Genomic DNA, 56731 nt, shown 5'->3' on the forward strand with positions numbered 1-56731 from the left:
CGGCGTGCGGGTCGCGCCGTTCAAGGCGCAGAACATGTCCAACAATTCGGTGGTCACCCTCGACGGCGGGGAGATCGGCCGGGCGCAGGCGTTGCAGGCCCGGGCCTGCGGCCTGGAGCCGAGCGTGCGGTTCAATCCGGTGCTGTTGAAGCCGGGCAGTGACCGGCGCTCACAACTGGTGGTGCGGGGCAAGGCGGTCGGCACCGTCGGCGCGCGCGACTACTTCCGGCATCGCCAGGAATTGCGCGCCGTGGTCGCGACCGAACTCGCCGCCCTGCGTGCCGAATTCGATGTGGTGATCGCTGAGGGCGCCGGATCGCCCGCCGAAATCAACCTCCGGGCAACGGATCTCGCGAACATGGGACTCGCGCAGGCCGCGTCGCTTCCGGTGCTGCTGGTCGGTGACATCGACCGCGGCGGCGTGCTCGCGCATCTGTTCGGCACCGTCGCGATCCTGGAACCCGAAGACCAGCAATTGATCTCGGGTTTCGTGGTGAACAAGTTCCGTGGCGATGTCGAGCTGCTGCGCCCCGGCCTGGACCGGCTGACCGAACTCACCGGCCGCCCCACCCTCGGGGTGCTGCCGTTCGCCGAGGACCTGTGGATCGACGCCGAGGATTCGCTGAGCACCGTCGCGGACGCGCCGGTCGGCCGTCCACGCCCACCCGTCGGCGCCGAATGGCTGACGGTCGCCGCCATCCGGTTGCCGCGCATCTCCAACTCCACCGACGTCGAGGCGTTGGCCTGTGAGCCGGGAGTTTCCGTGCGCTGGGTGAGCGAACCCTCCCGGCTCGGGGAGGCCGACCTGGTGGTGCTGCCGGGCAGCAAGGCGACCGTGTCGGACCTGGAATGGTTGCGGCGCAACGGACTTGCCGATGCGCTCGAAGCCCGCGCCCGCGCCGGACGGCCGATCCTCGGTATCTGTGGCGGCTACCAGATGCTGGGCACCCGGATCGTGGATCCGGTCGAGTCGGGCGCGGGGGAGGTCGCGGGACTCGGCCTGTTCGATCTGGAGATCGCCTTCGCCGATCCGAAGGTGTTGCGGCGCAGTAGCGGACACGGCCACGCGACCGAGGTCGCGGGAATTCCGCTGCACGGCTACGAGATCCATCACGGACGGGTGGTGCGCAGCGGCGACCCGGCGTGGTTGCGGCTCGACGGCGAGCCGGAAGGTTCGGTCCGCGCGGCCCTCTGGGGCACGCACCTGCACGGGCTGCTCGAATCGGACGAGTTCCGCCGGGCCTGGCTGCGTTCGGTCGCCACCGCCGCGGGCCGGACGGGTTTCGTTGCGGCCGAGGACACTTCGGTCGACGCCGTCCGCGCGAGCCAGCTGGATCTGCTGGCCGATCTGATCGAACAGCACCTGGATATCGCCCAGCTCGAACGGCTCATCGCCGCGGGCGCGCCCGCCGGACTGCCGGTCTTGCGCACGCACGCGAGCACCGACGTCGACCGGAACTGTTGACGCGGCGGACCCCGCCCCTTACCTTTCAGTAAGGAATTCGACCCCGGGTAAGGCATGGGTCCTCGGCACGGAAGTGTGGTCGGTGAGCGAAATGGCAGCAGACAAGAGACCCGGCGGCAGGTCGGGCAATGTGGTGTCCGCGACCGTGACCAGCAAGGGGCAGATCACCATCCCGATCGACGTCCGGGTCGCGATGGGGCTGCGGGCGGGGGTCCGGGTCGCCTTCGTGCCGACCGCGAACGGCACCTACGAACTGGTGCCGGAAACCCGGACCATCAAGTCGCTCAAGGGAATCGTCGGCTGGTCCGGCTCGCCGATCGGGCTCGTGCAGATGAACGAGGCCATCACGGGCAACATCGTGGAAGGCAAGCAGAAATGATCGGTCTGGACGCCAACGTGCTGATCCGCTACCTCACCCAGGACGACCCGGAGCAGTCCGCGCGGGCCAACCAGGTGATCGACGGGCTCAGCGAGACCCGTCCCGGCTACGTGACGATGATCGTGCTCGCCGAGATCCACTGGGTGCTGCGCCGCGGCTACAAGCAGGATCCCGAGGCGGTCACCGACGTGCTGCTCGGCCTGCTGGACTCCACCGAGATCGTCATCGAGCGGGCCGACACGGTGCGCCAGGCGCTGCGCCGGGCCGCCGACGGCGCGGACTTCGCCGACGCGCTCATCCAGCAGCTGGGCCAGGAGGCGGGCTGCGATCTCACCGTCACGTTCGACCACAACGCGGGCGAGCAAGCCGGAATGCGATTACTGGCCTGAGCCCGACCGAGGAAGACCGGACTTCGTTCAGCTGAGCCGTGTAGCGTGATTCGGCATGAAATCTCGGCAGATCACGGTCGGTGACCGGGCATGGACCGTGCGGGTCGACGGGCCGGAATCCCGGCACAGCGTGTTGCTGCTGCCCGACCTCGGTGACCCGGCGGACGTCTACGACCAGGTGTGTGCCCGATTGCACAACTCCGATCTGCGCACCGTGGTGCCGGAGACGATCGAGGGGCTCGACGCGGCGGGCGTCACCGCGATCCTGGACGAGATCGGGGTGCCCTGGGCGAACGTCGCCGCCCGCGGCGCCGGCGCGGACCTGGCCTGGCGGGCCTGTGCGGCCGGATTCGGCCGGTTCATCAGCCTCGTGGTGGCCGATCGCGGGCATCCCGCGGCCCCGGGCGCCGACGGCACCGTTTCCGACGCCACGGTGCGACCGGTGGAACTGCCGACCACGGTGCTGGTGACCAAGAACCTGCCCCGGTCGGTCGCCGACGCCTCCGGCCGCTTCGTCTACGGCGAATTCCGGGTGGTCGACGTCGACGTCAGCAATGTGGCGACCGAGGCCGACCACGAGCTGGCCACCGAGATCGTGCTACGCACCAGCACCTGGTGAGCCGGCGGGTGCCTGGGCCGGGTACCCCGTGAGCCAATCCAGCCAGCTGTCGAGTTCGGCGAACGCGTGCGCGCGCGGCTCGGCCGAGGACAGGAACACGTCGTGGCGCGCACCGTCGATCGGCACGATGTTGGTGCGGTCGCCGAGGCAGCCGGACCAGCGCTGAATCTGCTTGACGTCGAGCACCGCGTCGGCCACGTCGACGGCGGGACCGTACTTGCGGGCGAACTTCGTCATCCGGGAGCGCAGGATCAGCGACGGCACACCGATGTCGAGACCGCCGTGCAATTCGGCGTGGCCGTTGCGGATCGCGCGCAGCCAGCCGAACCGGATGGGGAAGCCCTGCAACGGTTTCCAGTCCAGGTTGTAGTCCCACTCGCCCGCGACGCTGTGATGCAGGCTGTCGCCGTAGCTGCTGGCCTTGCTCGCGGGCAGCTCGAGCATCTTCCGAAACCGCCCGACCGCCTTGATGATCGGCGTGCCGACGGTCCGGTAGTAGGACGGCCCGTGCAGATCGAACCAGGGGCTGTTGAGCACCAAACCCGTGATGCCCGCCTGCGCGGTGCCCTGGGCCTTGTTGAGCCGGTTGAGCCACAGCGCCAGGATCAGTCCGCCGGTCGAATGCGCGTTGAGCACCACCGGCGCGCCGGTCTCGGCGCGCACGATGCGTAAGGCCTCGTTCAACTCCTCGTCATACAGTGCGAGATCGGTCACATAGTGCGGTGTCTGGCCGTCCCGCAGCGAGCGTCCGCACTTGCGCAGGTCCAGTGCGTAGAACTGGTAGCCGCGCGCCGCGAAATGCTCGGCGATGTGCTCCTGGAAGAAGTAGTCGGTGAACCCGTGCACGTACAGCACCGCGCCCGCGGTGGCCGCGATCTCCCCGCCCGGGGCGTATCGGACCAGCGTGGCCACGGCCTCGCCCTCGCCGTCGGGATCGGCGCCGAAAGACAGCGTGCGCTGCTGGTAGTTCGCGCCGAGGACATCGGCTTTCCACTGCCCGTCGGCCTGCGTGCGCGTCTCGGGAACGGCAAGTGAAGTTTCCTTTGTCACACACACAATCTATGTCACATTCGGCGGGTTCGGCGCGGGGGATCGGCGTGGTGAGGTGCACAATTGGAGCTAGGTGAACGGCGGGTAACCTAACCCCCGCCATGGTTTCCGAACCGAGGCATCACACGTAAGTACCGTGCCCAGGCAGGTCCACCCGCCCGGTGGGCCCGCGCAGAAGGACAAGGAAGTCGATCTACCCGTGCCGAACGCTGCGATGACTGAAAAGACCGATGTAGTACTCATCGGTGCCGGCATCATGAGTGCCACCCTCGGCGCGCTGCTGCGGCAGCTGCAGCCCGACTGGTCGATCTCCCTGTTCGAGCGGCTCGACGCCGCGTCGGCGGAGAGCAGCGACCCGTGGAACAACGCGGGCACCGGACACTCGGCGCTGTGCGAGCTGAACTACAGCCCGCAGAACGCCGACGGCTCGGTGGACATCACCAAGGCCGTCGATATCAACGAGCGATTCCAGGTGTCGCGCCAGTTCTGGTCCTACGCGGTCGAGAACGGCATCCTCGGCGAGCCCTCGACGTTCATCAACCCGATCCCGCACGTGAGCTTCGTGCACGGCGCGGACAACGTCGACTACCTGCGCAAGCGCTACGAAGCGCTGTCGCGGCACCCGCTGTTCGAAGGCATGGAGTACATCGACAGCCCCGACGAGTTCGCCCGCCGGCTGCCGCTGATGGCGCGCGGGCGCGACTTCTCCGATCCGGTCGCGCTGAACTGGACCGAGGGCGGCACCGATATCGACTTCGGTTCGCTCACCCAGGAACTGCTCGCCTACCTCGGCCGCACCGGCGCGGATCTGGCGTTCGGGCACGAGGTGCGCGACCTGGCCAAGCAGTCCGACGGGTCCTGGCTGGTCAAGGTGCGCAACCTGCGCACCCGCGAAACCCGCACGCTCAACAGCAAATTCGTATTCGTCGGCGCGGGCGGCGGCGCGCTGCCGCTGCTGCAGAAGTCCGGTATCAAGGAGATCGACGGCTTCGGCGGCTTCCCGGTGAGCGGTCAGTTCTTCCGCTGCACCAATCCGGACCTGATCCGGCAGCACGAGGCCAAGGTGTACGGCAAGGCCGCCGTCGGCGCACCGCCGATGTCGGTGCCGCACTTGGACACTCGCGTCATCAAGGGCACGCCGGGTCTGCTGTTCGGCCCCTACGCCGGCTGGACGCCGAAGTTCCTCAAGGAGGGCAAGCTCACCGACCTGTTCAAGTCGGTGAAGCCGAACAACCTGTTCTCGCTGCTCGGCGTGGGCGTCACCGAGCTGGGACTGACCAAGTACCTGGTCAGTGAGCTGCTCAAGTCCGAAGCGGGCAAGGTGGACACGCTCAAGGAGTTCATCCCGCGCGCCGTCGGCCGCGACTGGGAGCTGATCACCGCGGGCCAGCGCGTCCAGGTGATCCGGCGCAAGGGCGCGGGCGGTGTGCTCGAATTCGGCACCGCCGTGGTCGCCGCCGCGGACGGGTCCATCGCCGGCCTGCTCGGCGCGTCGCCGGGTGCGTCGACGGGTGTCACCGCGATGCTCGACGTCATGCAGCGCTGCTTCCCCGCGGAGTACGCGGGCTGGACGCCGCGGCTGAAGGAAATGATTCCGTCGTTGGGCGCCAAGCTCTCCGAGGACCAAGCGTTGTTCCGCGAAGTGTGGGACTGGACGTCCAAGACGCTGAACCTCACGGGTGATTCGGGTAACACGCCGAAGCACGCGGGGGTCGCGGCAAACGTCTAGTTGTGATAGCAACAGGCGATGATGTCAACGGTTGCTCTCAAACGGTCCTGGGCGTTGGATCTCGACACCGCCATCCTCTATCAGCTGTTGAAACTCCGGGTAGAAGTCTTCGTCGTCGAACAGAAGTGCGCGTACCCGGAGTTGGACGGCCTCGACCTGCTGCCGGAGACCAGGCACTTCTGGCTCGATGACGAGGGCGAGGTCATCGCGACCCTGCGTTTGCTGGAGGAACACGTCGACGGTGTGAAGACGTTCCGCATCGGCCGCCTCTGCACCGCGGTGCCGGCTCGTGGTCACGGCTACACCACCCGCCTGTTGCAGGCGGCGCTGGCCGAGGTCGGCTCGGCGACGGTGCGCTTGAGCGCGCAGACCTACCTGGTCGACATGTACGCCAAGCACGGATTCAAGCCCGACGGCGAGGAATTCGAAGAGGACGGCATCCCGCACCTGCCGATGCGCAAGGGCTAGCACCCATCGAGGCGAGTCGTTCGACTCGCCTCGATCTCTTTCCGGGCGTCGCGGCGTGGGGCAGCGTCGGCGGCGCGGGGTGGCGCGCCTAGAGTTGGGGCGTGTCGTTGTCCCATGCCGAAAGACTGTCGTCGCCCGGGTCGCTGACCGGGTCGTCCGCGCGCTCGGCCGCCGACGGGGAGGCCGGGTTCCCGTTCTCCGCCGTGGTCGGTCAAGAGCGGTTACAGCTCGCGTTGATCCTGTGCGCGGTGCACCCCGGTATCGGCGGTGTGCTGGTGCGCGGCGAGAAGGGCACCGCGAAATCGACCGTCGTGCGGGCGCTCGCGCAGCTGCTGCCGCCGGTGGTGGACGAGACCGGCGCCCGGCCCGCGCGGCTGGTGGAGCTGCCGGTCGGCGCCACCGAGGACCGCGTGGTGGGTTCGCTGGATCTGGAGCGGGTGCTGCGCGACGGCGAACAGGCGTTCCGGCCCGGTCTGCTGGCGGCCGCGCACCACGGCGTGCTCTACGTGGACGAGGTCAACCTGCTGCACGATCACCTGGTCGACGTGCTGCTCGACGCCGCGGCCATGGGCCGGGTACACATCGAGCGCGACGGTGTCTCGCATTCGCATCCGGCCCGATTCGTGCTCGTCGGCACCATGAACCCGGAGGAGGGCGAGCTGCGTCCGCAGCTGCTCGACCGATTCGGGCTCACCGTCGACGTGGCCGCCTCCCGGAATGTGGACGTGCGAATGGCCGTGGTGCGCCGGCGGCTGGACTACGAAGCCGACCCGGCCGGCTTCGCCGCGAGCTACGCCGCCGCGGATCGTGCCGTCGCCGAACGCATCCTGGGCGCGCGCGACCGGGTGGCTGGTGTGCGCCTCGATGACACCGAGCTGCGCCGGATCGCCGCGCTGTGCGCCGCTTTCGACGTCGACGGCATGCGCGCCGATCTGGTGGTGGCGCGCACCGCGACCGCGCACGCCGCATGGCGCGGGGCCGACGTCGTGACCGAAGAAGACGTGCGGGTCGCCGCGGAACTCGCACTGCCGCACCGGCGCCGGCGCGATCCGTTCGACGAGCCGGGTATCAGCGAAGAGCAGCTCGACGACGCGATGCGCGACGCCGCCGACGAGGTGGCGCGCGAAGACGCGGAACAATCGGTCACCGAAGACGAAACATCCAGTGCTGGTGACGAGTTCGAGTCCGGTGACGCGCGGCCGGAGTCCGGTGACGCGCGGCCGGAGTCCGGTGACGAATCCGGTACGGAAACCACGGCGAACGACGAGACGACCGGGCCGGACCCCGACGATGATCCCGACTCGCCGCCGGACGGTCCCGGTGGTGGGCGCCCGGCCCGCGAAGGGCGTACCGGCGCAACGGTTTCCGCCGCGGCGCCGCCGCCGCGCTTCGAGGTGCCCGGTATCGGTGAAGGTGCGCCCGGCCGCCGCTCGCGCGCGGAATCCCGGCACGGCCGGGTCGTGCGGCCCAGTTCGGACACCGGCACCGGTCTGCACCTGCTCGGCACCGTCTTCGCCGCCGCGCCGCATCAGCACGCGCGCGGGCGCGGCGCCGGGCCGCTGAAACTGGTCGCCGAGGATCTGCGGGGTGCGTATCGCGAAGGGCGCGAAGGGAATCTGGTCGTCTTCGTGGTCGACGCGTCCGGGTCGATGGCGGCCCGGGACCGGTTGTCCGCCGTCACCGGCGCGGTCGTCACGTTGCTCCGGGACGCGTATCAGCGGCGCGACAAGGTCGCCGTGATCACCGTGCGCGGCACGGACGCCGAACTGGTGCTGCCGCCGACTTCCTCGGTCGATATCGCGGTCCGGCGGCTGTCCGGGATGCGCACCGGCGGCAAGACGCCGCTGGCGGCGGGCTTGCTCAAAGCGCGCGAGATCGTCCAGCGCGAACGCGTCCGCGACCCGCGTCGCCGCCCGATGCTGGTGCTGCTCACCGACGGTCGCGCCACCGGCGGGGTCGACCCGGTGCCGCGCGCCCGGACCGCGGCCGCGCTGCTCGCGCAGGACGGCGTCACCTCGATCGTCGTCGACTGCGAGCGCGGCATGATCCGGCTCGGGCTGGCCGCGGAACTCGCCCGCGCACTGCGCGGCGGGTATCTGAGACTGGCTGAGCTGACCGGGGATTCGGTCGCCGATATCGTGCGTGCCGGGTCCGGGCGGGCGGGGGCGCGCGCCGCTTGATCGGCGGTGCGGACGTGTCTGCCGCAACGAGACGGAGTGGTTCGGGCCGCGACCGCGTCGCGGGTGTCCCGGTCCCTGGCCGGGACACCGGGTACCTGTGCTGAACCGGCGGCTCGGCGACGAGTCGTGACTGACAAGGAGATTCGATGCCCAAAGGTGTTCCGGAGACCGTGCCCGAAGACGGGCTCACCACACGGCAGCGGCGCAATCAGCCGGTGCTGGCGGTGCACACCGGGCCGGGCAAGGGTAAGTCGACCGCGGCGTTCGGCATGGCCCTGCGCGCCTGGAACCAGGGTTTCGACGTCGCCGTGTTCCAGTTCGTGAAGAGCGCCAAATGGAAAGTGGGGGAGGAGGCCGCATTTCGCACCCTCGGCACCCTGCACGAGCAGACCGGCGCCGGCGGTCCCGTCGAATGGCACAAGATGGGCGAAGGCTGGTCCTGGACCCGCAAGCAGGGCACCGACGAAGACCATGCCGCCGCCGCGCTGGCCGGCTGGCAGGAGATCGCTCGTCGGCTGCAAGCCGAACAGCACCGCTTCTACGTGCTCGACGAATTCACCTACCCACTCAAATGGGGGTGGGTCGACATCGACGAGGTCGTCGATACCCTGCGCACCCGCCCAGGGAACCAGCACGTCGTCATCACCGGGCGCGACGCGCCCGCGGCCCTGCTCGACGCCGCCGACCTGGTCACCGAGATGACCAAGGTCAAGCACCCCATGGACGCGGGCCGCAAAGGCCAGCGCGGTATCGAATGGTGAGTTCGTCGAGGGGGAACTGGTGGCGGCAAAGCCCGAGTGGGTGCCGCCGTCAGTTCCCCCTCGGTGAGCGGGCGGCCCGTGGGGGCGCTGCCGGAGCGGGGGCGCTCGTGGTGTCGGTGCGCGGGATGTGTTGTGCGCGAAGGGGTTTCGTTTCGGATGTCGAGGGTCTGCGGTTCTTCGGCGCTGCGGGCGCCGTGTGCGACGGTCTGGGGACTCGACTCGGGCCACCTGCCGTCGCCGGCTTGGGGTGGGGGCGCTGATGGCGGGCGTGCCCGCGGTGGTGATCGCCGCTCCTGCCTCGGGAAGCGGGAAGACGACGGTCGCGACCGGGTTGATCGGTGCGCTGGGGCGGGCCGGGCATCGGGTCGCGCCGTTCAAGGTGGGGCCCGATTACATCGATCCCGGCTACCACGGGTTGGCGGCAGGACGGCCCGGACGCAACCTCGATCCGGTGCTGGTCGGCGCGGAACGCGTGGTGCCGCTGTATCGGCACGGCTCACGCGGATGTGACCTCGCGGTGGTCGAGGGGGTGATGGGGCTGTTCGACGGCCGTATCGATGAACACCATGCGGGCCCGGTCGCCGAAGGATCCACCGCACAGGTCGCCGGATTGCTCGGTGCGCCGGTGGTATTGGTGGTCGACGCGCGCGGGCACAGTCAAAGCCTGGCCGCCCTGCTGCACGGCTTCGCGACCTTCGACAGCGGAATCCGGCTCGGCGGTGTGATTCTGAACCGTGTCGGCAGCGAACGCCACGACCAGGTGCTGCGCGCCGCCTGCGATCGCGTCGGCCTCCCGGTCCTCGGCTCGTTGCCGCGCATGGCCGAATTGGAAGTGCCCTCACGGCATCTCGGCCTGATCCCCGCCGTCGAACACGGCTCCGCCGCCACCGCCGCCGTCGCCGCCATGACAGATCTCGTCGCCGCCCACCTGGACCTGCGCGCCATAGCGGTACTGGCCCGCTCGAGCGTCGCGGGCGCGGCATGGGATCCCGAGACAGTCGTAGCGGAGGCACGCGGCGGTTTCGCCGTCGCCGGTGAGGACGGGCGGTCTGTCCACGCCGGGGCGGTTCATAGTGTCGGTGTTCGCGCGGAGGACGAGGTCCTCGGCGGTCGAGGTGAAGGTGTGGCTACGTCGTGTGGTGATGGTACGAGGGGCGACGGTGTTTGCGAGGGGGGCGAGGCCTTCGGCGGTCGGGGTGAAGGTGTGGCTGCGTCCGGTGGTGATGGTGTCGGGGGCGACGGGGATCGATCAGGGTTGGTTGCCTGCGGTGGTGGGGTCGGAAGTGGCGGGGGAGGAGACGGCGGTGGTCGTGAGGGAGACGGCGCTGTTCTAGGTGGCGCTGGGCGCGAGGACGTTCGCAGGGGAGACGGCGCTGTTCGAAGGGGAAGCGAAGGCGGGCGCGGTGGTGGTCGTGCAGGAGGTGTCGGGGGCGACGGTGATCATTGGGGCGGTGGCGGATCGGTGCTTGGGGGCGGTGGTGTTCGTGCGGGGGCGGGGCCGGTGATCGCGATGGCGGGGGGTCCGGCGTTCACGTTCGGGTATGCGGAGCATCGTGAGTTGTTGAGCGCGGCGGGGGCGCGGGTGCGGGTGTTCGATCCGTTGCGGGACGAATTGCCCAGCGGGACGGCCGGGTTGGTGCTGCCCGGTGGGTTTCCCGAGGAGCACGCGGCCGAGCTGGCTGCGAACACCGGCCTGCTCGCGGCGGTGCGGTCGCTTGCGGCGCAAGGTCTGCCGGTGCATGCGGAATGCGCGGGCCTGCTGTACCTCACGCGCACCCTGGACGGCCACCCGATGGCGGGCGTGGTCGACGCCGACGCCGAATTCGGACCACGCCTGACCCTCGGCTACCGAGACGCCGTGGCACTGGCCGACTCCGCGCTGTGGCGCGCAGGCGAACGAGTACGCGGCCACGAATTCCACCGCACCCGCCTGACCACCTCGAACACCGCCGCCCCCGCATGGGGTTGGCGCGGCAGCGACGGCGTCCGCGCCATGGAAGGCGCCCTCGTCCACCGAGTCCACGCCTCCTACCTGCACACCCACCCCGCCGGAAACCCCGAAGCAACAACCCGTTTCGTCGCGGCCGCAGCCGAGTTCGCGAGCTCCCATGTCGGTCGCTGACGTCGAGTGCGCACTTCCGCGATCACGGTGTGGGCCGCCGTCCGTGCTCGGCGGGGAGTGGCAGTGACGGCGTCTGCGCAATGGAAGCCGCTCTCGTCCACCACGTCGACGGCTCCTACCTGCTCACTGCCGCAATGGAAGCCACTCAGCGGCAACCCGTTTCGTCACAGTCGCAGCCGAGTCTGCGAGTTCTCGTGTCGGTCGCTGAGCCGAGTGCGTTCGTCTGCAGACGCAGCAGTGTGGGCAGCCTGTCCGTGCTCGGCGGGGAGCGGCAGTGACGACGTCTGCGTCATGGACGGCGCTCTTATCCACCGCGTCGAAGACTCCGCTCTGTGCACGTGTCGCAATGGAGGCCACTCAGCGGCAACCTGTTTCGTCACGGTCGCGACGGAGTTCGCGAGTTCTTGTGTCGGTCGGTGGGCCGAGTGCGTTCGTCTGCAGTTGCAGCAGTGTGGGCCGCCTGTACGTGCTCGGCGGGGAGCGGCCGGGATGGATGTCCGCGCCGTGACGCGGAGTGTGGTCGTCTGCGGTCACGGTGTCGGTCGCGGGCTCGGGCTTGGTGGGGCGCAGGCCGGAAGGCGCGCGGCGGATGGGTGAGGTGGTCGTCGGGCTCGGGGTGCGGCCGGGGACCAATGCTGAGCGCATCGTGCGGGTGGTGCGGGAGGTGGTGGGGGAGCGCGCGATCGAGTGTTTGGCGACGATCGATCGGCGGGCGGTGGAGGCCGGGGTGCAAGGGGCGGCGGTGGAGTTGGCGGTGCGGGTGCAGGCGTTCAGCGCTACGGAACTCGCCGAAGTGACTGTGCCGAAACCGGATTCGCGCACTACCGCAGCAGTCGGCACCCCGAGCGTCGCCGAAGCGGCAGCCCTCCTCGCCTCCGCGGGCGGCCCCCTCATAGTCCCGAAGTGCGTAGTAGACGGCGTAGTCGTCGCAGTCGCCGAACGCGTTCGAGATCCACGGCTCTAGCCGGGCAATGCGGCGTCCCGTGCCTCGCGCCGCGAGGCGGCCCCACTGCGCACTTCTTCTGGTTCCCGCACTGGTTCTGCGTTCGCGCACTCGCTGTGGCGTGGCACGGGGGGTGCGGGAGGACGGAAAGGGTGCGTGAAGTCGGGGTGGGTGCGGCACGATGGCGGGGTGGAGGTGCGAGGGATCGATAATGTGCTGGTTCCGGTGGGGGACCTGGCTGCGGCGGTCGAGTTCTATGGCGGCAGGCTGGGGCTTTCCGTGCGGTTCACGGTGCCGGAGCGCGGGATCGCGCTGTTCGGTGTCGCGGCGCAGACACCCGGCATCATGGCGCAATTGGACCCGGCCGCGGGGCGGGGGACCGCCCCGGCCATGCGGGTGTGGTTGGAGGTGCCGGACGCGCGCGCCGCGGCGGCGGAACTCGAAGGGCACGGTGTCGACATGCGCACCGCGCCCTTCGAAGTCGCGACCGGCTGGAGTGTGGAACTGGCCGACCCCTGGGGCAACGTGATCGGCCTGACCGACTACCTCAAACGCCCCGACCTGGCCCGCCCCACCCCCTGACCCCACCGCACCTCCCGCGCCGCCGGGGCGTGCCTGCCGCGCTCGCCGTGCTGGTCGTGCGTGCCGCGATTGTCGTGCCGTGGCCGCCGGGTCCTACCCACCCGCGTGCCGTGCTGGTCGGGTCCTACCCACCCGCGCGTGCCGTGCTGGTCGGATAGTGCCCACCGCGCTCGCCGTGGCTCCGTCGGACCGTGGCTTCGCTGGACCGTGGCTTCGCTGGACCGTGGCTTCGCTGGACCGTGGCTTCGCTGGACCGTGGCTTCGCTGGACCGTGGCACCGCTGGACCATGGCACCGCCGGCCCGTGGCACCGCCGGCCCGTGGCACCGCCGGCCCGTGGCACCGCTGGACCGCGGCCCATGGAACCGCGGCCCACGTCCTGGTCGCCGCCGTGCCGTACGCCGGCGGCATGACGGTACGGCGACAACGGTTTTGGCGTGACGCGAGGCGGCGTGTGGGGACCGGTGTCGGCGCTGTTCGGCCTGTTTCCGGCGCGATCGAGCAAGGTGCAGTGTCGAACTATGGTGCGACGGAACTCCAGTCGGCGAAGCCGGTGGGGTCGTGGCGGCCCATGCTGGCGTGTTCGAACAGGCCCCAGCCTTCGGCGCCGTTGCAGCGGGCGTGGGCGACGTGGTCGATGACGCCGTAGGGGGCGCGGGCGACGATGGCGGGGTCGGTGAGGTCGTAGCGGCTGGACAGGGACCAGTCGCGGCCTTTCCACTGACCGTGCAGCCAGTCCGGGTCGCCGCCGTAACCGCAGCCGACGTGCAGGGGCACGTTGGTGCCGGTGGTCACCTCGATCTCCAGCGGCTTGCCGTCAGGGGTGGTCAGTTCGAGCCGAGCGCCGACGGGATGCCTTGTGCCGGAACGGTAGTCGATGGAGATGCGGGGCCAGCCGAGCTGTTCGACGCGCCCGTCCGGCCAGACCCGGACCGCGTCGTTGAGCGTACGGGTGCCGTCCGGCTCCTCCTGCACGATCACCACGACGGCGAAGTCGTCGAAGCGCAGCGGGACGTACATCCACCAGAAACCGCCGGACGGTTCGCTCGCCGCCCGCCCCGGCGGCTCGGATTCGCCGACCGGCCGGATGCCCCACGACCGGTCCCTGGTGCCGGTCCACACCGCCGGGTCGACGGCGATGTCTTCCCCGTCGACGTGCAGGGTTCCCGCCCAGGAACCGACCTGCGCGAACCGGCTGGCCTGGATGATCGGCCGGTTGCCGTTCAGGATCAGGTGCGGCTGCTCCTGCACGGTGGGGAAGGCGCCTTCCCAGGTGAGGTCGAACGACAGTTCGTCGTGCTCGCACACCACCCGGATCCGTTGCAGCGGTTCTACCACCTCGATCCGGTAGCCGCCGACGCGCTGTTCCAGGCTGCGTTCTTCGAGCGCGTCGGAGAAGCGCACGGTGCGCTGGATATCGCCGCGGCGGACGCACGCGTAGGCGTCGGTGACCCCGAGGTTCGGGTACACGCCGAACCCGGTGATGAAGAAGGTGCCGCCGTCCCGGTTGTGCCCGTTGAGGTAGCTGCGGTCGTAGAAGTTTCGGTCGGAACTCGCCACCCGGGCCAGCGACAGCGCGGTCTGGTGAATCGGGTATTCGTCCAAGGGAACTGGCATGGTTTATCTCAATCCCATTCGTAGGTTCCATCGAGCAGCCGTTCCAGGCTCGCCCGATGCATCACATAGTCGTCCCGGTCGGGAGTGTCGGTGTCCTCGCCGAAGTGGATCATCCGGCGTTTGACCCGGGCCATCACGATGCCGTGGCGCAGCGCCGCGTAGACGATGTGCCAGTCCAGGTCGCGCACCGTATGTCCGGTCAGCTCTTCGTATTTCGCGACCACGTCGGCGCGGCGCAGGAAGTCGGGCAGGCCCGGCTGGTCGAAGCGGGTGGCGATGTCCTGGAAGAACCGGTGGATGAAGATCACCCACGCGACGTCGAGTTCGCGCGGCCCCAATGCGGCCATCTCCCAGTCCAATACCGCCGCGGGCCGGAATTCGTCGAAGATGATGTTGCCGGGCCGCGCGTCGCCCCAGCTGAGCACGTCGGGTCCGGGATCGCTCGGCCAGTTCGCTTCGAGCCAGTCGAAAGTGCGCTCGAGCAAAGGGATCTCGAATCCGTCGTCGGCCAAGGCCCAGCGATACCATGCCTTCTGCGCCTCGACGTGCCGACGCAGGGACTGCCCCGCGCCGCGCAGGGCGGGGAAGCGCAGGGCCGGGTCCGGGATCTCGTGGACTTTCGCGATCACCTCGACGGTGTTCGCGGTGAGCTGGGCTCGCTGCTCGGGGGTGGCGTCGAACAGCCAGCCGATGAACACGTAGGGCGGATTGTCCGTCGGCACCCGCCCGTCCACCCGCTTCATCACGAAAAACGGTGCGCCGAGCGGTTCTTCGTCTTCTTCGAGCCAGCACAGGCCGGGTACGGGCACGGTCGTGTGCTCGGCGACTCCGGACATCACCTGGTACTGGGTGGCCAGATCGTAGGTCTCGAACACCGGAAACGACCCGGCCTCCGGCGCCATGCGCGCGACGAACGAGCCGCGCTCGTGCCTGCCGTCGACACTCCATTCGGCGTCGAACAGAATGGTCGTGCTGGACATGCCGCCGGCCTGCGGGCGGGAGAGGCCGGAGACCCGCGGCGGATGATCGGCGGAGACTTTCGAATCCAGCCAGCGCGCGAGATCCTCGGCGAGCACTTCCAGATCGCGTTCGCTGACGGTCAGTTGCTGCCGCTGGGCGGGATCCGGATCATCGGCCATCGTTGTCCTCCTGACACCATGAAGCGGGGCAGCGTGCCTGGACGCAGCCCACATCGGCGGCGGTGCGCCGCGATACGCGACAGTAACGCGTTCCAGTCGGCTCGCGGGCGGAAAACGATCGAGGTCGGCGAACCCGCTCACTGGCCGGAACCGGCCCTTGACATGCGACTACTCGGGCCGTCGGGTGGCGCCGCCACACCCGCCCGCGGCGGATCCGGGCCATTGACCGGCAGGTGCAACTCCGGCCGAAAGACGGTAATGGTGTAGCCAGCACGTACGACTTCGACGGCTACCACGTACGACTTCCTACCGAGGAAAAGACGGGGGATTTCCTGGAGGCCCGCGTACCGGGTGGCTCGATACCGTTCGCTCACTGTGCATGTTTCGGAGGAGGGGCAGCTGTGAGCGCGGCGAGTACGCAGTCGATCGAACGAGAGATCACCGATGGTCCCGAAGTCGAGGACCCCGCGTCGGCGAGGTGGAATCCGCTGACGCGCATCGCATTCCGATTCTGCTTCACCTACTTCGGCCTGTTCTGCGTGATCTTCCCGCAGTTCTTGTTCGTCTACACCGGCATCTTCTGGGACAAGTTCCCGCAGAACGCGATCAACGGCTTGCTGTATCCGCTGAGCCCGGTGTGGAACTGGGCCGGCCGAACCGTCTTCGGGGTGGATGCCGAACTGGACCTGTACTCGGGCAGCGGCGATCAGGCGATCATCTGGATCTTCGTGTTCTGCATCCTGATCGTGGCCTTGGTGACCACGGCGGCGTGGTCGGTGCTGGATCGGCATCGGCCGGACTATCGGCGTCTGAACGCCTGGTTCCTGCTGTTCCTGCGGCTCTGCCTGGGCGGCCAGATGCTTTTCTACGGCATGGCGAAGGTCATTCCCACGCAGATGCCGGAGCCGCCGCTGGTGGCGTTGCTCTCGCAGTACGGTGATTTCACGCCGGCCGCGGTGCTGTGGATGCAGGTCGGTTCCGCGCCGATCTACCAAATCCTATTGGGCAGTGCGGAAGTGCTCGGCGGCCTGCTGCTGTTCTGGCCGCGGACCGCGACGATCGGCGCGATGATCAGCCTGATCAGCATGGCGCAGGTGTTCATCCTGAACATGACCTTCGATGTGCCGGTGAAGATCCTGTCGGGGCACCTGCTGCTGATCTCGCTGGTGCTGCTCGCGCCGCAGGCGCGCCGGCTCGCCGATGTGCTTGTCCTGCAACGGCCGTCGCAGCCGGCCGTGCAGCCGGAACCGTTCCGCCGCAGGCGGGTCCGGGTGCTTGCGGTGGTGGTCCAGATCGCGTTGGGCCTGTGGGTATTGGCCGGGACCGTGCACGAAACCTGGTTCTTCTGGAACGAGGGCGGCGGTGGTGCGGCGAAGCCCGCGCTGTACGGCATCTGGTCGGTGTCGGAGTTCACCCAGGACGGCCAGCCGCTCCCGCCCTTGACCACGGATCAGAATCGTTGGCAGCGTGTGGTTTTCGATCTGCCCGGCATGGCATACCAGAAGATGGACGGCAGTCTGGTGCCGGTGGCCGGCACGGTCGACACGGCGGCCCACACGATCACCGTGTCGGACACGGCTTCCCAGACGCTGCCGGGACATATCGCCGAGGCGCAACCGACTCAGCTCGGCACGTTCACCTTCACCCAGCCCACGCCGGACCGGTTACGGCTGGACGGTGAGTTCAACGGTCACCGGGTGACGGTCGCCCTCGAACAGGTGGACCTGAACTCCTTCAAACTGCGCAGTACACCGTTCAAGTGGGTCCAGGACCAACCTCGCTTCAGCTGATCGCACCGAGGGAACAGCAGGTCATTCGATGGTGATGGCATCCAGGCGGGTGCGCAGGAACTCGGCCGACACCACCGGCGGCAAGCCGGTGGTGTGCCCGATCGGCGGGTGCAGCGGCGTGACGACCGCATCATGGTCGAGTTCGTAGAAGTAGATGAGCGACACCAGATCTTCCTCCGGCGCGTGCGCCTGCGGCGGCAGTACCCGATGCCGGCCCGACGGCCAGCGGTTCGCGCTCCAATAGGCAAGCAGGTCACCGATGTTCACGGTGAGGGCGGCGGGGTCGTAGGGTGCGTCGGCCCAACCTTGCGCCGCGGTGTAGACCTGGAGTCCCCCCGCGCCGGGCTCGCGGTCCAGCACGGTGACGGTGCCGAAGTCGGTGTGCGGGCCGATGCGGAACTGACCGGGTTCGGGCGGGCCGACCGCCGTCAGCGGTGGATAGTGATTGATATTGCAGGTCCAGGTGGGTCGCGCCGCCAGATCTCGAAACGGGTTGGCGGGCAAGTGCAATGCCGCCGCGAACAAGGCGAGCAACTCATCGGACAGCGTGTGCATCGCCGCGGTGTAGGCCGTCAGCAGTTCCCGCAGTTCGACCACCTCGTCCGGCCAGACGTTGGGCAGGAACCAGACGTCGTCGACGCGCGGATCACCGGTCGCGGTATCCGCGCCGATCGCGAAGGTCTCTTTCAGATCGGGCGGCGTCGCGGTGCCCTCCGCGTAGCCGTTGGCCTCCTTGCCCGGCCCGATCCAGCCGCGACCGCCGACCGTCACGGCGTAGCGCTGCTTCACCGCGTCGGGCAGTGCGAAGAAGCGCCGCGCGGCGGCACGGACCGCCCCGGCCAGATCCGCCGCTACGCCGTGCCCGTAGACCAGCAGGAATCCGGCGCGACGCAACCCCTCGTCCACTTCGCGCTCCACCTCGGCGGCCGCCGCGCCGCCGGTCCGCCAGCGCGCGAGGTCGATCGCCGCGATCGCGCTCATGCTGTCGCTGTCTCGTCGGGGACGCCGATGTCCTCGTGCCAGAGCGCCGGATACTCGGCGATGAACGTGGTCATCATCTCGACGCACCGCGCGTCCTCGAGCACGGTCACCGCGACGCCGTGCTCGGCCAGCCAGTCGTGGCCGCCGTGGAAGGTCTGCGATTCGCCGATGATCACCGTGCCGATACCGAACTGACGGACCAGTCCACTGCAATACCAGCACGGCGACAGCGTGGTCACCATGATCGTCGGGCCGTAGTCGCGCCTGCGGCCCGCGGCCCGGAATGCGTCGGTTTCGGCGTGGATGCTGGGGTCGCCGGACTGCACGCGCCGGTTGTGCCCGCGGCCGAGCAGAGTGCCGTCCGCGTCGAACAGCGCGGCCCCGATCGGGATACCGCCCTCGGCGCGGCCGCGCAGCGCCTCCTGATAGGCCACCTCGAGCAGTTGTCGTGCCGGTGTCACGTGCGTCATGGCTCCAGCCTCCAAGGCGACCGGCTCGGCCGCAACGTACAGATCGTCCATCCGGCACCGGTCTCCGGATGACAGGATGACCGTATGTTGCCGACCGTGCGCGAAGTGCTCGACGACCAGTTCGCCCCGGCCGATCCGCTCGTCTTGGCAGGTCACAGCGCTTTGCGGCGGACGGTGCGCTGGGTGCATTCGAGTGAGATCTACGAGATCGGCCCCCTGCTCTCCGGCGGGGAGCTGCTGCTCACCACCGGGCTGGGCCTGTCCGGGGTGGACGCGGGGACGCGACGGCACTACCTGCGCGAGATCGCCGCTCGCGGGGTGGCCGGGGTGGCCGTCGAACTCGGCCGCACCTTCGACGCGGTCCCGCCCGACATGGTCGAGGAGGCCTCGCGCCACACGCTGCCGCTGATCGCCCTGCGGGCGGTGGTGCCGTTCATCGACCTGTGCCGGGCCGCGAACACCGAGATCGTGTCGCGCGAGGTGCGCTCGTTGCGCCTGCTCAACGCGCTCGCGAGGGAACTGACCGTCGAACTCGCGGCGGGAAATGGGCTCGCGCAGTTGCTGACTCGGATCGGTGCGGCCACCGGGTGTGCGCTGATCGTGACGAGTGGCAACGGTGCGTTGATCGCGGCGCACGGCGTGGACGACGACCGATCTGCCTGGGCCGCAGTGGAATCCGGCGCCGCGACCGCGGCGATCCGAGCCAAGGAAAACGCCTGGGGGACGCTCACCGCGGGTCCCGGTTCGGTGCTGGACGACGTCACGCTCGCCGCCGTGCTGGAGCAGTCCGCACCGGCCCTCGGCCTCGCGCTCGCCAATTCGGGATCGCCGACCGGACGGCCGCAGCTAGCGGCGCGCACCCTGCTCGCGGACCTGTTGGACGGCAAGACGATTCGGCAGGCCGATCTGAAAGTGCGGGCCACGGCCGCCGGTATGTCCGCGCTGTCCGGCCGCACACTGGTGCCGGTGGCCGCCGACGCGCCCGATACCCGCATCGCGACCCGCCTGATCGATACCGCGGCAAAGGAACTCGGCAGGCCCGCCCTGGTGGCCGAGGTGCACGCGACCGGCTACGGCGTACTCGTCGTGGACCAGGCGGTGCCCGATCCGGTGGGTGCGGTGGCCCGGCTGCTGCGCAACGCCTTCACCACGAATGCGGTCGACGGTGTCACGGTGGTGGTGGGTGATCCGTGTGAGTTCACCGCCGCGGCGCTGACCGGCTCGCTCGAGGCGACGCGGTCGGCGTTGCGGCTGGCCACCCGGCACCGCCGGGATCGTCCGACGGGCAGTCCGCTCGCGACGGTGCGCGAACTGGCCACCGAACTCGTCGTCGAATCGTTGCCGGTCACCGAGCGCAACCGGTTGATCAGCACCACCATCGCCCCGCTGATCGACTGGGACACAGCGCATCACAGCAAACTGGCCCGCACACTGGAGGTCTACCTGCGCCACGGCGGCAGCGCGACCCGCTGCGCGGCGGCACTGCACATCGGCAGGCAGTCGCTGTACCAGCGCCTGGAACGCATCCGCGAGCTGCTCGGCTACGACCCGGCCGCGCCCGCCCTGGCGGGCACGCTGCTGCTCGCGCTGTGTGCGCACCGGCTGTCCGACTAGCCGCACCACTTCTGTGTTCCCGCACCCGCTTCGGCCTGTTGCAGCGGGTGCGGGAAGACGGACGTGGTGCGGGAAGTGTCAGGGGCGTCGCGCGAGCACCGCGTAGATGGCGGCGGCGACCAGGAAGCCGACGAAGAAGGTTATGTCACCGAGTGCGGGGAACTCGCGCACCAGGTAGCCGGTGAACTTCGCCTGGTTGGAGAACAGCAGCACCGACACCGCCAAGCCGGTCAGAAACGCCGCCACCCCAGGGCGATTCGCGTACGCGCGGTTGTACAGCAAAGTATCGATCGGCTTGCCGCGGCGCAGGTACTGGTCGACGAACATCACGCCCAGCCAGGGGCCGATCCAATACGCGACGATCAGCAGGAACGCTTCGTAGCTCGCGGCGGCATCCGCCAGCGCCCACCAGGCGACGAGAAAACCGAGGGCGCCGAAACCGATCGAGACGACCGCCCGCTGCGTGCGTACCGGCAAGGTGATGCCGATCGTCACGAAGGCCATCGCCCCGGAGTACACGTTCAGCGCGTTCGCCGCGACGGCGCCGAGCGCGATGGCCAGCAACGCCAGATCCGCCAGCACGCCGGGCAGATTCGCGGTGAAGACATCGGTGGGACTACCCGTCGCCGTACCTGCGATGGTGACCGAGGCCGCGCCGAGCAGAGACAGCCACAGACAGGACACGAACAGTCCGGCGGCCGCGAAACCGCCGGTGGCGGCGCGCGAAACGGTGCGCGGCAGGTAGCGAGAGTAGTCCGCCGCGTAGGGATTCCAGCCGCCCGCGTACCCGAAGGCGGTGCCGACGGTCAGCAGGAAGCCGCCGATCCCGCCCACCCCGCCCGCCGGCGCGGCCGCGCCGAGGTCGGCTTTGCCGAGGATCACGATCGTCACCACGACGAAAACCACGGCGAGCACCGGAAAAACGATGCGCTCGAAAGCGTGCACCAGATTGTGACCGAACGCGCCGAAAACGGTCTGCACCACCACGATCAGCGCCAGCGCGGTGAGTTTCGGCATGCCGGTGAGGCTGCTCAACGCGAACGCGCCGCTGACGCTGTTGGTGGCGAACCAACCGACCCCGCACATGATGGACATGAACGCGGCGGGCAGCGCGTTGCCCCGATAGCCGAAGGCCAAGCGCCCCAACACCATTTGCGGCACACCGTGCACCGGCCCGCGGGCCGACAGCACGTGGTGCGCGGCGGCGGCGAGCCCGATGCCGAGGGTCAGGGCCAGTCCGGCCTGCCAGAAATTCATTCCGAAGGCGGTGACCGAGAGCACGCCGATGAAGATGGTGGCGAATTCCAGATTCGGCGACATCCAGGTCCAGAACAGTCCGCGCGGGCGGCCGTGCCTGGCGTCGTCGGGGATGTATTCGTTGCCGCCCGGCTCCACCGCGATGACGCGATCGGCATAGTCGGCGGCCGGGGGCGGGTCCTCGGTCAAAGCCATCTCTGCACACTCGTCCGCGGCGGCGCGGCAGGCAACGGACGGTTCGTACGTACGTCACCGCCGATCGGCGGACAATTCGCCCGTATCGCCGGGTTCACCCGGTGATCGAGCTGGCCTGGTTGCGCCAGTTGGGCGAGGGCGTGAACAGTTCGCCGCCGTCCGCGCGGAAGGCCGCGAGTGCGTCGGCGTCGCCGCGCAACTGCGCCAGCAGCCATGCCGTCGGGTAGCCGAGGTAGCCGAACACACCGGTCGTGCACGGGGTGGAGGCGGCGGCGCAATCCGGCTGCCCCTGCACATCGTTGTGGTTCGGCCCGTCGAGGGTGCCCCAGGCTTTGCGCATGCCGGCCGGCGTCGCCTCGTAGTACGCCCGATTCGACTGCAACCCTTCCACCTGCCAGGGCAGTGCCTGATGCGACGGCGAGATGATGCCGTCGGCGGTTCCGTTCACGAAGAACACCGAACCCGTGGTGAGCGCGCGGGTGTCGGCGCACGACGCCGCGGTCGAACACCAGTGCTGTGCCGGAAGTTCCAGCGGCACAGCGGTCTTGATCGCACCTGCGGCGTCGCGCATGGCGTTGAGCACTCCCGACGCGCCCTGCGAATGCCCGACGGCGCCGACCGCGTCCCGGTCCAGCTTCCCGAAGAACACGCTCGCGGGATCGTCACCCTGCGCGAGCAGGAACTCCAGCGACTTCCGGATATCGGCCCCGGATCCGGTGTTCCGGTTCTCGGTGGCGACCACGACGAAGCCCCAGGACGCGAAATGCCGCAGCAGGTAACGGTATTGGCTGGGTACCGCGTCGGAACCGTTGCCCCACAGCACGATCGGATGCCGTTGCGCGCCCAGCTCCGTCGGATACCAGACATCGAATGTCGCGCCGCCGCTGTCGCAGCACCCGAATCCGAGCTGTTCGGTCACCGCCGCGGGACCGGGCCGAAAGTACTTCGACTCGATCCCGGGATTCGGTACGTAGGGTGCGGGCTCGGCCGCCGCCACCCCGGCCACCGCCGGCCCGCAGGCGAGCAGCGCTACCGCGATCATCCGCACCGTCCGACGCCAGCAAGTCATGCGCCCGAGTATAGGAATGCCCGAACGTTCGGCTCGATGCCCGGTCGCGGGACTCGCGATCGCTGAACTCGGCGGGTGCTGCTGGCGCGGCGGGGCAGGACGCGGTGCGGCGGAGGCCCAGGTCGGCGGCGGCGGGCCTGGGCAGGCGCCGCGACGAGCGGGCGAGGCGATTGCCGTTGGTTCGCGGGCAGGCCGTAGGCTCGAAAACTGTGCCGAACACGCAAGACCACACCGATGAACAGCCGGTATCCGCAGCCGCGCCGCACGAGGGCGATCCGAACTATCTGGTCGGGCTCGATCTCGTCGGCCGCCGCGTCGTCGTGGTCGGCGGCGGAACGGTGGCCCAGCGCAGGCTCGGGCTGCTGATCGCCTCGGGCGCGGACGTGCACGTGGTGAGCCGCGAGGTCACCCCGGCGGTCGAGGGGATGGCGACCTCCGGGCAACTCACCGTGACGCTGCGCGCCTACGCCGACGGCGACCTGGACGGCGCCTGGTACGCGATCGCCTGCACCGATGAACCGGAGACCAACGCGGCGGTCGTCGCCGAGGCGACCCGGCGGCGGATCTTCTGCGTGCGCGCCGACCACGCCCGGCTCGGCACCGCGGTCACGCCCGCGACCGCGCGCTACGACGGCATGACCCTCGGCGTGCTGGCCGGCGGCCAGCATCGGCGCTCGGCCGCGGTGCGCAACGCGCTGCTCGAGGCGCTGCAATCCGGTGTGGTGACCGATGATTCGACGCCGATCACCCCCGGTGTCGCGCTGGTCGGCGGCGGCCCCGGCGACCCCGATCTGATCACGGTGCGCGGACGGCGGCTGCTCGGCCGCGCGGACCTGGTGGTCGCCGACCGGCTCGCGCCGCCGGAGCTGCTGGCCGAACTCGGACCCGATGTCGAGGTGATCGACGCGGCGAAGATCCCGTACGGGCGAGCGATGGCGCAGGACGCGATCAACGCCGCGCTGATCGAGGGCGCCAAGGCGGGCAAGTTCGTGGTGCGGCTCAAGGGCGGCGACCCGTACGTGTTCGGGCGCGGCTTCGAGGAACTCGAGGCCTGTGTCGAGGCGGGGATCCCGGTGACCGTGGTACCCGGTATCACCAGCCCCATCTCGGTGCCCGCGGCGGCGGGCATCCCGGTGACCCATCGGGGCGTGACGCACGAATTCGTCGTGGTGAGCGGCCATGTCGCGCCGGACCACCCGGATTCGCTGGTGGATTGGCCCGCGTTGGCCCGGCTGCGCGGCACCCTGGTGCTGATGATGGCGGTGGAGCGGATCGAGCAGTTCGCGAACGCGCTGATCGAAGGTGGCCGCCCCGCGGACAGTCCCGCCACGGTCATTCAGGAGGGCACCCTGCGCACGCAGCGGGTGCTGCGCGCCGACCTCGGCACGGTCGCCGAGCGGGTGCGCACCGAGGGCATCCGCCCGCCCGCGATCGTGGTGATCGGTCCTACGGCGGGCTTCTTTGTGCCGGTAGCCGACTGATCGGCCGGGCGCCGCGGTGGCACAGGTCGTCTACAGTGGCTCTCTGTGCTCGAGAATCCCGCTGCGCCGACGCAGTATCCAGTGAAAGAGCGGGCGTTCGGGCTCGCGATTCTCGTCCTCAGCGGAATGCAGCTGATGAGCGTGCTGGACGGCACGGTCATGATCCTGGTGGTGCCGCGGCTGCAGGCGGATTTCGGGATGTCCGCGTCCAGCGCGAACTGGGTGATCACGTCCTACGCACTCACCTACGCCGGGCTCATGCTGCTCGGCGGGCGGGTCGGTGACGCGTTCGGGCGCAAGAAGATGTTCCTGCTCGGCGTCGGCCTGTTCACCCTGTCCTCGCTGCTGTGCGGTCTGGCGATCAACGGCGGGATGCTGATCGGCATGCGCGCCCTGCAGGGCATCGGCGCCGCCTTCGCCTCGCCCACCGCCCTGGCACTCGTCGCGACCACCTTCGCGCCGGGCAAGGCGCGCAATCAGGCGATCGCGATCTTCGGTGCGATGGTCGGCGTCGGTTCGGTCGGCGGCCTGGTGGTCGGCGGTGCGCTGGCCGATGTCTGGTGGCGCGGCATCTTCCTGATCAATGTGCCGATCGGCCTGCTGGTCTTCGTGGGCGCGATGCGTTGCCTGCGCGATACCGAGCACCATCGCCTCTCCCTCGACGTGCGCGGCGCCGTGCTGGCCACGATCGGCGTCGCCACCCTGGTGTTCGGTGGCATGGAAGGTCCCGCGCTGGGCTGGGGTCACCCCGTGATCATCGGTTCGCTGGTGGCCGGCGGCGTCCTGCTGATCACCTTCATCGTCGCCGAGCGCAACGTGGACAACCCGCTGTTGCCGTGGTCGCTGTTCAGCAGCCAGGACCGGGTCGCGACCTTCCTCGCGGTGCTGCTGGCCAGCGGGGTGATGGGCGGCATCTCCGTCTTCGGCGCGCAGTACGTGCAGAATGTGCTGGGCTACAGCGCTTTACAGGCCGGCCTGATCTTCATCCCGTTCACCATCGGCATGGGTGTCGGCGGCGCGTTGACCTCGAAGCTGGTCATGCGGATCGCGCCCCGGATCCTGATCGGCGCGGGCGGCGGCTTAGCGGCGGTCGCCCTGCTGTTCGGCTCGACCCTGGACCGCACCGCGAACCTGCCCACGCTGCTCGTGCTGTTCCTGGTGATCGGCACCGGCGTCGGCATCGTGCTGGTCATCGTGCCGCTGTGCCTGATCGTCGGCGTCGAGGTCACCGAAATCGGCCCGCTGAGCGCGGTCGGTCAGATGCTGCTGGCGTTCGGCCCGGCCTTGGCCCTGGGCTTCCTCGGCCCGGTGGTGGTCTCGCGCACGTTGGCGCTGGGCGGCAGCAACACCGTCAAACCGAGCGCCATGAACACCGCCCAGCTCGACGCGCTCAGCAGCGGCTACACCCTCGCGCTGTTCCTCTGCGGTGTCGGCGTGGTGCTGACCCTGCTGATCGCGCTCGCCATCCGCTACACGGCGGCGCAGGTCGCGCAGGCGCAGCACGCGCAGGAAGAAGCCCAGCAGTCCTAGGCCCGCCGGGCTTCGCCGATCAGAGGCGGCCTGCCACCTTGCGGGGCGTCACCCGCACGATGACGCGCGGGCCGTCGTTGACCGAGGCCGGGTTGAAATCCAGGTACTTCTGCCCGGTGTACTTGGCGGACAGCTTGTCCGGCAGGGTCTTGTCCGGGTCCGGGGTGAGCGTGGCCGTCCCGCGGATCTCGGCGTAGGTGTAGGGGTTCTCCGGCGGGTTGATCATGATGGTGACGCGCGGATCGCGGGCGATGTTCTTGCCCTGCTGGCGATCGGTGGTGGTGGAGAAGAGCAGGTCGTCGCCGTCGCGCTCGAGCCAGATGACGGTGAGGTGCGGCTGGCCGTTGGGCCCGCTCGTCGCCACGGTGGCGAACACCTTCGACTCGTCCAGATACTTCTTCAATTCCGCGGAAAGCACACCGGTATCGGTCATGCTTTGCTGAAACACGCCGCGCCCCCGTGGCATTCCGCCGCGCACGGATGCGCCGCACAGCGACTACATGCTCTGCGGCGCGAGCACCGGTTCGGTCAGCCGGCGGCGTGGCGGTCGGCGACGGTCAAAGTGTGATCGAGGATGGCCAAACCCTCTTTCGCCTCGGCTTCGCTGACGATGCACGGCGGGACCACGTGCAGGCGATTGAAGTTCACGAACATCAGCAGCCCGGCCGCACGGCAGGCGGCGACCACCTCCGTCATCGCCGCGCTCGTCCCGCCGTACGGGGCGAGGGGCTCCCGCGTCGTCCGGTCGCGGACGAGCTCGAGCGCCCAGAACACCCCGGCGCCGCGGACGTCGCCGATGCTGGGATGCCGCTCGGCGAGTTCGCGCAGACCGGGGCCGAGCACGCGCGCGCCGATATCGGCGGCGTGTTCGACGATGCCCTCGTCGGCCATCGCGGTGATAGTCGCGACGGCGGCCGCGGTCGCGAGCGGATGACCCGAATAGGTCAGGCCGCCCGGATAGGGGCGGTCGTCGAAGGTCGCGGCGATCGCCGGGCTGATCGCGACACCGCCCAGCGGCACGTAGCCGGAGTTGACGCCCTTCGCGAAGGTCAGCAGATCGGGCACCACGCCGTCGAAATGCTCTATCGCGAACCACTTTCCGGTCCGGCCGAAACCGGACATCACCTCGTCGGCGATGAAGACGATGCCGTACTTGTCGCACAGCGCACGCACGCCCGCCATGTACGCGGGCGGCGGGATCATGATTCCCGCTGTGCCGGGGACGGATTCGAGCACGATGGCCGCGATGGTGTTCGGCCCCTCGAAGGCGATGGTCTGTTCGAGATGCGCCAAAGCCCGCTCGGTCTCCTGCGTTTCATCGCTCGAATGAAATTGCGTGCGATACAGGAACGGCCCGAAGAAGTGCACGACACCGCTGTTGCCGTGATCGTTGGGCCAGCGCCGCGGATCACCGGTCAGGTTGATCGCGGTCTCCGTCCCGCCGTGATACGAGCGGTACCGGGCGAGCACCTTGTAGCGGCCGGTGTGCAGCCGGGCCATCCGGACCGCGTGCTCGACGGCCTCGGCCCCGCCGTTGGTGAAGAAGATCTTGTTCAGCTCGCCCGGCGTGCGCTCGGCGATCAGGCGGGCCGCCTCCGAGCGCGCGTCGTTGACGTGCTGCGGTGCGACGGTGCACAGCTTGGCTGCCTGCTGCTGCACCGCCGCAACGACTTTCGGATGTTGATGCCCGATGTTGGTGTTCACCAGCTGAGAGGAGAAATCGAGCAGCCGAGTGCCCTCGCCGTCCCACACATAACAGCCCTGGGTGGCGCTGATGGTCATCGGATCCAGTTGCGCCTGGGCGGACCAGGAGTGGAAGACGTGGCGACGATCGAGCTCGTACGCGCGCGCTGCCGCCTCGCGGGCGGCCTCCGGGGTCAATCCGTTCGGGAGGGTCATCGTCGAGTTCTCCTGCGTCACTTGTGCTGTCGGCTACCGGTGCTCAGTGGTGGACGGGCTACTTGTTCTCGGGGAAGCCGAGGTTGATCCCGCCGTGGCTCGGATCGAGCCAGCGGGTGGTGACCGCCTTGGCCCGGGTGAAGAAGTGCACGCCGTCGGCGCCGTGCGCGTGCGAGTCACCGAACAGCGAGTTCTTCCAGCCGCCGAAGCTGTAGTAGGACATGGGCACCGGGATCGGCACGTTGATGCCGACCATGCCGACCTCGACCTCGTTGTGAAAGCGCCGCGCCGCGCCGCCGTCGTTGGTGAAGAGGGCCGTGCCGTTGCCGTACGGGTTGGCGTTGATCAGGGCGAGCGCGTCGTCGTAGCTGTCCACCCGCACCACCGAGAGGACCGGGCCGAAGATCTCGTCGGTGTAGACGCTCATCGCGGTGCCGACGTGGTCGAGAATCGTGGGGCCGAGCCAGAATCCGTCCGCTTCGCCATCAGCCGCGATACCGCGCCCGTCGAGCACGACTCGGGCACCGGCCGATTCGCCCGCCGCGATGTACTCCGCGACGCGATCGCGATGCGCCTTGGTGACCAGCGGGCCCATATCGGTCTCGCGGGTGCCGTCGCCGGTCTTGATGGTGGTGGCGCGTTCGGTGATCTTCGCGACCAGTTCGTCGGCGGTGCCGCCCACCGCGACCACCACGCTGATCGCCATGCAACGCTCACCGGCGGAACCGAATCCGGCGTTCACCGCCGCGTCGGCGGCCAGGTCGAGGTCGGCGTCCGGCAGCACCACCATGTGGTTCTTCGCCCCGCCCAGCGCCTGCACCCGCTTGCCCGCCGCCGTGCCGCGCTGATAGACGTACTGTGCGATCGGGGTCGATCCGACGAACGAGACGGCCTTGATCTTCGGGTGGTCGAGCAGCTCGTCCACCGCGACCTTGTCACCCTGCACGACATTGAAAACGCCTGCGGGCAAACCGGCTTCGGCCCACAGCTCGGCCAGCCACAGCGAGGCCGACGGGTCCTTCTCGCTCGGCTTGAGCACCACGGTGTTGCCCGCGGCGATGGCCAGCGGGAAGAACCACATCGGCACCATCGCCGGGAAGTTGAACGGCGAGATCACCGCGACCGGGCCGAGCGGCTGACGGATGGAGAAGATGTCCACCTTGGTCGACGCGTTCTCGGTGTAGCCACCCTTGAGCAGATGCGGTACGCCGCAGGCGAATTCGACGACCTCCAGGCCGCGGCTCACCTCGCCCATGGCGTCGGCGATCACCTTGCCGTGCTCGGCCGTGATCAGTTGCGCCAGTTCGGATTTGCGGTCGTTGAGCAGCTCACGGAACCGGAACAGGATCTGGGTGCGCCGCGCCAGCGAGGTGTCGCGCCAGGCCGGGAACGCGTCCGCGGCCGCATCGATCGCCGCACGGGTGTCGGCCACGTTCGCCAGCGCGACCTGACCGGTCACCACGCCGGTCGCCGGATTGGTCACCGCCGCCGTCGCCTCGCTGGTCCCAGCGAAAGCCTTGCCGTCGAGCCAGTGCGCGATTGTCTGCATATCTCCTCGTTTCGATCCGTGAGCGTCGCGGTGCGGCGGCGGGTGGACGCCTCCTTGCTACTAGTCTCCGGCATCAACCCTGCGATATCGCCCGACGATCTGTACGCGATTCGGCGATTCATATTACGATTCGTCGGTGCTGCCCTCTGTGTCCGATGTGCTGGCGATGCCGGTGGTGCGGGCCGGTGCGCCCGAGGTGGTCGCCGGCGGATCGCTGGACCGGCCGGTGCGCTGGGTGCACGTCAGCGAGGTCGCGGAGGTGGCGCAGCTGCTGGCGGGCGGGGAACTGATCCTGACCACCGGCCAGCCGATGAGTCACGGCGACAGCGCGACGGCCGCCTACCTGACCGCACTCGCCGCGGCCGGGGTGTCCGGGCTGGTCGTCGAATTGGGCGCGTACGTGCCGCGGCTGCCGCCGATCGTCGCGCAGACCGCCGACGCGCTCGGACTGCCGGTGATCGCGCTGCACCGGGTGACCCGATTCGTGGAGATCACCGAGGCGGTGCACCGGGTGATCGTGGCCGACCAATACGCCGAAGTGGAGTTCGCGCGCACCGTGCACGAGACCTTCACCGACCTCAGCGTGCGCCGCGCCTCGCTCGCCGAGATCGTGAAAACCGCTGCGGGCATGCTCGATTCGTCGGTGGTGCTGGAAGACCTGGCGCACCGGGTGCTGGCCTTCACGGCCAAGCATGCGAGCACGTCGGCGCTGCTGGAGGACTGGGAGAACATCTCGCGGCTGCTGCCCGACGACTGGGACGCGGTGGCTGTCGGCCCGCACACCCAACGGTGGGGGCGGTTGATCCTGCGCTCGAGCGAGGTGCCGACCGCTCGCGCCACGATGGTGCTGGAACGCGCGGCGCAGACGCTCACGCTGCACCGGATGATCGAGAAGGACCGCTTCGGCCTGCATCGCCAGGCGCAGACCGGGCTCATCGACGACATGGTCAACGGGCGGGTGGTGGACGAACGCGACGCGGTGGCCCGAGCCGCGGCGCTCGGCCTGGCCCGGCGCGCCGCCTACGTGCCGTTGGCCGTCGATGTCGCGGCCGTCGCCGAGACCGATCCGGTCGCCCGGCAACGCCGTGCCGCGGGCATCCTGGACGCGATCACGCACGGGCTCGGCTTGGCCGAGTTCACCGCGCTTGCGGCCGCCGATCAGGGCGACCGGGTCGGCATGATCCTGGCGCTGCCACGCACCGGTGCGCTCGACGAGAGCCTGACCGCGGCCTGTGTCGCGATCGCCGGCGAGGTACGCCGGGTCGACGGCGTCGAACGGGTCGTGATCGGCGTCGGCGCCGAAGCGGATTCGCTGCTCGACACCGCGCACGAGCTGCCGCACGCGGCGCATATCGCGGAAGTCGCGCTCTCGCTGCGGAGTTCGGTGCCGCGCCCGTTCTATCGCAGCGGCGACGTGCGACTGCGCGGGCTGCTCTCGCTGATCCGCAACGAGCCCGGAGTACAACGATTCGCGGAAACGGAACTGAGTGCGTTGCTGCGCTACGACATTCGGCAAGGCACCGACCTGACCGGCACGCTGCGCCGGTTCCTCGACCTGGCGGGCAACAAGACCGAACTCGCGCGGCGGCTGAACATCAGCAGGCCGACCCTGTACGAGCGGCTGGCACGGATCGAACGCATCCTCGCCGTCGATCTCGAGGACGGGGAGTCGCGCACCTCGTTGCACGCGGCGCTGCTGATCCGCGATCTGACGGCGAACGCGCGCTGAATCCGGCCGTCCGATATGTCGCGATCGGTGTCGCGCATGGTGTAGCTCACATCTGCCCCGGTCAGCGCCGCATCGCGGGAACATCGCAGGTCCGGTGGCGGTTGTGCGGCGTATGACAACCCTTGGATTGATCGGCAGCGGGAACATCGGCGGTACGGTGGCGCGACTCGCCATCGCCGCGGGACTCGACGTGGTGCTCAGCAACTCCCGTGGTCCCGAAACCCTGTCCGATCTGGTCGCGGAGCTCGGCCCACGGGCGCGGGCGGCGACCGCCGACGAGGCGGCCGCGGCGGGGGACATCGTGGTGGTGACCGTGCCGCTACGCAATTACCAGCAGGTGCCGGTCGCGCCCCTGGCGGGCAAGGTCGTCATCGACACCAACAACTACTACCCGGATCGGGACGGCACCTTCGCCGAACTCGCGGACGGCACCGTGACGAGCAGTGAACTGCTGCAAAAACACCTGCCGACCTCGAAGGTGGTCAAGGCGTTCAACAACATCTACTTCGTGCACCTCGGCGAACTGGCCCGTCCCGCAGGCGCCGTCGACCGGTCGGCGCTGCCGATCGCGGGCAACGACACCGGCGCGAAAGTCGCTGCGGCACAACTGATCGACGCGCTCGGCTACGACACTGTCGATGCCGGCCCGTTGAGTGAGAGCTGGCGCTTCCAGGTGAGCACGCCGGTCTACGCCGACGCCTACGCCGCGGCACTTCCGTTCTGGGAGAACGCCGCAACCCCCGCGGACGGCACCAGGATTCGCGAGCTGCTCGCCGCCGCCGAGCGCTGACCGGGGAGAACCCGGGAGCTTAGCCTGCTCCCGGGTTCCGGTTCTGCCGCCCAATTCGCCCACCCCGGTGGGGGAAGAGATGAGGCTGAGATTCACGGCGTGTCGTGCCTTTGGACCACTTCCCCATGGCGGGGAAGGCCGGAGTCGAACCGGCATCTCGTCGCGTGCGTGTCCCTTCCTCGTACCGTCGGTGTTCGGCGGCGAATACTCGTGCTGGAGCGAGAGTCTGAGATTGGCACGGTTGCCTCTGCCTGTTGGGCTATCCGGACATGGATGCCCGGAGGGGGACTCGAACCCCCACTGACGCCGTGGATTTCAGTTTCAACTTCAGTTTGAGTGTGCGCTCCTTGCGCTTCCCCCGCACGCGGCGGGGGAGTCTGTGGGCCCGGGGCCGATGGGCCCCGGGCGGTTTCAGCGGAACAGGTAGCCGAAGATCACGTCACCGGTCTTGCGGTCGGTGACCTCGGTTCCGTTGGCCTCCTCGCGCGCGAACTTCACTGCGCGCGCGAGCTTGTCGACGCGCTCGGCCAGCTCGTTCACCCGGCGGGCGGGCAGGGCGCCGGAGAAACGCACCGTGTTCCAGTAGCCGATGGCGATGTCCTCGTAGTAGACCTCCACCTGGGCCGGGTGCTTCTCGGTGGCCTCGGCCTTCACGTGGTTGCGCGGCACCTTCTTGGTTCGAATGGTGCGCACGGCGTCGGTGCGCCAGGTGTCGGTGGAGTCGTCGAACGACCACGCCTCGGCCGCGTCGAGCACCGGCAGCCGCTGCACGAAGGCGTGCAGCTCGGCCAGCTGCTTCTCCAGGAACAGCAGGTAGGAGACCGGCACGTCGCGCAGCAGCACCTCGCCGTCGACGGAGACGTCGGCCTTCGCCTCGGTGTTCGTCCAGTCCTTCGTCGCGGTGACGTCGAACAGGCGGGTCAGGGTCGCCGCGGTCTGCCGCAGCACCTCCTCGGACTTCACCTGCACGCGGGTGGACTCCGGCGGAAGCTGCTCGCCCTCTTCGTCTTTCGGCTGGTAAGTGCGTGCGATACCGGCGAGCAGCGCCGCCTTCTGCAACGCGCCCTGGCGCTGCGCCAGCTCTCGCACCGCAGCGCTCTTCACGCCCTTCTCGACCGCAATGATCTGATTCAGCTTCGTCATCTCTACCTCCCCGTCACGTATCCGTACGTGGCGCACCAACATTCGGCTCGAGAATCCGAATCCTCCCGTTCCGGACCCCCCGAGCACCCGCACGACGGTACGGGCGGAGTCTGAAGTCCGCATCCTATTTTCTGTCGGCGTCGAGGAAGGCGGAGTTGGTCTTCGGTCCTTGCTTTCGAAGTGGTGGACCGGCTGCTGGCCGGCCAAGGCCCCGATCGCGGGGCTCAGCGCGCTCTGCGTCGGGCGCGCCTCCGGTCGCCGACGGCGTGCACGTGCGGCCGCCGACGGCAGGGGTTCGCCGTTGGGGTTGTGCTGGAGCGTGGCTGCGCTGCCGAAGTGATGGTGTGCCTCGTCGTTGGGTTTGTGCTGTTGCCGCCCATAGATCCTGTGGCGTCTGGTTCCCGCACTCCTTCCGACTCCACGCACCCCTTTCGTTTTCCCGCACGGGCTATGGCCGTCCACAGCGGGTGCGGGAACACGGAAGGGGTGCGTGAACTGACCCAGGCCACCTATCTGTCGCTTGGTACGTCCGTGCTCGGCGTGTCTATTCCGGCGTTCGCGGGGAAGGTCGGACGGGGCCGGGGGGTAAGAGTGCCGAATGACACAAGGGATTGTGGTGGGGTGGTGGGGGCGCCAGACTGGGGCGATGGGGACATCTGTTGATGCGGAGCTGCTGGAGCGGTGGGTCGGGCTGGCGGGGGCGGGGGCGATCAGTATGGGGGAGTTCGTGATTCGGTGTTATCGGGAACCGCATCGGCGGTATCACACGGTGGAGCATCTGCGGGCGATGCTGGGGGTGATCGATGATCTTTCGGGGGATGCGGAGGATGTCGATGCGGTGCGGTATGCGGCGTTCTTTCACGATGCTGTTTATGCGGTGGAGCGCGACGACAACGAGGAGCTGAGTGCTCGGTTGGCTGCGGAGTCACTCGGAACACTGGGTGTGGCAACAGGTTTGATTGCCGAGGTGGGGCGGCTGGTGCGGCTCACGGCGACCCATCGTGTGGCGGACGGGGATCGGAACGGGGCGGTGCTCTGTGACGCGGACCTGGCGGTGCTCGCGGCCGACGAGGCGGGGTATGCCGCGTATACGGCCGCGGTGCGGACGGAGTACGGCCATGTGCCGGACGAGCTGTTCCGCGCGGGTCGTGCCGCGGTGTTGCGAGGGCTCGCCCAGCAGCCGTACCTGTTCCGAACCCCTACTGCGCGAACGCGTTACGAGGCGGCCGCGCGGACGAACCTGTCTCGGGAGCTGGCGACGTTGACCGCTGCTGGTGACTCGAGTGGCGACGCGCTGAGTTAGCCGGCGAACAGGCGTTGCTGATTGCTGCCGATGACTCGGTGGCGGCGCGTCGACTTGTCCGGGGAGCTGGCGTTGTTGATTGCTGCTGGTGACTCAGGTGGCGGCGTGTGCGAGCTGGCCGCGCTGGCCGCCTCAGGTGAGAATCAATAACTCGGTCGGCGAGGCGATTTCGGTTTTCAGGCCGGCTTTGCCCGCCACCTTCGCCAGGCCGCGCACGTCGGTGGGTTCGGCGCGGGTGAGCACGAGTGCGCGGGCCAGCAGGCCTTTGTGGTGTTTGTTGAAGTGGCTGACCACGGTGCGGGAGCCGTCGGGGTGTTCGGTGAGCACGTTGGCGGTGACCGCGCCGGGCACCCGGCCGAGCTGCTGGTAGGTGCCCGATCTCAGGTCGACCACCAGGTCTCCGGCGGCTTCGGCGAGCAGCGCGTCGGACAGCGAATCGCGCCAGACGGCCGAAAGCGTGGGCAGGCCGGGCAGTTTCGATCCACCGGAGAGGCGGTAGGCGGGAATCGGGTCGTTCGCGCGGACCGCGCCGAACAGCGCGGACCCGATGCCGAGGCGCGCGTAGGCCTTCGCACGCTGCGCCTTGCTGAAGGAGCGCGCATCGAGCGCGTCGTAGAGCACGCCGGTGTAGCGCTCCAGCGCGGGCCGGGTGGGGGAACTGCGCAGGGAGGCATTGCGGGCGATCTCGGCGTCGGCGCCCTTGCCGAGACCGAGCACCGCGCGGCTCGCGGCCGGGTCGGTGGCGAGCTTGGTCAGCTCGTCGATCAACTGGTCGCGTACCGCCGTGAGCTGCGGCATCGACAACGCGTCCAGGGCCAGCGGCACGTCGGCACCACCGTCGGACTTGGTTTCGGAGGGAGGCAGCAGCACCAGCACGAACGAATACGGTAATGCGTTGCGAGCATCGCGCGAGCAGCGACTACCCTGTGCATCCGTGATCACCCGCCTCTCCCGCCTTTTCCTGCGTACCCTGCGCGACGATCCCGCCGACGCGGAGGTGCCCAGCCACAAACTTCTCGTGCGCGCCGGCTACGTGCGGCGCATCGCGCCGGGCGTCTACTCGTGGCTGCCGCTGGGCCTGCGAGTGCTGCGCAAGGTCGAGGATGTGGTGCGCGAGGAGATGGACGCGATCGGCGCGCAGGAGATCTCGCTGCCCGCGCTGCTGCCGCGCGACCCGTACGAGACCACCAACCGGTGGACCGAATACGGTGACGGCCTGTTCCGGCTGAAGGACCGCAAGGGCGCGGACTACCTGTTGGGCCCGACGCACGAGGAGCTGTTCGCGCTCACCGTGAAGGGCGAATACAACTCGTACAAGGACCTGCCGGTCACCCTGTACCAGATCCAGACCAAGTATCGCGACGAGGAGCGTCCGCGCGCGGGCATCCTGCGCGGCCGCGAGTTCGTCATGAAGGACTCGTACTCGTTCGACCTCGACGAAGACGGCCTGAAGGCCAGCTATGCCGCACATCGCGAGGCCTACCAGCGGATCTTCGATCGGCTGCAGGTGAAGTACGTCATCGTCGCGGCCACCTCCGGCGCGATGGGCGGCAGCGCGTCCGAAGAGTTCCTGGCCGACAGCCCGGTCGGCGAGGACACCTACGTGCGCTGTGTCGAGTCGGGTTACGCGGCGAACGTGGAGGCCGTGGTCACCCCCGCGCCCGCGCCGCTGCCGCTCGAGGGCCTGGCCGAGGCGGTCGTGCACGACACCCCGGACGCGCCGACCATCGCGACGCTCGTCGACTGGGCGAACAGCGCGGGCATCGCCGAACAGTTCGGCCGTCCGGTCACCGCCGCGGACACGCTCAAGAACGTCATGGTGAAGCTGCGGCATCCCGACGGCAAGTCCGAGATCGTCGGCATCGGCGTGCCGGGCGACCGTGAGGTGGACGACAAGCGGCTCGGCGCGTCGGTCGAGCCGGCCGAGGTGGAGCTGCTCACCGAGGCGGATTTCGCGGCCAACCCGTTCCTGGTGAAGGGCTACATCGGCCCGAAGGCGTTGCAGGCCAACGGTGTTCGCTATCTCGTCGACCCCAGGGTGGGCACCGGCACGGCCTGGATCACCGGCGCGGACGCGCCCGGTAAGCATGTGGTCGGCCTGGTGGCGGGCCGGGACTTCACCCCGGACGGCACCATCGAGGCCGCCGAGGTTCGCGACGGCGATCCCTCGCCGGACGGCCGGGGCGCGCTGGTGGCCGCGCGCGGTATCGAGATCGGGCACATCTTCCAGCTCGGCCAGAAGTACACCAATGCCTTCGAGGTGGATGTGCTCGGCGAGACCGGCAAACCGGTCCGGCTCACCATGGGCTCCTACGGCGTCGGTGTCTCCCGCATGGTCGCGGTGATCGCCGAACAGCAGCACGACGACAAGGGGCTGCGCTGGCCGGCCGAGGTCGCGCCGTACGACGTGCACGTCGTCATCGCGAACAAGGACGAGGCGGCCCGTGCGGGCGCCGAGCAGGTCGTCGCCGGGCTGCACGCCAAGGGGCTGGACGTGCTCTTCGACGACCGCACCGCCTCGCCCGGCGTCAAGTTCAAGGACGCCGAATTGCTCGGTATGCCTGTGGTTCTCGTCATCGGCCGCGGCTGGGCCGAGGGCAAGGTGGAACTGCGCGACCGCTTCACCGGTGAGGCCACCGAACTCCCCGCGGACTCGGCCGTCGACGCCGTCCTCACCCGGATACGCGGCTGACCCGGTACTCGAGCGACGGCCCCGGTGGATCCCATCGGGGCCGTTTCGCGTAAGCGCGACCCTACGGAACCGTAGGCGGGATTTGCGGTGTGAAGTGGGGTGGAGGGGCTATGGGCTGCTGTTACCCGCTGGTAAGTTAACGGCATGACGAGCACCGATCCGTTGTTGTTCAACCCTGCCACCTACGACCCGCAGCATTTCGACGCCGAGACCCGGCGACTGCTGCGTGCCACCATCGAGTGGTTCGAGTCGCGGGGCAAGCAGCAGCTGCTGGCCGACGACGCGGACGCGGTCTGGACGGCCGACTTCCTCGAGTTCGTCGCGAAGGAGAAGCTGTTCGCCACCTTCCTGACCCCCGCCGAGTTCGCCGACGGCGACGAGAACCGGCGCTGGGACGCGGCGCGCAACGCGGCACTGTCGGAGATCTTCGGCTTCTACGGGCTGGCCTACTGGTACGCCGAGCAGGTGACCATCCTCGGGCTCGGGCCGATCTGGCAGAGCGAGAACACCGATGCCAAGCAGCGCGCGGCCGCCGACCTGGCCGCGGGCCAGGTGATGGCATTCGGTTTGTCCGAGCGCGAGCACGGCGCCGACATCTACAACACCGACCTGGTGCTGACCCCCAGCGAGCCGGGTAGTGCCGACGCCGAGGCCGGAATCCTGTTCCGCGCCAACGGCGAGAAGTACTACATCGGCAACGGCAATGTGGCGAGCATGGTTTCGGTGTTCTCCCGCCGCTCCGATGTCGAGGGCGCCGAGGGCTACGTCTGGTTCGCCGCGGACAGCAGGCACGAGAACTACCACCTGCTGGGCAATGTCGTGCACCAGCAGATGTACGTCAGCACGTTCCGTCTGGAGAACTACCCGGTGCGGGCCGAGGACATCCTGCACACCGGACCCGAGGCCTTCTCGGCCGCGCTGAACACCGTCAACGTCGGCAAGTTCAACCTGTGCCACGGCGGCATCGGCATGGTCGAGCACTCCTTCTACGAGGCGATCACGCACGCGAACAACCGCATCCTGTACGGCAACCCGGTCACCGACTTCCCGCACGTGCGCACCAATTTCGTCGACGCCTACGCGCGCATCGTCGCGATGAAGCTGTTCAGCGATCGTGCCGTGGACTACTTCCGCAGCGCGAGCCTCGACGACCGGCGCTATCTGCTGTTCAACCCGATGACGAAGTCGAAGGTGACCTCGGAGGGCGAGACGGTGATGACCCTGCTGCTGGATGTGCTGGCGGCCAAGGGATTCGAGAAGAACACCTACTTCGCCGAGGTGCAGCGACTGATCAACACGCTGCCCCGGCTCGAGGGCACGGTGCACGTCAACGTCGGGCAGATCCTGAAGTTCATGCCGAACTATCTGTTCAACCCCAAGGAGTACCCGGAGATCGGCACCCGCCTCGACGCGGCCGACGACGAGTTCTTCTGGCGGCAGGGCCCGGCCCGCGGCGCGGGCAAGGTGCAGTTCGCCGACTGGACCCCTGTCTATGAAAAGCATGCCGACATCCCGAATGTCGGCCGCTTCTACGAGCAGGCCCAAGCGCTGCGCACGCTGCTGAGCACCGCTGCGCCCGATGCCGGCCAGCAGCAGGATCTCGACTTCATGCTGACCATCGGCCACCTGTTCTCCCTGGTGGTCTACGGTCAGCTGATCCTGGAGCAGGCGGCGATCACCGGACTGGACCGCGATCTGCTCGACCAGATCTTCGATTTCCAGGTGCGCGATTTCAACACCTACGCGACCACGCTGTACGGCAAGCTGTCGGCCAGCCCCGACCAGCAGGCCTGGGCCGCGTCGGCGCTGCGCCCGCCGGTGGCGGATCGTGCGCGCTTCGACCGGGTCTGGGCCGAGGTGGCCGCCTACGACGGCGCCTACGAGATGCGTCCGTAAGCCGCGAACATCGAAAAGGCCGACCCCGCAAGCCCTGTGAGGTCGGCCTTTTCGTGCGAGTTCACCCCGGCCCTGCTGCCGGACGAACCGCACACCCAATATGGGTGACGGGTACCCGGCTCGCGGCAGGTGAAACTCGCTGTCCGGAGTTTCCTGAGGTGTCCTGGCGCACAGGGGGTTTCGGCTCAGACCTTGCCGGGGAACGGTGTTGTCGGCGGGTCGGTGCCCAGGATGGACTGCCACGTGGCCAGGCGGACCGCGCATTCGGTGAGCGCGTCGATGCCCATCCGGCGCAGCGCCTCGGACGTGCCGTGCTCGACGACGGCCCGCCACGCGACCGCGGTGTCGGACTCGACGGTCGCGGCCAGATGCGCCGCGGGAATCGGATCGTTCACCGGAAACGGCATCGTGTAGGCGGCGTCCGGCGGCGGGGCGGTGACGCCCGCCGCGGTGAGCGCGTCGATCGTGGCGTCGCGGCGGGCGCGATGGCTCGCGGTGTGCTCGCCGACGAGACGGTAGCGCTCGCGCGAGGCGTACGCGGCGACCACGCCGTAGGCGTAGACCGCGCTGTATTCGGCGCGCAGCGCGTCCAGCAGTGCCTGACGTTCGGCATCGGTCATGCCAGCAGCACCCCCGCCTGGGCGGCGCAGGCCGCGCTGATCGAGGCGAGCAACCCGGCCCGGTAACCCGACTGGGTACTCGCGAGCGCGGCGGCCGCCTGCCGGGACTCGGTGAGCTGCGCGCGCAAGGTGTCGAGGCTGGGCGGCGCGACGGGCGGCACCGCCGAACCGGAGGCCACCGCGGACGGACCCGATGCCTGCCCCGGTGCGTTCGTCCTGGTGCGGTGCACCGGCTTGGTGCCGTCGCCGTAGACGCCGATCACTCGCTCGATCTCGGTGCGCAAAGCGTCTGCGTGCGCGGTCCTTTCGGTCGCGATCGCGGTGAGCGCACTGTGCTTCGCCGGCGCCAGCGCGATCGCGGCGGTGGCCGCCGCGGCGTCGGCGCGTGCCAGAACCTCTTGGACGGCAAGCGGATCCGGCTCGTGCACGGTGTCCTCGGTGGTGCAGCCGACGGCCGCGCCGAGCGCGAGCACGCCGACGGTGCCGCCACCGGCGAGCCGTAATACGGTGCGGCGGTCCAGCGGAAACCGGGAAGCGTGCCGGTCGGACGGGGAGCCGGAAGAGCGTGCGGCGTTCGGCTGCACGGGAGGGCGGATGGGCACGGCACCATCGTGCCAGATTCGCCGGGGTGCCTCGGACCAGGCACCGCCGGTCCTCGGAGTTCGACGCGGCGGCCCTCGCCTGGGTACGCTTCGCTGCCGCCGCGGAGCCGTCGATCGGCCGCGAGTGGCGCGCGTACTGCTTGCCCGATGGTCCTTTACACTCTCTGAGCGCGTTACGCTAGACCTTCGGTTGAAGTAATTTCCCTACCGCCGTCACAACTGAACCAGGAGCCGCCCCAGATGCCGATGCCGACCGAGGAAAGGCTGAGCCAGCTCATAGCTGGACTAGTCGAACGCCGAGGGTTCGACCTCGAAGGGGTCGAGATCTCGACCGCCGGCAAGCATGCGGATGCGCAGGCTCGTGTGAAGGTGACCGTCGACAGCGACGGACCGTCCGATCTCGACTCGATCGCCGTACTCAGCGCCGAAGTCTCGGAGTTGCTGGACGAGGCAGGCGATTTCGGCGAGACCCCGTACCTGCTCGAGGTCACCACCCCGGGTATCGATCGTCCGCTCACCGAGGATCGGCACTGGCGTCGCGCCCGCGGCCGCAAAGTGCTCGTGCAGCTACGCGAGGGCGCACCCGTTCCCGACTCGGGTGGCGCCCGGAAATTCGAGGCCAGGGTGGGTGTGCTCGACGGCGATACAGTGGCGTTGGTGCTGGGCGGCAAACACAAGCCGCATCGGGTGCGCGTGCCGCTCGCCGACATCGCGGAAGCGGTGGTGCAGGTCGAGTTCGGCAAGCCGGGGCCGCGGGAAATGGAACTCGCCGGCGGCGTGGCGCCCGGGCGCCCGGTGCCCGGCCAGGAAGATGATGTGCCGGCGGTCGACGCCGCGGATGTTTCAGGAACAACGAATGCACTACCCGGATCAGTAACAGCGTCCGATTCGCCGACCGAAGGGATCGTGGAATGAACATCGAAATCGAAGCCCTGCGCGCGATCGTCGCCGACAAGGGGATCTCGATCGAGACCGTGATCTCCGCGATCGAGTCGGCGCTGCTCACCGCGTACCGGCACACCGAGGGCCACCAGCCCAACGCGCGCATCGACATCAACCAGAAGACCGGCACGGTCCGGGTGATGGCGCGCGAGCTGGACGCCGACGGCAACGTGATCTCCGAATGGGACGACACCCCTGAGGGTTTCGGCCGGATCGCGGCGACCACGGCGCGCCAGGTGGTGTTGCAGCGGCTGCGCGACGCCGAGAACGAGAAGTCCTTCGGCGAGTTCTCCACGCACGAGGGCGATATCGTCGGCGGTGTGGTGCAGCGCGACGCGCGCGCCAACGCCCGCGGCACCATCGTCGTGCGCATCGGCAGCGAACTGCACGGCGCGGAGGGGTTGATCCCGCCGGCCGAGCAGGTGCCCGGCGAGACCTACGAGCACGGCGACCGGATCAAGTGCTACGTCGTCGGCGTCTCGCGGGGTCCGCGCGGCCCGCAGATCACGCTCTCGCGCACGCACCCGAACCTGGTGCGGCGGCTGTTCGCACTCGAGGTGCCCGAGATCGCGGACGGCTCGGTCGAGATCGTCGCGGTGGCCCGCGAGGCCGGGCACCGCTCCAAGATCGCGGTGCGCAGCACGGTGTCCGGAGTGAACGCCAAGGGCGCGTGCATCGGGCCGATGGGGCAGCGGGTGCGCAACGTGATGAGCGAGCTGGCCGGGGAGAAGATCGACATCATAGATTTCGCCGAGGATCCGGCGACCTTCGTCGGCAATGCGCTCTCGCCGTCGAAAGTGGTGTCGGTCACCATCGTCGATCCCGAAGCACGGGCCGCGCGCGTCGTGGTGCCGGACTTCCAGCTCTCGCTGGCCATCGGCAAGGAGGGTCAGAACGCTCGGCTGGCCGCCCGGCTGACCGGCTGGCGGATCGATATCCGCAGCGACGCGGCCCCTGACATGGGCGGCGGCACGGTGCGGACGGAGGCGCACCGCAGTTGACCGGAACCGGCGCGACGCACTGTGCGTTGAACAGCACTGGGCGCGATTCGGGCCATCGGGATGACATGTTGGTAACTTCCGCAGGGGAGCGGTTCGGTGATCCGACCGGTGCAGCGGTAGAGTGGACAGAGGTTCAGCACGCGCAACCGATTCGGACCTGTATCGGATGCCGGAAGCGCGAGTTGGCCGCCGGTCTGTTACGGATCGTGGCACGGAAATCGGATACCGGAGACGGTGCCCCTGCTGTCATGATCGTTCCCGATCCGCGGCGCAGACTTCCCGGACGGGGTGCCTGGTTGCACCCCGTCTCGGCTTGTCTGAACGCGGCAGAACGGCGCCGAGCATTCGGCAGAGCACTAAGAGTGTCCGGAAATCTGGATATCTCAGCCCTGGAGCAGTACCTCGAGAACAGGCACGAGCACTCATGAGCACACCGTGAAGCACCAACGATGAACGTCCATCGGAGATAACCCGAGGTCGTGCGGGCCCCGTCCCTGAACAACGGGTGCACTGCTCGACCTCTCAGTGAGGAGAGCAGTGGCAGGCAAGGCCCGCGTGCACGAGTTGGCCAAAGAACTCGGTGTCACCAGCAAGGAACTACTCGCAACGCTCAAGGAGCAGGGCGAGTTCGTGAAGTCTGCGTCGTCGACGGTGGAAGCTCCCGTCGCGCGTCGGCTGCGTGAGTCGTTCGCATCGAAATCAGCCCCGTCGAACGGCACCAAGTCGGGTTCACGCCCCGGCCCGTCCTCGTCGGCCCGTCCGGCCGCGAAGCCCGCAGGAAACGGTCCCCGCCCGGGGCCGCGCCCGTCGGCCCCCGCGCCCGCCCCGGCCGCCCAGGAAACCGTCCGCGAGGCGAGCCCGGCGCGCACCGAGGGACCGGCCGTGAAGCCGGGCCCCGCGGTTCGTCCGACCCCGGCGCCCGCGCCGAAGCCGGCCGCGGCGCGCGAATCCGCACCGGCACCCGCCGCGTCGGCCGCCGCCGAGACCAGCTCGGCTCCGGCCGCCCCGCGCCCGACGCCGAATGCCGCGCGTCCGGGTCAGCAGCAGCAGCGTCCCGGCGCCCCGACCCCGGGCGCCCCGCGTCCGGGTGGTTCCGGTCCGCGTCCCGGCCCGAAAACGCCTCGGGTCGGCAACAATCCGTACTCCTCGGCGCCTGAGCGTCCCGCCCCGCGTCCGGCTCCGGGCCAGGGTGGCCCGCGTCCGGGTCCGGCTCAGGGCGGTCCGCGTCCGGGTCCGGCCCAGGGCGCCCCGCGTCCCGGCGCGCCCGCCCAGGGTGGCGGCGCGCGTCCGGCTCCCGGTCAGGGTGGCCCGCGTCCGGGTGGCCCGCGGCCGAGCCCCGGCTCGATGCCGCCGCGGCCCAACCCCGGTGCCATGCCGTCTCGTGCGGCACGGCCGGGCGGTGCCGGTGGACCCGGCGCCGGTCGTCCGGGTCGTCCCGGTGGCGGTCCCGGCGGTGGCGCGGGTCGTCCCGGCGGCGGTGGCGGTGGCTACCGCGGCGGCGGCGCGCCCGGTGGTGGCGCCGGTGCCGGCACGGGTGCGCCTGGTGCCGGTGGCGCCGCGGGTGGTTTCCGTGGTCGTCCCGGTGGCGGCGGTGGTCGTCCGGGTGGTCCCGGTGGCCGTGGCGGTGCGGCCGGTGCGTTCGGTCGTCCCGGTGGCGCCCCGCGTCGTGGCCGTAAGTCGAAGCGGGCGAAGCGCGCCGAGTACGAGAGCATGCAGGCGCCCGCCGTCGGCGGCGTGCGGCTGCCGCGCGGCAACGGCGAGATCATCCGGCTCGCCCGCGGCGCCTCGCTGTCGGACTTCGCGGAGAAGATCGACGCGAACCCGGCCGCCCTGGTACAGGCCCTGTTCAACCTCGGTGAGATGGTCACCGCGACCCAGTCGGTGAACGACGAGACGCTCGAGCTGCTCGGCAGCGAGATGAACTACGTCGTGCACGTGGTCAGCCCCGAAGACGAGGACCGCGAGCTGCTGGAATCGTTCGACCTGACCTACGGCGAGGACGAGGGCGGCGAAGAGGACCTCGAGCAGCGTCCGCCGGTGGTGACCGTGATGGGTCACGTCGACCACGGTAAGACCCGACTGCTGGACACGATCCGCAAGGCCAACGTCCGCGAGGGCGAGGCGGGCGGCATCACCCAGCACATCGGCGCCTACCAGGTGCTCACCCACCTCGGCGAGCAGGACCGGCTCATCACCTTCATCGACACCCCGGGTCACGAGGCGTTCACCGCCATGCGTGCCCGCGGTGCCAAGGCCACCGACATCGCGATCCTGGTGGTCGCCGCCGACGACGGCGTCATGCCGCAGACGGTGGAGGCGATCAACCACGCGCAGGCGGCCGACGTGCCGATCGTGGTGGCAGTCAACAAGATCGACAAGGAAGGCGCGAACCCGGACAAGGTCCGTCAGCAGCTGACCGAGTACAACCTGGTGGCCGAGGAATACGGTGGCGACACCATGTTCGTCAACATCTCGGCGCGGCAGGGCACCAACATCGACCAGCTGCTCGAGGCCGTCCTGCTCACCGCGGACGCGGCGCTCGACCTGCGGGCCAACCCGGACATGGACGCGCAGGGTGTCGCCATCGAGGCGCACCTCGACCGTGGCCGCGGCCCGGTGGCGACCGTGCTGATCCAGCGCGGCACGCTGCGCGTCGGCGATTCGATCGTGGCGGGCGACGCCTACGGTCGCGTCCGGCGCATGGTCGACGAGCACGGTGACGACGTCACCGAGGCGCTGCCGTCGCGGCCGGTCCAGGTCATCGGCTTCACGTCGGTGCCGGGCGCCGGTGACAACCTGCTCGTGGTCGACGAGGACCGGATCGCTCGCCAAATCGCCGACCGGCGCAATGCGCGCAAGCGCAACGCACTGGCCGCGCGCAGCCGCAAGCGGATCAGCCTGGAAGATCTGGATGCCGCCCTGAAGGAGACTTCGGAGCTCAACCTGATCCTCAAGGGCGACAACTCCGGTACCGTCGAGGCCCTCGAAGAGGCGCTGCTCGGCATCCAGATCGACGACGAGGTGCGGCTGCGGGTCATCGACCGCGGTGTCGGTGGTGTCACCGAGACCAACGTCAACCTGGCGTCGGCGTCGAACGCGATCATCATCGGGTTCAACGTCCGGGCCGAGGGCAAGGCGACCGAGCTGGCCAACCGCGAAGGCGTGGACATCCGGTACTACTCGGTGATCTACCAGGCCATCGACGAGATCGAGAAGGCCCTCAAGGGCATGCTCAAGCCGATCTACGAAGAGGTCGAGCTGGGCCGGGCGGAGATCCGCGCGATCTTCCGTTCGTCGAAGGTCGGCAACATCGCCGGTTGCATGGTCACCTCGGGTTCGGTCAAGCGCAACGCCAAGGCGCGCCTGCTCCGCGACAACGTGGTGATCGCCGAAACCGTCACGATCTCCTCCTTGAAGCGGGAAAAGGACGACGTCACCGAGGTCCGCGAGGGCTTCGAATGCGGTTTGACGCTGACCTACAACGACATCAAGGAAGGCGACATCATCGAGGCCTACGAGCTGCGCGAAAAGCCGCGCGACTGAGCTCTGGACCGTGCGTCACGCCCGGCGTGACGCACGGTCCGGCCTTTCGAACTTTGCGAGGTGGATGGGTGTACCTGGGTGCACTGGAGTTCGACCTCCTCCTGGGGGATGTGCATTCGCTCAAGGAGAAACGCTCGGTGATCCGGCCGATCCTGGCCGAACTGCAGCGTTTCGGGGTGAGTGCCGCCGAGGGTGGGGAGCATGACCGCCATCGTCGCTCGTTGCTCGGGGTCGCCTTGGTCAGTTCCGGTATGGATCACCTGACCGAGGTACTCGATCGTTGCGAGCGACACGTCGCGGCACGTCCGGAGTTACAGTTGCTGGCAGTGCGCCGCAGGATCTTCGGACCCGAAGATTGACCGTGGCGGGAGGTCCGTTCACTCCCGTCACCAGTGAAAAGAGGAGGGTTCAGCCATGGTGGATCAAGCCAGGGCACGCCGACTCGCGAAGCGGATTTCCTCGATCGTGGCGACCGCGATCGAATACGAGATCAAGGATCCGCGGCTGGGTTTCGTGACCATCACCGACGCCAAGGTCACCGGCGATCTACGCGAGGCGACGGTGTACTACACGGTGCTGGGCGAAACCTTGGACGCCGAACCGGACTACGAGGGCGCGGCGCAGGGGCTGGAGAAGGCCAAGGGCGTGCTGCGCTCGAAGGTCGGCGCGGGCACCGGCGTGAAGTTCACGCCGACCCTGGCGTTCGTGCTCGACAAAGTGCCCGAGGTCGCGGCGGATATGGAAGCGCTGCTGGCCAAGGCCAGGGCGGCGGACGAGGCGGTGGCCAAGGTGGCCGCGACGGCCCGGCACGCCGGTGACGCCGACCCCTACAAGGTCGAACGCGACGACGAGTGACATGCGGTAGACGATGACGACGATGCGGGAAACAGTCGACCTCGAACCGGCTGTCGAGGCAATGAAAGCCGCCCGCTCGGTCACCGTCCTCTGTCATGTGCAACCGGATGCCGATACGGTCGGCAGTGGTCTCGCGCTGGCGCTGATCCTGCACCGGCGCGGGATCCCGGTGTGGGTGTCGTTCGCCGAGCCCGCCGAGCTGCCGGAATCGATGCGGTCACTGCCCGGTGTGCAGCATCTGGTGCCGCCCGCCGAGGTGCCTGCCGAGGTCGACCTGCTGATCGCGGTCGACTGCGGCAGCGCCGGGCGCCTCGGCGCGCTCGCCGACCGAATGGCCGGGGCCGCAACGGTTCTGGTGCTCGACCACCATCGATCGAATACCCGGTTCGGCACGATCAACGTGATCGACCCCGGCGCGGAATCGACCACCAGCCTGATCGTGCGGGTGCTCGACACCTGGGGCATTCCGATCGATCCCGAAGTGGCGCACTGCCTTTACGCGGGACTGGTGACCGATACCGGATCGTTCCGCTGGGTGCGTCCCGGTACCCACGTGCTGGCCGAGCGGCTGCTCGCCACCGGCATCGACGGCGCCGAGATCGCCCGAACCCTTTTGGACACCCACCCTTTCGGCTGGCTGACCATGCTGTCGAAGGTGCTGGGCACCACCCAGCTCGTGCCGCAGGTGCGCGGCGGCATCGGGCTGGTGTACGCGTTCGTGCGGCGCGACGATATCGCCGAGGTGAGTTCCGAAGAGGCCGAAAGCGTCATCGACATCGTCCGCACCACCTCGGAAGCGGGAATCGCCGCGGTGTTCAAGCAATCTCGCACCGTCGCCGACCGCTGGACGGTGTCGCTGCGGTCGCGCGACAGCAGGCCGGGCGCGAACGACGGCGTGGACGTCGCCGAGATCGCGAGCGGACTCGGCGGCGGGGGACACCGGTTCGCCGCGGGCTACACCGCCTACGGCACCGCCGACGACCTCGTCGCCACCCTCCTGGCCGCGCTGGAGTGAGTAGCCCCTACGGTGTCGAGTGACGAGGTGGATGCGTGAGTGGCGAGGGTGCGCGGCCGATCGAGGACGATCCGGCCGCGGGTGCCGCGCCGTCGACCGTGGCGACCGGTGCGGTGGTCGCCGAGCCTGCGGCGCAGGCGGGTCCGGGGCGGATTCTCGGGTTGGCGATTCCGACGCTCGGTGTGCTCGTCGCCGAACCGCTGTATCTGTTGTTCGATCTGGCGGTGGTCGGGCGGTTGGGCGCGCTCGCGCTGGCGGGGCTCGCGGTCGGCGGATTGATTCTGGCGCAGGTGAGTTCGCAGCTGACGTTTCTGTCCTATGGGACGACGGCGCGGGCGGCGCGCCGGCACGGGGCGGGGGACGAGCGCGGCGCGGTGGCCGAAGGGGTGCAGGCGACGTGGCTGGCGATCGGTGTGGGACTGGCGATTCTGGTGCTGGTCCAGTTGTGCGCGGTTCCGCTGACCACCGCGATCTCGGGCGGCGGGGATATCGCCGACGAGGCCCTGCTGTGGGTACGGGTGGCGCTGTTCGGGGTGCCGCTCATCTTGATCTCCATGGCGGGCAACGGATGGTTGCGCGGCGTGCAGGAAACGCGCCGCCCGCTGATTTACGTCGTTGCCGGGCTTGCGATTTCGGGGGTGCTGTGCCCGGTACTGGTGCACGGGCTGCTCGGCGCGCCCCGGATGGAGCTGCCCGGGTCGGCGGTCGCGAACGTGATCGGCCAGCTGGTGATGGCGGCGTTGTTCCTGAATACCCTTGTTCGCCAGCGGGTTCCGCTCGCGCCGCACTGGTCGGTGATGCGGGCGCAGCTGGTGCTCGGTCGCGATCTGATCGTGCGCAGCCTCGCCTTCCAGGCCTGCTTCGTGTCGGCCGCGGCGGTTGCGTCCCGCTTCGGCGCGGCCTCGGTCGCGGCGCACCAGCTGGTGCTGCAACTCTGGAATTTCCTTGCGCTGACCCTGGATTCGCTCGCCATCGCCGCGCAGACCCTGGTCGGCGCCGCGCTCGGCGCGAACGACGCGGCCGGCGCGCGGACGCTGGCTCGGCGCGTCACCCAGTGGTCGGAGATCTTCTCCCTGGGGCTCGCCGCGTGTTTCGCCGCGGGCGCCGTGCTGATCCCGAAGCTGTTCACCGACGATCCCGCGGTGCTGGACCGGACCCATGTCGCGTGGTGGTTCTTCGTCGGCATCATCCCGGTCGCGGGCATCGTGTTCGCCCTCGACGGCGTCTTGCTCGGCGCGGGCGACGCGGCCTATCTGCGGACCAGCACGCTCGGCTCGGCGTTGCTCGGCTTTCTTCCCGCCATCTGGCTCTCGCTCGCGTTCGACTGGGGGATCGCCGGAATCTGGGCCGGTCTGGTGGCTTTCATGGTGCTGCGGCTGGCCGCGGTGTCCTGGCGGGCGGCGTCCGGCCGTTGGGCGCAGGTGGGCGCCGAGGTTCCCGGCCGCGGACAGTCCGTCGGTTGACGAACGAAACCCCGGGCCGGGCCCGGGGTTTCGCGCTCCGTACGGTGCGTCAGTTGGGCAGGAAGCAGCGGTCGGCCGGTAACGACTCGACCGTGCCCGCGGGCACCGACACCTTGGCGCAGGCCAGGGTCGGGTACGTGCCGGGCGTCGGCGAGTCGCCCGCGTAGTCGGCGCAGTAGGTGACGGCCAGGTGGTCGCCCGCGGCCACCTCGCGGCTCAGCGTGAAGTCGGCCGGTGCGGCGGCTCGGTCGGACAGCTCGTTCTGCTGCGGGTCGCCGTCGATCAGCAGTGTGCACTGCACCTGAGCGGCGGGTAAATCCGAGCTGATCGTGGTCAGGGTCGCGGTGACGGTGCCGCCCGCGACTTGTAAGGTCGCGCTGCTCGGCGGGATGGTGACGGCCGCCCCGGCGAGACCGGGAGCGGCGATGATGGCTGCCGCGGCCGATGATGCCACGGCAAACCCTCGAATTGTGTTGCGTGCGATCATGGCCCGCAACCTACCGTGCTGCTTGCTTCGATTCGGAAGTTTCGGGATTCCGTTTGTCAGGTCGCCGCGTGCCGCGGTCGGTGATCTCGGCGCGTCCGGGGGTGGGCGGCGCGGAGGGGGTGGGTGTGCTTAAGGTGGGTGTGGTGATACCCAAGTTGATGGCGGTGAGCGACATTCACGTCGGGCACCAGGGGAATCGGCCGGTCGTCGAGCAGATCAAAGCCGACTCGCCGGAGGACTGGCTGATCGTGGCCGGGGACGTGGGGGAGAAGACCGACGACATCCGGTGGGCGCTGGAGCTGCTGCGTGGCCGGTTCGCCAAGGTGATCTGGGTGCCGGGCAACCACGAACTGTGGACCACGGCGAAGGACCCGGTGCAGATGACCGGCGCCGCCCGCTACGACTACCTGGTGTCGATCTGCCGCGATCTCGACGTGCTGACCCCGGAGGACCCCTTCCCGGCGTGGGAGGGCGCGGGTGCGGAGCAGCACGGCGGGTCGGTGACGCTGGCGCCGATGTTCGTGCTCTACGACTACACCTGGCTGCCCGAGGGCGCGACCACCAAGGCCGAGGGTCTGGCGATCGCGCGGGACCGCAATGTGGTCGCCACCGACGAGTACCTGCTCTCCCCGGATCCATATCTGACCCGCGACGCCTGGTGCAATGCCCGCGTGCAGGTCACCAAGCGCAAGCTGGACGCGCTGCCCGAGGGCACGCCGCTGGTGCTGATCAACCACTTCCCGCTGGTCCGCCAGCCGACGGACGTGCTGTTCTACCCCGAGTTCGCGCTCTGGTGCGGTACCGACCAGACCGCCGACTGGCACACCCGCTACAACGTGGTCTGCTCGGTCTACGGTCACCTGCACATCCCGCGCACCTCGCACTACGACGGTGTCCGCTTCGAAGAGGTGTCGCTCGGCTATCCGCGCGAATGGCAGCGCCGCGGCCTCCCGGACCGCCTGCTCCGCCAGATCCTGCCCGCCCCGGAGTACCCGCCGGGCACCCTCAACGAGTGGGGCGGCCACTTCCAGGTCACCCCCGAGATGAAGGCCGCCGCCGAGGAAATGCGCCTGAAGGCCCGCCGCCGGCGCGGGCTGTGACCTCCTCGCACCCCTTCTGCGTTCGCGCACCCGTTCCGGCAGGCCGCAGCGGGTGCGGGAACGCAGAAGGGGTGCGTGAACGGGGCGGGGCGCTCGACTAGGCTCGTCCCCGATGATCGAGAACATATTGCCTGCGGGGGTTGCGTCGGCCGAGCTGCTGAAGTTTCCGGCGGATCTGACGGCGCATCCGGCGGAAGAGCATCTCATCGCGAAGGCCGTGGAGAAGCGGCGGCGGGACTTCATCGGCGCCCGGCACTGCGCGCGCCTGGCGCTGGCCGAGCTGGGCGAGCCGCCGGTGGCGATCGGCAAGGGCGAGCGCGGCGCGCCGATCTGGCCGCGCGGGATCGTCGGCAGCCTCACCCACTGTGACGGGTACCGGGCCGCGGCGCTCGGGCACAAGCTGCGCTTCCGCTCGATCGGGATCGATGCCGAGCCGCACGCGGAACTGCCGGAGGGCGTACTGGATTCGGTCTCGCTGCCGCCGGAGCGGGAATGGTTGCGCGCGACGGATTCGCCGCTGCACCTGGACCGCCTGATCTTCTGTGCGAAGGAGGCGACGTTCAAGGCGTGGTGGCCGCTCACCCTGCGCTGGCTGGGGTTCGAGGACGCGCACATCACCTTCGAGCTCGAGGACAATGCCGTCGGCGCCGGCCGCGGCACGTTCCACAGCCAGATCCTGGTGCCCGGGCAGACGAACGACGGTGGCGTGCCGCTGTTGTCGTTCGACGGCAAGTGGCAGATCGTCGACGGGTTCATCCTCACCGCGATCGTGCACGTCTGATGGCCGGTCTCGGCGGGTTGCTGATCGTCGACAAGGACGGTGGCTGGACCAGTCACGATGTCGTCGCGAAATGCCGGAAGCTGCTGCGCACCAAGAAGGTCGGGCATGCCGGCACGCTCGATCCGATGGCCACCGGGGTGCTCGTGCTCGGCGTGGACCGGGCGACCAAGCTGCTCGGTCTGCTCACCCTCACCACCAAGGCGTACACCGCGACGATCCGGCTCGGTCAGGCCACCAGCACCGACGACGCCGAGGGCGAGGTGCTCGCGACCACCTCGGCGCTGCACCTCGCGGACGCCGAAATCGCCACGCACATCGCGAAACTCACCGGCGATATCGATCAGGTGCCGGCCACCGTGAGCGCGATCAAGGTGGACGGGGAACGCGCCTATGCCCGGCATCGCGCGGGCGAGGACGTGCAGCTGGCCGCCCGGCCGGTGACGGTGTCCCGGTTCGACATTCTCGGCCGTCGCGACGTGGCCGCGGGTGAGTTCGTCGATCTCGACGTAGTCGTCGAATGTTCTTCCGGCACTTATATTCGGGCGCTGGCGCGCGACCTGGGCGCGGCACTCGGCGTCGGCGGGCATCTGACGGCGTTGCGCCGCACCAGGGTCGGCCCGTTCACCCTCGAACATGCCCGCACCCTGGACGAATTGGCGGTGGCCGCCGAATCGGACGGCTCGTTGCTCAGCCTCGACATGGACGAGGCCGTGCGCACCGCCTTCCCGCACCGCGAGATCGACGAGAGCCAGGCCGAAGACCTGCGCAACGGACGGTGGCTCGAGCCGGTCGGTCTGCGCGGCGTGTACGCGGCGATCGATCCGGCCGGCCGGGCGATCGCGCTGCTCCAGGAGAGCGGTAAGCGGGCGGCGTCGGTCATGGTCGTGCGGCCGTCCAACCTGTAGCCGCGGATCGGAATCTACTGCGGCGCAGCCGTTTCGGCGGTGGCAAGGTCGGGGCCGAGGATCGGCTGCAGTGCGCCGAGCAGCGCGCCCATGCTGATCTCGAGCAGTTCGGCGCGTGAGTAGTGCTGGTTCTCCAGCCATTCGACCGTGAGTACCCGGACGAAGGTGAGCCAGCTCAGCAGGACCGAGGACACCTGGGTGCGCACCGGTTCCTCGACGTCGAGCGCTTCGAGGAGCCTGCGGCGCAGTTCGCCGAGTTCACCCGCGATGATCGCCTGGATCGCCGGATCCTCGGCGAGCACCCGGTTCGCCGCGAGCACGCTGTTGGCGTTCGCCTCGAAGTAGTCGAAATGGGTGGTCAGGCCCGCGGCGAGTTGTTCGGCCAGCGGGGCGCCGCGGTCGAGGGGCGTGTCGATCAGGAGTTGGTTCGCGGCCTGCTCGTAGACGCCCGCGAAGAGTTCGCGTTTGCTCGGGAAGTGGCGATAGAGCAGCGCCCTGGACACACCGGCCGCCGCCGCGACGTCTTCCATCAGCACCGCGTCGTAGGCGCGTTCGGCGAACAAGCGCGCGCCCGCGTCCAACAGCACCTGGCGGCGTGCGTCAGGGGACAGGCGACGGCGGGTGCTCATCCATCGAACTTTAGTTGACGTCTGTCTACCAGGGGTCGTAGGGTACTTGGTAGACAGACGTCAACTATGGCGTTCCGGACTGGCGTTCGGCCGCGGAACCGCCTGTCCGACAACCGGATTCCCGGGGAGGAACGATATGGCCGCCGCATTGAGATGGCTTTCCCTCGTGATGGGTGTCGCCTGCGTCGCGATCGGCGTGTTCCACCTGGCGGCAGGCATCGACGGAATACCCGAGATGGGCTCGTCCGGCGTCACGGCCGACAGCCAGACCCGGTTCTTCGGCGCGATCTTCCTCGGCTACGGCGTCGTCTGGATCTGGGCCGCCCGGCAGCGGCCGATCCCCGCGACCGTGATCCGCTGGCTCGCGGGCATTTTCCTGCTGGGCGCCCTCGGCCGGTTCATCTCCGTCGCCGTCTATGGCTGGCCGCACTGGTTTCAGATCGTGCTCACCGCGATCGAGGTCATCTTGCCCCCGCTGTACTTCTGGCTGGCGAGCGCCGACGAAAAACGCCTCGGCACAACCGCTTCGGTGCACCGCACCCCGGCCTTCGGCTGAGTTGTGCTGCTGCCCCTGATCCATGGGGATTGACCGGTGGTAACCGTCGAGTGCAAGGTGGCGATAGGCGGGGTATCCGATTGCTCTGACGGGGGAGGTGCCGGCGATGGTCGGTCGCAGGACGGTACGTGTGGTGGGGGTGCTCGTCGCGGTGCTGCTGGTCGCCGCCGGGTGCGGTGGGGACGCGGAGCCGTCGGAGGGAAAGACGACGACGAGTTCCACCACGCAGCGGTCGACAACCGTTGTGCCGTCGACAGATCCGTCACCCGGTCAACCGCCGAAGCTCATTCCGTCGCCCGGGCAGCCGCCGCGGGTCACGCCGCCACCGGGTGCGCAGCCGCCCGGCAATCCACCGCCGGGTAATCCGCCGCCCGGTATGGGCACGGCGATCATCAAGACCCGGACTCTTTCTCAGGTGCCGGTGCCGAATGTGCCGGTCTACGTCACCCTGGTGCAGCCGTGTGACCCTGCGTCGCGCGACATTCCGCTCGGGGAGACCAGGGAGGTACTGAACCGGCAGGCCGTCACCGACGGCTCCGGTTCGGCCACCTTCGCGGTGCCGCTCGGCTGCTATCGGTTCGGCATGGGCACCCCGCCGCCGGGCACGAAACCGGTTCCGGAGGGGATGCACCAGCTCTTCCTGGTCCGCGACGCCGACGTGGTCGAAGGGCTGCTGCGGTTCGACGACACGGGACAGCCGCAGTGCTCCCCGGCGGCGATCGCGCACGACCTGGACGATATCGGCGGGCTGACCGAGTACCAGGCCAAGGTGCACTATTGCGACGGCGCCTGGGGTGTCATCGCCTGGGATGCGCCCGGCGACAGTCAGCGAATAGTCCGGCGCGGCAACGGCGGCTGGGTCACCTATCTGGTCTTTCCGCACGACCGCTGCTGGTCGAAAGCCGCCGCCGACGGCGTCCCCGAGAGCCTGCGGCACTACTTCAGCTGCTGACTGCTCCGATCGGCGGCGATGGCCTGGACGGCGCAGCGCATGTGCTCGACCAGCAACTTGCGCGCGCGGGCGGCGGGCCCGGCGCCGATCGCGTCCCGTAGTTCGACGTGTTCGCGGGCTTGCTCGTGCAGGTCCGGATTGGTGGTTTGCAAGGCGCCCAGGCACATTCGGGTCTCGATCAGCAGGGTGCGGGCCGCGCGGGCCAGCCGCGGGCTGCCCGCACTGTCCACCAGCGCGACGTGGAAGGCCTGATCGGCGTCGGAAAGCCCGGCGGCGTCACCGTTTTCGGCGGCGGCGCACATCTGGTCGACGCTCTCGCGCAGCGCCGCGTACGCGATCTCGCGGCGGCCGTCCAGGATCAGCTCGAGCGCGCCGCCCTCGATGGCGGTCCTGGCGTGGTAGATGTCGGCGACGTCGTCGAGGGTGAGGTCGATGACGAAGATGCCGCGATGCCGGATGCTGTGCAGCAGACCCTCGGACACGAGGCGCTGCATGGCCTCGCGGACCGGCCCGCGGGACACGTCGAAGCGGGCGGCGAGGTCGGCCTCGCCGAGCTGGTCGCCGGGCGCGAAGCTGCCGCGCATGATCGCCTCGCGCAGTCGGTCGGCGATCACCTCGGCGGTCGACTGCCTGCTGACCGGCTCGATCTCAACGAGCGGCATGGGCGTGCCTTTCTGTGAACAGGGTGCCGAGGGCTGGACAGGTCGCGGTGCGGCCCGCCAGGCGCAGCCCGGCCCAGATGGTGACCTGGTTCGCGGTCAGCACCGGCTTGCCGAGGGCGGCTTCCAGTTCCGGCAGCACGGCCAGCGTATGCATGGCCGTGTCCGGGATGAGCAGCGCCTGGGCCTCGGGGTGATCGTTGGCCACGGCCAGCTGCCGAACCTGGGCGGCGTCCAGCGTGCCGACCTCGGCGGCGGTGTCGATGCCCGCGCTGCGCATCGAGACGACGCGGATGCCCGCGTCGGCGAGGAATTCGACGAACAGCCGCGCGACCTCGTCCGGATAGCTGGCGGCGATGGCGACGGTGTCCAGGCCGAGCGCGTGCACCGCGTCGACGAAGGCGAAGCTGGTGCTGGTGGCGGGCACGCCCGCGGCGGCGGCCAGCGCCTCGGCCTGCTCGCGCGCGCCGCGCGGACCGTAGACGAAACTGCCTGAGGTACAAGCCCAGACCACGGCCTGCGGCCGGTGCGGGGCGAGCAGTTCGGCGCCGTGGCGCAGCTTGTCCGGGCTACCCAGGTCCAGCAGCTCGGGGACGGCATGCAGGTCGGTGCCGTAGATATGGGCCACCGGCAGGTCGGCGCCGAGCACCGCGGCGGCCCGCGGGTAGTCGTCCTCGGCCGCGTGATCGGGATAGATGAAACCGACTGTGGTGGTGTGCATGTGCTGTGCTCCCGATCAGAAGACGTTCAGTAGCCATTTGCCCGGGCCCATCATCGGCAGCTTCATCCGGCCGAGGCAGGCCCACATGGTGAGCTGGTTGGCGGTGAGGACGGGTTTGCCGAGGGCCTGTTCCAGCGGCTCGATCACGTCGTAGGTGGGCAGGTTGGTGCAGCTGACGAAGATCGCCTGAGCCTGCGGGTCGTTCGCGCCGACGATGCGTTCGGCGATGGTGCGGTAGTTGACTTTCCAGATGCCGCCGCCCAGGCCGAGATGGTCGGAGCGGATGACGGTGCACCCGGCCTCGCCGAGGAACTCGTGCAGTTTGCCGGTCAGCACCTCGTCGTACGGCGTCAGCACCGAGAGCCGGGTGATGTCGAGGTGCCGGATCGCCTCGAGCAGCGCGCCGGAGGTGGTCACCGCATCCAATGCGCCTGCGGCGCAGATGGTTTCCCGTAGGGATCGTTCGTACTCGAGCCCTTTGATGAAACTGCCCGAGGTGCACAGGTACGCCACCACTTCCGGCTCGACGTGCAGTACGTCGCGGGTCGCGGTGGTCAAATGCGCCGGATTCGAGACGAGTTCGGCCATCGCCAGAGAGACGGGGACGGGTTCGTACGGGGTACGGGCCAGATGCAGGCTCACCTCCATCGGTGCCCAGCGCCAGAGCTCGCGCTCGAGCGCGAGGTCGAACGGCGCGATGATACCGATGCCCCGCTGTGCGACCGGGCCCTCGATATCCGGGAAGCTGAGTTCCATACGGCCCCTCTCGCACTCAGCTGGGTAGACCTCCGAACGCGATCGGATTGTTGACAATCATACGATGCGATCTTAGTGTGTCAATGTGGAAACGGGCCCCATTGTCACCGTCCTGCACAGTGACCGCGTGCCCGAGGCGGATCTGATGGCCGCCGTATCGGCTCGGGCCACTGTGCGTTATACCGAGGCAGCCGGTCTCGCGACCGCGCTGCGCGGTGCCGACGTGCTGTTCGTCTACGACTTTCTGACCCGCGCCCTGCCCGGCGCGTGGCCCGCGGCCGACCGGCTGCAATGGTTGCACATGGGCTCGACCG

53 protein-coding genes (2 of these 53 running past the window's edge) are annotated in these 56731 nt (G+C 69.1%); 34 read left to right on the forward strand and 19 right to left on the reverse strand.

Features of this window, described 5'->3' with window-relative positions; genetic code table 11:
- The 4 genes from NVU01S_RS17125 to NVU01S_RS17140 form a co-directional block, all read left to right on the forward strand.
- On the forward strand, window positions 1-1465 hold the 3' portion of the coding sequence (locus NVU01S_RS17125) for a cobyric acid synthase (protein WP_043667357.1). The gene continues 89 nt to the left of window position 1, outside the view; only the last 1465 of its 1554 coding nucleotides appear in the window; the start codon falls outside the window, past its left edge; it ends in the stop codon at window positions 1463-1465.
- Between the two features lie 91 nt (window positions 1466-1556).
- Window positions 1557-1844: an AbrB/MazE/SpoVT family DNA-binding domain-containing protein gene (locus tag NVU01S_RS17130; RefSeq protein WP_200882160.1), complete on the forward strand. Its 288-nt coding sequence runs from the start codon at window positions 1557-1559 to the stop codon at window positions 1842-1844.
- The gene (locus tag NVU01S_RS17135) at window positions 1841-2233 is read left to right on the forward strand and encodes a type II toxin-antitoxin system VapC family toxin (protein ID WP_014986947.1); all 393 of its coding nucleotides are present in this window, start codon (window positions 1841-1843) and stop codon (window positions 2231-2233) included. Before NVU01S_RS17130 ends, NVU01S_RS17135 begins: the two co-directional genes overlap by 4 nt.
- 55 nt (window positions 2234-2288) lie before the next feature.
- Window positions 2289-2852 carry a hypothetical protein gene (locus tag NVU01S_RS17140; RefSeq protein ID WP_014986946.1) on the forward strand — a complete coding sequence of 188 codons (564 nt, stop codon included), beginning with the start codon at window positions 2289-2291 and terminating at the stop codon, window positions 2850-2852.
- On the opposite strand, the gene NVU01S_RS17145 is transcribed toward NVU01S_RS17140, so the two are convergent.
- Window positions 2832-3902 carry an alpha/beta hydrolase gene (locus NVU01S_RS17145; protein ID WP_043667165.1) on the reverse strand — a complete coding sequence of 357 codons (1071 nt, stop codon included), beginning with the start codon at window positions 3900-3902 and terminating at the stop codon, window positions 2832-2834. The two genes, NVU01S_RS17140 and NVU01S_RS17145, sit on opposite strands and share 21 nt — an antisense overlap.
- Window positions 3903-4116: 214 nt before the next feature.
- Here NVU01S_RS17145 and mqo point away from each other — a divergent pair, with 214 nt between their 5' ends.
- From mqo to NVU01S_RS17190, 7 genes are all read left to right on the forward strand, one after another.
- Window positions 4117-5631 (forward strand): malate dehydrogenase (quinone), encoded by a 1515-nt coding sequence (gene mqo, locus NVU01S_RS17150; protein WP_043667164.1) that lies wholly within the window; start codon window positions 4117-4119, stop codon window positions 5629-5631.
- 18 nt (window positions 5632-5649) lie between these two features.
- Complete coding sequence (locus NVU01S_RS17155) at window positions 5650-6099, forward strand: GNAT family N-acetyltransferase (protein WP_029895853.1); 450 nt, start codon at window positions 5650-5652, stop codon at window positions 6097-6099.
- A 125-nt stretch (window positions 6100-6224) separates the two neighbouring features.
- Window positions 6225-8279 carry a magnesium chelatase subunit D family protein gene (locus tag NVU01S_RS17160; protein ID WP_052280382.1) on the forward strand — a complete coding sequence of 685 codons (2055 nt, stop codon included), beginning with the start codon at window positions 6225-6227 and terminating at the stop codon, window positions 8277-8279.
- A gap of 146 nt (window positions 8280-8425) precedes the next feature.
- Window positions 8426-9040, forward strand: a complete 615-nt coding sequence (gene cobO, locus NVU01S_RS17165; RefSeq protein ID WP_043667158.1) for a cob(I)yrinic acid a,c-diamide adenosyltransferase — start codon at window positions 8426-8428, stop codon at window positions 9038-9040.
- Between the two features lie 259 nt (window positions 9041-9299).
- Window positions 9300-11162 (forward strand): cobyrinic acid a,c-diamide synthase CobB, encoded by a 1863-nt coding sequence (locus tag NVU01S_RS44875; RefSeq protein ID WP_244467167.1) that lies wholly within the window; start codon window positions 9300-9302, stop codon window positions 11160-11162.
- Window positions 11163-11751: 589 nt separating this feature from the next.
- Window positions 11752-12126, forward strand: coding sequence for a cobalamin biosynthesis protein (locus NVU01S_RS17185; RefSeq protein ID WP_043667352.1), 375 nt, complete (start codon window positions 11752-11754; stop codon window positions 12124-12126).
- Window positions 12127-12294: 168 nt separating this feature from the next.
- Window positions 12295-12687, forward strand: coding sequence for a VOC family protein (locus NVU01S_RS17190; protein WP_244896314.1), 393 nt, complete (start codon window positions 12295-12297; stop codon window positions 12685-12687).
- Between the two features lie 518 nt (window positions 12688-13205).
- Here NVU01S_RS17190 and NVU01S_RS17195 read toward each other — a convergent pair.
- Together NVU01S_RS17195 and NVU01S_RS17200 are read right to left on the reverse strand one after the other, a co-directional pair.
- Window positions 13206-14303, reverse strand: coding sequence for an Rv3169 family protein (locus tag NVU01S_RS17195; RefSeq protein ID WP_043667141.1), 1098 nt, complete (start codon window positions 14301-14303; stop codon window positions 13206-13208).
- An 8-nt stretch (window positions 14304-14311) separates the two neighbouring features.
- A complete protein-coding gene (locus NVU01S_RS17200) occupies window positions 14312-15442 on the reverse strand; it encodes a phosphotransferase family protein (protein ID WP_043667139.1) in 1131 nt (376 codons plus the stop codon).
- A gap of 401 nt (window positions 15443-15843) precedes the next feature.
- Between NVU01S_RS17200 and NVU01S_RS17205 the strand changes: the two genes are divergently transcribed.
- A complete protein-coding gene (locus NVU01S_RS17205; protein WP_043667137.1) occupies window positions 15844-17232 on the forward strand; it encodes a DoxX family protein in 1389 nt (462 codons plus the stop codon).
- Window positions 17233-17253: 21 nt separating this feature from the next.
- Here NVU01S_RS17205 and NVU01S_RS17210 read toward each other — a convergent pair whose 3' ends face one another.
- Window positions 17254-18213 (reverse strand): isopenicillin N synthase family dioxygenase, encoded by a 960-nt coding sequence (locus tag NVU01S_RS17210; RefSeq protein WP_043667134.1) that lies wholly within the window; start codon window positions 18211-18213, stop codon window positions 17254-17256.
- Complete coding sequence (locus NVU01S_RS17215; protein ID WP_043667349.1) at window positions 18210-18656, reverse strand: nucleoside deaminase; 447 nt, start codon at window positions 18654-18656, stop codon at window positions 18210-18212. The genes NVU01S_RS17210 and NVU01S_RS17215 overlap by 4 nt, the downstream gene beginning before the upstream one ends.
- A 111-nt stretch (window positions 18657-18767) precedes the next feature.
- Here NVU01S_RS17215 and NVU01S_RS17220 point away from each other — a divergent pair, with 111 nt between their 5' ends.
- Window positions 18768-20297, forward strand: coding sequence for a PucR family transcriptional regulator (locus tag NVU01S_RS17220; protein WP_043667132.1), 1530 nt, complete (start codon window positions 18768-18770; stop codon window positions 20295-20297).
- Between the two features lie 78 nt (window positions 20298-20375).
- On the opposite strand, the gene NVU01S_RS17225 is transcribed toward NVU01S_RS17220, so the two are convergent.
- Window positions 20376-21749: a purine-cytosine permease family protein gene (locus NVU01S_RS17225; protein ID WP_043667129.1), complete on the reverse strand. Its 1374-nt coding sequence runs from the start codon at window positions 21747-21749 to the stop codon at window positions 20376-20378.
- Between the two features lie 94 nt (window positions 21750-21843).
- A complete protein-coding gene (locus NVU01S_RS17230) occupies window positions 21844-22818 on the reverse strand; it encodes a poly(ethylene terephthalate) hydrolase family protein (RefSeq protein WP_043667126.1) in 975 nt (324 codons plus the stop codon).
- Between the two features lie 284 nt (window positions 22819-23102).
- On the opposite strand from NVU01S_RS17230, the gene cobA reads away from it, so the two are divergent.
- Both cobA and NVU01S_RS17240 read left to right on the forward strand, forming a co-directional pair.
- Entirely contained in the window at window positions 23103-24299 is a 1197-nt protein-coding gene (gene cobA / locus NVU01S_RS17235) for a uroporphyrinogen-III C-methyltransferase (RefSeq protein WP_043667348.1), read from the forward strand.
- Window positions 24300-24344: 45 nt separating this feature from the next.
- Window positions 24345-25829, forward strand: a complete 1485-nt coding sequence (locus NVU01S_RS17240) for an MFS transporter (protein WP_043667123.1) — start codon at window positions 24345-24347, stop codon at window positions 25827-25829.
- A 19-nt stretch (window positions 25830-25848) separates the two neighbouring features.
- On the opposite strand, the gene NVU01S_RS17245 is transcribed toward NVU01S_RS17240, so the two are convergent.
- The 3 genes from NVU01S_RS17245 to NVU01S_RS17255 form a co-directional block, all read right to left on the reverse strand.
- Window positions 25849-26262 (reverse strand): PPOX class F420-dependent oxidoreductase, encoded by a 414-nt coding sequence (locus NVU01S_RS17245; RefSeq protein WP_043667120.1) that lies wholly within the window; start codon window positions 26260-26262, stop codon window positions 25849-25851.
- Window positions 26263-26357: 95 nt separating this feature from the next.
- The gene (locus NVU01S_RS17250; RefSeq protein ID WP_052280363.1) at window positions 26358-27728 is read right to left on the reverse strand and encodes an aspartate aminotransferase family protein; all 1371 of its coding nucleotides are present in this window, start codon (window positions 27726-27728) and stop codon (window positions 26358-26360) included.
- 58 nt (window positions 27729-27786) lie between these two features.
- Complete coding sequence (locus NVU01S_RS17255; RefSeq protein ID WP_043667114.1) at window positions 27787-29277, reverse strand: CoA-acylating methylmalonate-semialdehyde dehydrogenase; 1491 nt, start codon at window positions 29275-29277, stop codon at window positions 27787-27789.
- A 136-nt stretch (window positions 29278-29413) separates the two neighbouring features.
- On the opposite strand from NVU01S_RS17255, the gene NVU01S_RS17260 reads away from it, so the two are divergent.
- A complete protein-coding gene (locus tag NVU01S_RS17260) occupies window positions 29414-31006 on the forward strand; it encodes a PucR family transcriptional regulator (RefSeq protein ID WP_043667111.1) in 1593 nt (530 codons plus the stop codon).
- 112 nt (window positions 31007-31118) lie between these two features.
- Window positions 31119-31796, forward strand: coding sequence for an NADPH-dependent F420 reductase (locus NVU01S_RS17265; RefSeq protein ID WP_043667109.1), 678 nt, complete (start codon window positions 31119-31121; stop codon window positions 31794-31796).
- A gap of 411 nt (window positions 31797-32207) precedes the next feature.
- Here NVU01S_RS17265 and NVU01S_RS17270 read toward each other — a convergent pair whose 3' ends face one another.
- Window positions 32208-32939: a DUF7873 family protein gene (locus tag NVU01S_RS17270; protein ID WP_042257304.1), complete on the reverse strand. Its 732-nt coding sequence runs from the start codon at window positions 32937-32939 to the stop codon at window positions 32208-32210.
- Between the two features lie 646 nt (window positions 32940-33585).
- Between NVU01S_RS17270 and NVU01S_RS17275 the strand changes: the two genes are divergently transcribed.
- Window positions 33586-34242, forward strand: coding sequence for an HD domain-containing protein (locus NVU01S_RS17275; RefSeq protein WP_043667343.1), 657 nt, complete (start codon window positions 33586-33588; stop codon window positions 34240-34242).
- 132 nt (window positions 34243-34374) lie between these two features.
- On the opposite strand, the gene yaaA is transcribed toward NVU01S_RS17275, so the two are convergent.
- Window positions 34375-35118 carry a peroxide stress protein YaaA gene (gene yaaA / locus NVU01S_RS17280; RefSeq protein WP_043667107.1) on the reverse strand — a complete coding sequence of 248 codons (744 nt, stop codon included), beginning with the start codon at window positions 35116-35118 and terminating at the stop codon, window positions 34375-34377.
- A gap of 58 nt (window positions 35119-35176) precedes the next feature.
- Between yaaA and NVU01S_RS17285 the strand changes: the two genes are divergently transcribed.
- Both NVU01S_RS17285 and NVU01S_RS17290 read left to right on the forward strand, forming a co-directional pair.
- The gene (locus tag NVU01S_RS17285; RefSeq protein ID WP_043667104.1) at window positions 35177-36934 is read left to right on the forward strand and encodes a proline--tRNA ligase; all 1758 of its coding nucleotides are present in this window, start codon (window positions 35177-35179) and stop codon (window positions 36932-36934) included.
- A gap of 144 nt (window positions 36935-37078) precedes the next feature.
- A complete protein-coding gene (locus NVU01S_RS17290; protein ID WP_043667100.1) occupies window positions 37079-38830 on the forward strand; it encodes an acyl-CoA dehydrogenase family protein in 1752 nt (583 codons plus the stop codon).
- 185 nt (window positions 38831-39015) lie between these two features.
- On the opposite strand, the gene NVU01S_RS17295 is transcribed toward NVU01S_RS17290, so the two are convergent.
- Complete coding sequence (locus tag NVU01S_RS17295; protein WP_043667098.1) at window positions 39016-39450, reverse strand: ferritin-like domain-containing protein; 435 nt, start codon at window positions 39448-39450, stop codon at window positions 39016-39018.
- Window positions 39447-40052: a hypothetical protein gene (locus NVU01S_RS17300; RefSeq protein ID WP_244467164.1), complete on the reverse strand. Its 606-nt coding sequence runs from the start codon at window positions 40050-40052 to the stop codon at window positions 39447-39449. The genes NVU01S_RS17295 and NVU01S_RS17300 overlap by 4 nt, the downstream gene beginning before the upstream one ends.
- 240 nt (window positions 40053-40292) lie before the next feature.
- Here NVU01S_RS17300 and rimP point away from each other — a divergent pair, with 240 nt between their 5' ends.
- The 8 genes from rimP to NVU01S_RS17335 all read left to right on the forward strand — a co-directional run bounded on the left by rimP (window position 40293) and on the right by NVU01S_RS17335 (window position 48871).
- The gene (rimP, locus tag NVU01S_RS17305; RefSeq protein ID WP_014986915.1) at window positions 40293-40967 is read left to right on the forward strand and encodes a ribosome maturation factor RimP; all 675 of its coding nucleotides are present in this window, start codon (window positions 40293-40295) and stop codon (window positions 40965-40967) included.
- The gene (gene nusA, locus NVU01S_RS17310) at window positions 40964-41995 is read left to right on the forward strand and encodes a transcription termination factor NusA (RefSeq protein WP_014986914.1); all 1032 of its coding nucleotides are present in this window, start codon (window positions 40964-40966) and stop codon (window positions 41993-41995) included. The genes rimP and nusA overlap by 4 nt, the downstream gene beginning before the upstream one ends.
- Window positions 41996-42063: 68 nt before the next feature.
- Window positions 42064-42423, forward strand: a complete 360-nt coding sequence (locus tag NVU01S_RS42500) for a YlxR family protein (RefSeq protein ID WP_228832700.1) — start codon at window positions 42064-42066, stop codon at window positions 42421-42423.
- Between the two features lie 109 nt (window positions 42424-42532).
- The gene (gene infB, locus NVU01S_RS42505) at window positions 42533-45538 is read left to right on the forward strand and encodes a translation initiation factor IF-2 (RefSeq protein ID WP_082031935.1); all 3006 of its coding nucleotides are present in this window, start codon (window positions 42533-42535) and stop codon (window positions 45536-45538) included.
- 68 nt (window positions 45539-45606) lie between these two features.
- A complete protein-coding gene (locus NVU01S_RS17320) occupies window positions 45607-45897 on the forward strand; it encodes a DUF503 domain-containing protein (RefSeq protein WP_014986911.1) in 291 nt (96 codons plus the stop codon).
- 55 nt (window positions 45898-45952) lie between these two features.
- Window positions 45953-46393, forward strand: a complete 441-nt coding sequence (gene rbfA / locus NVU01S_RS17325) for a 30S ribosome-binding factor RbfA (RefSeq protein ID WP_014986910.1) — start codon at window positions 45953-45955, stop codon at window positions 46391-46393.
- A gap of 13 nt (window positions 46394-46406) precedes the next feature.
- Window positions 46407-47408, forward strand: coding sequence for a DHH family phosphoesterase (locus NVU01S_RS17330; RefSeq protein WP_043667074.1), 1002 nt, complete (start codon window positions 46407-46409; stop codon window positions 47406-47408).
- A gap of 113 nt (window positions 47409-47521) precedes the next feature.
- The gene (locus tag NVU01S_RS17335; RefSeq protein ID WP_043667338.1) at window positions 47522-48871 is read left to right on the forward strand and encodes an MATE family efflux transporter; all 1350 of its coding nucleotides are present in this window, start codon (window positions 47522-47524) and stop codon (window positions 48869-48871) included.
- Window positions 48872-48920: 49 nt separating this feature from the next.
- On the opposite strand, the gene NVU01S_RS17340 is transcribed toward NVU01S_RS17335, so the two are convergent.
- A complete protein-coding gene (locus tag NVU01S_RS17340; protein ID WP_043667072.1) occupies window positions 48921-49325 on the reverse strand; it encodes a hypothetical protein in 405 nt (134 codons plus the stop codon).
- A 176-nt stretch (window positions 49326-49501) separates the two neighbouring features.
- Here NVU01S_RS17340 and NVU01S_RS17345 point away from each other — a divergent pair, with 176 nt between their 5' ends.
- The 3 genes from NVU01S_RS17345 to truB all read left to right on the forward strand — a co-directional run bounded on the left by NVU01S_RS17345 (window position 49502) and on the right by truB (window position 52144).
- On the forward strand, window positions 49502-50458 hold the full coding sequence (locus tag NVU01S_RS17345; RefSeq protein WP_086006301.1) for a metallophosphoesterase family protein: 957 nt from the start codon (window positions 49502-49504) through the stop codon (window positions 50456-50458).
- A gap of 112 nt (window positions 50459-50570) precedes the next feature.
- Complete coding sequence (gene npt, locus NVU01S_RS17350; RefSeq protein WP_042259035.1) at window positions 50571-51239, forward strand: 4'-phosphopantetheinyl transferase Npt; 669 nt, start codon at window positions 50571-50573, stop codon at window positions 51237-51239.
- Window positions 51239-52144 (forward strand): tRNA pseudouridine(55) synthase TruB, encoded by a 906-nt coding sequence (gene truB / locus NVU01S_RS17355; RefSeq protein ID WP_043667070.1) that lies wholly within the window; start codon window positions 51239-51241, stop codon window positions 52142-52144. Before npt ends, truB begins: the two co-directional genes overlap by 1 nt.
- A gap of 14 nt (window positions 52145-52158) precedes the next feature.
- Here truB and NVU01S_RS17360 read toward each other — a convergent pair whose 3' ends face one another.
- A complete protein-coding gene (locus tag NVU01S_RS17360) occupies window positions 52159-52773 on the reverse strand; it encodes a TetR/AcrR family transcriptional regulator (RefSeq protein ID WP_043667067.1) in 615 nt (204 codons plus the stop codon).
- Between the two features lie 136 nt (window positions 52774-52909).
- Here NVU01S_RS17360 and NVU01S_RS17365 point away from each other — a divergent pair, with 136 nt between their 5' ends.
- Both NVU01S_RS17365 and NVU01S_RS17370 read left to right on the forward strand, forming a co-directional pair.
- Window positions 52910-53329 carry a DUF4345 domain-containing protein gene (locus NVU01S_RS17365; RefSeq protein ID WP_043667066.1) on the forward strand — a complete coding sequence of 140 codons (420 nt, stop codon included), beginning with the start codon at window positions 52910-52912 and terminating at the stop codon, window positions 53327-53329.
- A 106-nt stretch (window positions 53330-53435) separates the two neighbouring features.
- Window positions 53436-54281, forward strand: a complete 846-nt coding sequence (locus NVU01S_RS17370) for a hypothetical protein (RefSeq protein WP_244467163.1) — start codon at window positions 53436-53438, stop codon at window positions 54279-54281.
- Here NVU01S_RS17370 and NVU01S_RS17375 read toward each other — a convergent pair.
- The 3 genes from NVU01S_RS17375 to NVU01S_RS17385 are packed head-to-tail and all read right to left on the reverse strand — an operon-like array spanning window position 54266 to window position 56417.
- On the reverse strand, window positions 54266-54943 hold the full coding sequence (locus NVU01S_RS17375; RefSeq protein WP_043667064.1) for a GntR family transcriptional regulator: 678 nt from the start codon (window positions 54941-54943) through the stop codon (window positions 54266-54268). The two genes, NVU01S_RS17370 and NVU01S_RS17375, sit on opposite strands and share 16 nt — an antisense overlap.
- Window positions 54930-55661, reverse strand: coding sequence for a maleate cis-trans isomerase family protein (locus NVU01S_RS17380; protein ID WP_043667061.1), 732 nt, complete (start codon window positions 55659-55661; stop codon window positions 54930-54932). Before NVU01S_RS17380 ends, NVU01S_RS17375 begins: the two co-directional genes overlap by 14 nt.
- A 15-nt stretch (window positions 55662-55676) precedes the next feature.
- Window positions 55677-56417, reverse strand: coding sequence for a maleate cis-trans isomerase family protein (locus tag NVU01S_RS17385; protein WP_042259028.1), 741 nt, complete (start codon window positions 56415-56417; stop codon window positions 55677-55679).
- Between the two features lie 85 nt (window positions 56418-56502).
- Between NVU01S_RS17385 and NVU01S_RS17390 the strand changes: the two genes are divergently transcribed.
- On the forward strand, window positions 56503-56731 hold the beginning of the coding sequence (locus NVU01S_RS17390) for a D-2-hydroxyacid dehydrogenase (protein WP_043667059.1). 737 nt of this gene lie beyond the right edge of the window; 229 of the gene's 966 nt are visible here — the first part of the coding sequence; the start codon lies at window positions 56503-56505; its stop codon lies off the right edge, out of view.

The organism is Nocardia vulneris, from assembly GCF_001613425.1.
Classification (GTDB): domain Bacteria; phylum Actinomycetota; class Actinomycetes; order Mycobacteriales; family Mycobacteriaceae; genus Nocardia; species Nocardia vulneris.

Bases quoted from the DNA above. Each gene is read 5' to 3' on its own strand.
- NVU01S_RS17130 (WP_200882160.1), top strand. From the start codon at position 1,557: ATGGCAGCAGACAAGAGACCCGGCGGCAGGTCGGGCAATGTGGTGTCC.
- NVU01S_RS17135 (WP_014986947.1), top strand. From the start codon at position 1,841: ATGATCGGTCTGGACGCCAACGTGCTGATCCGCTACCTCACCCAGGAC.
- NVU01S_RS17140 (WP_014986946.1), top strand. From the start codon at position 2,289: ATGAAATCTCGGCAGATCACGGTCGGTGACCGGGCATGGACCGTGCGG.
- mqo (WP_043667164.1), top strand. From the start codon at position 4,117: ATGACTGAAAAGACCGATGTAGTACTCATCGGTGCCGGCATCATGAGT.
- NVU01S_RS17155 (WP_029895853.1), top strand. From the start codon at position 5,650: ATGATGTCAACGGTTGCTCTCAAACGGTCCTGGGCGTTGGATCTCGAC.
- cobO (WP_043667158.1), top strand. From the start codon at position 8,426: ATGCCCAAAGGTGTTCCGGAGACCGTGCCCGAAGACGGGCTCACCACA.
- NVU01S_RS44875 (WP_244467167.1), top strand. From the start codon at position 9,300: ATGGCGGGCGTGCCCGCGGTGGTGATCGCCGCTCCTGCCTCGGGAAGC.
- NVU01S_RS17185 (WP_043667352.1), top strand. From the start codon at position 11,752: ATGGGTGAGGTGGTCGTCGGGCTCGGGGTGCGGCCGGGGACCAATGCT.
- NVU01S_RS17195 (WP_043667141.1), bottom strand. From the start codon at position 14,303: ATGCCAGTTCCCTTGGACGAATACCCGATTCACCAGACCGCGCTGTCG.
- NVU01S_RS17200 (WP_043667139.1), bottom strand. From the start codon at position 15,442: ATGGCCGATGATCCGGATCCCGCCCAGCGGCAGCAACTGACCGTCAGC.
- NVU01S_RS17210 (WP_043667134.1), bottom strand. From the start codon at position 18,213: ATGAGCGCGATCGCGGCGATCGACCTCGCGCGCTGGCGGACCGGCGGC.
- NVU01S_RS17220 (WP_043667132.1), top strand. From the start codon at position 18,768: ATGTTGCCGACCGTGCGCGAAGTGCTCGACGACCAGTTCGCCCCGGCC.
- NVU01S_RS17225 (WP_043667129.1), bottom strand. From the start codon at position 21,749: ATGGCTTTGACCGAGGACCCGCCCCCGGCCGCCGACTATGCCGATCGC.
- NVU01S_RS17230 (WP_043667126.1), bottom strand. From the start codon at position 22,818: ATGACTTGCTGGCGTCGGACGGTGCGGATGATCGCGGTAGCGCTGCTC.
- NVU01S_RS17245 (WP_043667120.1), bottom strand. From the start codon at position 26,262: ATGACCGATACCGGTGTGCTTTCCGCGGAATTGAAGAAGTATCTGGAC.
- NVU01S_RS17250 (WP_052280363.1), bottom strand. From the start codon at position 27,728: ATGACCCTCCCGAACGGATTGACCCCGGAGGCCGCCCGCGAGGCGGCA.
- NVU01S_RS17255 (WP_043667114.1), bottom strand. From the start codon at position 29,277: ATGCAGACAATCGCGCACTGGCTCGACGGCAAGGCTTTCGCTGGGACC.
- NVU01S_RS17265 (WP_043667109.1), top strand. From the start codon at position 31,119: ATGACAACCCTTGGATTGATCGGCAGCGGGAACATCGGCGGTACGGTG.
- NVU01S_RS17270 (WP_042257304.1), bottom strand. From the start codon at position 32,939: ATGACGAAGCTGAATCAGATCATTGCGGTCGAGAAGGGCGTGAAGAGC.
- NVU01S_RS17275 (WP_043667343.1), top strand. From the start codon at position 33,586: ATGGGGACATCTGTTGATGCGGAGCTGCTGGAGCGGTGGGTCGGGCTG.
- NVU01S_RS17290 (WP_043667100.1), top strand. From the start codon at position 37,079: ATGACGAGCACCGATCCGTTGTTGTTCAACCCTGCCACCTACGACCCG.
- NVU01S_RS17295 (WP_043667098.1), bottom strand. From the start codon at position 39,450: ATGACCGATGCCGAACGTCAGGCACTGCTGGACGCGCTGCGCGCCGAA.
- rimP (WP_014986915.1), top strand. From the start codon at position 40,293: ATGCCGATGCCGACCGAGGAAAGGCTGAGCCAGCTCATAGCTGGACTA.
- nusA (WP_014986914.1), top strand. From the start codon at position 40,964: ATGAACATCGAAATCGAAGCCCTGCGCGCGATCGTCGCCGACAAGGGG.
- rbfA (WP_014986910.1), top strand. From the start codon at position 45,953: ATGGTGGATCAAGCCAGGGCACGCCGACTCGCGAAGCGGATTTCCTCG.
- NVU01S_RS17330 (WP_043667074.1), top strand. From the start codon at position 46,407: ATGACGACGATGCGGGAAACAGTCGACCTCGAACCGGCTGTCGAGGCA.
- npt (WP_042259035.1), top strand. From the start codon at position 50,571: ATGATCGAGAACATATTGCCTGCGGGGGTTGCGTCGGCCGAGCTGCTG.
- truB (WP_043667070.1), top strand. From the start codon at position 51,239: ATGGCCGGTCTCGGCGGGTTGCTGATCGTCGACAAGGACGGTGGCTGG.
- NVU01S_RS17360 (WP_043667067.1), bottom strand. From the start codon at position 52,773: ATGAGCACCCGCCGTCGCCTGTCCCCTGACGCACGCCGCCAGGTGCTG.
- NVU01S_RS17365 (WP_043667066.1), top strand. From the start codon at position 52,910: ATGGCCGCCGCATTGAGATGGCTTTCCCTCGTGATGGGTGTCGCCTGC.
- NVU01S_RS17370 (WP_244467163.1), top strand. From the start codon at position 53,436: ATGGTCGGTCGCAGGACGGTACGTGTGGTGGGGGTGCTCGTCGCGGTG.
- NVU01S_RS17375 (WP_043667064.1), bottom strand. From the start codon at position 54,943: ATGCCGCTCGTTGAGATCGAGCCGGTCAGCAGGCAGTCGACCGCCGAG.
- NVU01S_RS17380 (WP_043667061.1), bottom strand. From the start codon at position 55,661: ATGCACACCACCACAGTCGGTTTCATCTATCCCGATCACGCGGCCGAG.
- NVU01S_RS17385 (WP_042259028.1), bottom strand. From the start codon at position 56,417: ATGGAACTCAGCTTCCCGGATATCGAGGGCCCGGTCGCACAGCGGGGC.